52 protein-coding genes and 2 tRNA genes are annotated in these 53,974 nt (G+C 69.3%); 24 read left to right on the plus strand and 30 right to left on the minus strand.

The window, feature by feature from the left end; genetic code table 11:
• Positions 1-71: 71 nt before the first annotated feature.
• Positions 72-725, minus strand: coding sequence for a COG1361 family protein (locus LEL83_RS12060; RefSeq protein WP_198657141.1), 654 nt, complete (start codon positions 723-725; stop codon positions 72-74).
• Positions 726-893: 168 nt separating this feature from the next.
• On the opposite strand from LEL83_RS12060, the gene LEL83_RS12065 reads away from it, so the two are divergent.
• Positions 894-1,343 (plus strand): MarR family winged helix-turn-helix transcriptional regulator, encoded by a 450-nt coding sequence (locus LEL83_RS12065; RefSeq protein WP_198657142.1) that lies wholly within the window; start codon positions 894-896, stop codon positions 1,341-1,343.
• 68 nt (positions 1,344-1,411) lie between these two features.
• On the opposite strand, the gene LEL83_RS12070 is transcribed toward LEL83_RS12065, so the two are convergent.
• From LEL83_RS12070 to LEL83_RS12090, 5 genes are all read right to left on the minus strand, one after another.
• Complete coding sequence (locus LEL83_RS12070; protein ID WP_225559001.1) at positions 1,412-2,386, minus strand: NAD-dependent epimerase/dehydratase family protein; 975 nt, start codon at positions 2,384-2,386, stop codon at positions 1,412-1,414.
• Positions 2,386-2,973 (minus strand): MOSC domain-containing protein, encoded by a 588-nt coding sequence (locus LEL83_RS12075; protein ID WP_225559002.1) that lies wholly within the window; start codon positions 2,971-2,973, stop codon positions 2,386-2,388. The genes LEL83_RS12070 and LEL83_RS12075 overlap by 1 nt, the downstream gene beginning before the upstream one ends.
• A 75-nt stretch (positions 2,974-3,048) precedes the next feature.
• Complete coding sequence (locus LEL83_RS12080) at positions 3,049-3,738, minus strand: SDR family oxidoreductase (protein ID WP_225559003.1); 690 nt, start codon at positions 3,736-3,738, stop codon at positions 3,049-3,051.
• A gap of 76 nt (positions 3,739-3,814) precedes the next feature.
• Entirely contained in the window at positions 3,815-4,270 is a 456-nt protein-coding gene (locus LEL83_RS12085; RefSeq protein ID WP_225559004.1) for a DUF6941 family protein, read from the minus strand.
• A gap of 65 nt (positions 4,271-4,335) precedes the next feature.
• Positions 4,336-5,316 carry an SDR family NAD(P)-dependent oxidoreductase gene (locus tag LEL83_RS12090; protein ID WP_225559005.1) on the minus strand — a complete coding sequence of 327 codons (981 nt, stop codon included), beginning with the start codon at positions 5,314-5,316 and terminating at the stop codon, positions 4,336-4,338.
• Between the two features lie 100 nt (positions 5,317-5,416).
• Here LEL83_RS12090 and LEL83_RS12095 point away from each other — a divergent pair, with 100 nt between their 5' ends.
• A complete protein-coding gene (locus tag LEL83_RS12095) occupies positions 5,417-6,256 on the plus strand; it encodes a helix-turn-helix transcriptional regulator (protein ID WP_225559006.1) in 840 nt (279 codons plus the stop codon).
• Between the two features lie 14 nt (positions 6,257-6,270).
• Here LEL83_RS12095 and LEL83_RS12100 read toward each other — a convergent pair whose 3' ends face one another.
• Positions 6,271-7,029 (minus strand): DeoR/GlpR family DNA-binding transcription regulator, encoded by a 759-nt coding sequence (locus LEL83_RS12100; RefSeq protein ID WP_225559007.1) that lies wholly within the window; start codon positions 7,027-7,029, stop codon positions 6,271-6,273.
• A 62-nt stretch (positions 7,030-7,091) separates the two neighbouring features.
• Here LEL83_RS12100 and LEL83_RS12105 point away from each other — a divergent pair, with 62 nt between their 5' ends.
• The 3 genes from LEL83_RS12105 (at position 7,092) to LEL83_RS12115 (ending at position 9,148) form a co-directional block, all read left to right on the plus strand.
• Positions 7,092-7,334, plus strand: coding sequence for a LacI family DNA-binding transcriptional regulator (locus LEL83_RS12105; RefSeq protein ID WP_225559008.1), 243 nt, complete (start codon positions 7,092-7,094; stop codon positions 7,332-7,334).
• A gap of 79 nt (positions 7,335-7,413) precedes the next feature.
• Positions 7,414-8,658 (plus strand): MFS transporter, encoded by a 1,245-nt coding sequence (locus tag LEL83_RS12110; protein WP_225559009.1) that lies wholly within the window; start codon positions 7,414-7,416, stop codon positions 8,656-8,658.
• A gap of 268 nt (positions 8,659-8,926) precedes the next feature.
• Entirely contained in the window at positions 8,927-9,148 is a 222-nt protein-coding gene (locus LEL83_RS12115; RefSeq protein ID WP_225559010.1) for a hypothetical protein, read from the plus strand.
• 406 nt (positions 9,149-9,554) lie between these two features.
• Here LEL83_RS12115 and LEL83_RS12120 read toward each other — a convergent pair whose 3' ends face one another.
• The gene (locus tag LEL83_RS12120) at positions 9,555-9,941 is read right to left on the minus strand and encodes a hypothetical protein (RefSeq protein WP_225559011.1); all 387 of its coding nucleotides are present in this window, start codon (positions 9,939-9,941) and stop codon (positions 9,555-9,557) included.
• Between the two features lie 79 nt (positions 9,942-10,020).
• Here LEL83_RS12120 and LEL83_RS12125 point away from each other — a divergent pair, with 79 nt between their 5' ends.
• Positions 10,021-10,497, plus strand: a complete 477-nt coding sequence (locus LEL83_RS12125; RefSeq protein WP_225559012.1) for a MarR family winged helix-turn-helix transcriptional regulator — start codon at positions 10,021-10,023, stop codon at positions 10,495-10,497.
• Positions 10,498-10,624: 127 nt separating this feature from the next.
• Here the strand turns inward: LEL83_RS12125 and dnaB are convergent, their stop codons facing one another.
• From dnaB to LEL83_RS12155, 6 genes are all read right to left on the minus strand, one after another.
• Complete coding sequence (gene dnaB / locus LEL83_RS12130) at positions 10,625-11,989, minus strand: replicative DNA helicase (RefSeq protein ID WP_198657167.1); 1,365 nt, start codon at positions 11,987-11,989, stop codon at positions 10,625-10,627.
• 591 nt (positions 11,990-12,580) lie between these two features.
• On the minus strand, positions 12,581-13,033 hold the full coding sequence (gene rplI / locus LEL83_RS12135) for a 50S ribosomal protein L9 (RefSeq protein WP_198657168.1): 453 nt from the start codon (positions 13,031-13,033) through the stop codon (positions 12,581-12,583).
• A gap of 14 nt (positions 13,034-13,047) precedes the next feature.
• The gene (gene rpsR, locus LEL83_RS12140; RefSeq protein ID WP_017887834.1) at positions 13,048-13,305 is read right to left on the minus strand and encodes a 30S ribosomal protein S18; all 258 of its coding nucleotides are present in this window, start codon (positions 13,303-13,305) and stop codon (positions 13,048-13,050) included.
• A 100-nt stretch (positions 13,306-13,405) separates the two neighbouring features.
• Positions 13,406-13,984, minus strand: a complete 579-nt coding sequence (locus LEL83_RS12145; RefSeq protein WP_198657169.1) for a single-stranded DNA-binding protein — start codon at positions 13,982-13,984, stop codon at positions 13,406-13,408.
• A 3-nt stretch (positions 13,985-13,987) separates the two neighbouring features.
• Positions 13,988-14,371, minus strand: coding sequence for a 30S ribosomal protein S6 (rpsF, locus tag LEL83_RS12150; protein ID WP_198657170.1), 384 nt, complete (start codon positions 14,369-14,371; stop codon positions 13,988-13,990).
• 175 nt (positions 14,372-14,546) lie between these two features.
• Positions 14,547-15,986: a CCA tRNA nucleotidyltransferase gene (locus tag LEL83_RS12155; RefSeq protein ID WP_225559013.1), complete on the minus strand. Its 1,440-nt coding sequence runs from the start codon at positions 15,984-15,986 to the stop codon at positions 14,547-14,549.
• Between the two features lie 127 nt (positions 15,987-16,113).
• On the opposite strand from LEL83_RS12155, the gene LEL83_RS12160 reads away from it, so the two are divergent.
• The 5 genes from LEL83_RS12160 (at position 16,114) to LEL83_RS12180 (ending at position 24,213) form a co-directional block, all read left to right on the plus strand.
• Positions 16,114-20,256: a DUF6049 family protein gene (locus tag LEL83_RS12160; protein WP_225559014.1), complete on the plus strand. Its 4,143-nt coding sequence runs from the start codon at positions 16,114-16,116 to the stop codon at positions 20,254-20,256.
• A gap of 92 nt (positions 20,257-20,348) precedes the next feature.
• Positions 20,349-21,347: a thioredoxin-disulfide reductase gene (trxB, locus tag LEL83_RS12165; protein WP_198657172.1), complete on the plus strand. Its 999-nt coding sequence runs from the start codon at positions 20,349-20,351 to the stop codon at positions 21,345-21,347.
• A gap of 63 nt (positions 21,348-21,410) precedes the next feature.
• Positions 21,411-21,737, plus strand: coding sequence for a thioredoxin (trxA, locus tag LEL83_RS12170; RefSeq protein ID WP_017887828.1), 327 nt, complete (start codon positions 21,411-21,413; stop codon positions 21,735-21,737).
• A 150-nt stretch (positions 21,738-21,887) separates the two neighbouring features.
• Positions 21,888-23,189, plus strand: coding sequence for an aminotransferase-like domain-containing protein (locus tag LEL83_RS12175; RefSeq protein WP_225559015.1), 1,302 nt, complete (start codon positions 21,888-21,890; stop codon positions 23,187-23,189).
• Between the two features lie 61 nt (positions 23,190-23,250).
• Positions 23,251-24,213, plus strand: coding sequence for a D-alanine--D-alanine ligase family protein (locus tag LEL83_RS12180; RefSeq protein WP_225559016.1), 963 nt, complete (start codon positions 23,251-23,253; stop codon positions 24,211-24,213).
• Between the two features lie 530 nt (positions 24,214-24,743).
• Here LEL83_RS12180 and LEL83_RS12185 read toward each other — a convergent pair.
• The 8 genes from LEL83_RS12185 to rpmH all read right to left on the minus strand — a co-directional run bounded on the left by LEL83_RS12185 (position 24,744) and on the right by rpmH (position 29,734).
• On the minus strand, positions 24,744-25,718 hold the full coding sequence (locus tag LEL83_RS12185; RefSeq protein WP_225559017.1) for a ParB/RepB/Spo0J family partition protein: 975 nt from the start codon (positions 25,716-25,718) through the stop codon (positions 24,744-24,746).
• Positions 25,718-26,611 (minus strand): ParA family protein, encoded by an 894-nt coding sequence (locus tag LEL83_RS12190; protein WP_269802230.1) that lies wholly within the window; start codon positions 26,609-26,611, stop codon positions 25,718-25,720. Before LEL83_RS12190 ends, LEL83_RS12185 begins: the two co-directional genes overlap by 1 nt.
• Before the next feature lie 81 nt (positions 26,612-26,692).
• Positions 26,693-27,352, minus strand: a complete 660-nt coding sequence (gene rsmG / locus LEL83_RS12195; RefSeq protein WP_225559018.1) for a 16S rRNA (guanine(527)-N(7))-methyltransferase RsmG — start codon at positions 27,350-27,352, stop codon at positions 26,693-26,695.
• Positions 27,349-27,843 (minus strand): Jag family protein, encoded by a 495-nt coding sequence (locus LEL83_RS12200; protein WP_225559019.1) that lies wholly within the window; start codon positions 27,841-27,843, stop codon positions 27,349-27,351. The genes rsmG and LEL83_RS12200 overlap by 4 nt, the downstream gene beginning before the upstream one ends.
• Positions 27,844-28,812 (minus strand): membrane protein insertase YidC, encoded by a 969-nt coding sequence (gene yidC, locus LEL83_RS12205; protein ID WP_225559020.1) that lies wholly within the window; start codon positions 28,810-28,812, stop codon positions 27,844-27,846.
• Positions 28,813-28,820: 8 nt separating this feature from the next.
• Positions 28,821-29,201, minus strand: a complete 381-nt coding sequence (gene yidD / locus LEL83_RS12210) for a membrane protein insertion efficiency factor YidD (RefSeq protein WP_198657179.1) — start codon at positions 29,199-29,201, stop codon at positions 28,821-28,823.
• Positions 29,198-29,548, minus strand: a complete 351-nt coding sequence (rnpA, locus tag LEL83_RS12215; RefSeq protein WP_225559021.1) for a ribonuclease P protein component — start codon at positions 29,546-29,548, stop codon at positions 29,198-29,200. Before rnpA ends, yidD begins: the two co-directional genes overlap by 4 nt.
• 48 nt (positions 29,549-29,596) lie before the next feature.
• The gene (gene rpmH, locus LEL83_RS12220) at positions 29,597-29,734 is read right to left on the minus strand and encodes a 50S ribosomal protein L34 (protein WP_022889115.1); all 138 of its coding nucleotides are present in this window, start codon (positions 29,732-29,734) and stop codon (positions 29,597-29,599) included.
• Positions 29,735-30,246: 512 nt separating this feature from the next.
• Here rpmH and dnaA point away from each other — a divergent pair.
• The 10 genes from dnaA (at position 30,247) to LEL83_RS12270 (ending at position 41,542) form a co-directional block, all read left to right on the plus strand.
• Positions 30,247-31,701 carry a chromosomal replication initiator protein DnaA gene (dnaA, locus tag LEL83_RS12225; RefSeq protein ID WP_198657181.1) on the plus strand — a complete coding sequence of 485 codons (1,455 nt, stop codon included), beginning with the start codon at positions 30,247-30,249 and terminating at the stop codon, positions 31,699-31,701.
• Positions 31,702-32,108: 407 nt separating this feature from the next.
• A complete protein-coding gene (dnaN, locus tag LEL83_RS12230; RefSeq protein ID WP_225559022.1) occupies positions 32,109-33,254 on the plus strand; it encodes a DNA polymerase III subunit beta in 1,146 nt (381 codons plus the stop codon).
• A gap of 71 nt (positions 33,255-33,325) precedes the next feature.
• Positions 33,326-34,213, plus strand: a complete 888-nt coding sequence (gnd, locus tag LEL83_RS12235) for a phosphogluconate dehydrogenase (NAD(+)-dependent, decarboxylating) (RefSeq protein WP_198657183.1) — start codon at positions 33,326-33,328, stop codon at positions 34,211-34,213.
• 31 nt (positions 34,214-34,244) lie between these two features.
• Complete coding sequence (gene recF / locus LEL83_RS12240; RefSeq protein WP_225559023.1) at positions 34,245-35,462, plus strand: DNA replication/repair protein RecF; 1,218 nt, start codon at positions 34,245-34,247, stop codon at positions 35,460-35,462.
• Positions 35,462-35,962 (plus strand): DciA family protein, encoded by a 501-nt coding sequence (locus tag LEL83_RS12245; RefSeq protein ID WP_198657185.1) that lies wholly within the window; start codon positions 35,462-35,464, stop codon positions 35,960-35,962. Before recF ends, LEL83_RS12245 begins: the two co-directional genes overlap by 1 nt.
• A gap of 133 nt (positions 35,963-36,095) precedes the next feature.
• Positions 36,096-38,114 carry a DNA topoisomerase (ATP-hydrolyzing) subunit B gene (gene gyrB / locus LEL83_RS12250; RefSeq protein WP_198657186.1) on the plus strand — a complete coding sequence of 673 codons (2,019 nt, stop codon included), beginning with the start codon at positions 36,096-36,098 and terminating at the stop codon, positions 38,112-38,114.
• Between the two features lie 112 nt (positions 38,115-38,226).
• Positions 38,227-40,884: a DNA gyrase subunit A gene (gene gyrA, locus LEL83_RS12255; RefSeq protein WP_198657187.1), complete on the plus strand. Its 2,658-nt coding sequence runs from the start codon at positions 38,227-38,229 to the stop codon at positions 40,882-40,884.
• A complete protein-coding gene (locus tag LEL83_RS12260) occupies positions 40,877-41,284 on the plus strand; it encodes a DUF3566 domain-containing protein (RefSeq protein ID WP_071258606.1) in 408 nt (135 codons plus the stop codon). Before gyrA ends, LEL83_RS12260 begins: the two co-directional genes overlap by 8 nt.
• 76 nt (positions 41,285-41,360) lie before the next feature.
• Positions 41,361-41,437, plus strand: a tRNA-Ile gene (locus LEL83_RS12265).
• 32 nt (positions 41,438-41,469) lie between these two features.
• Positions 41,470-41,542: transfer RNA gene (locus tag LEL83_RS12270), tRNA-Ala, on the plus strand.
• 399 nt (positions 41,543-41,941) lie between these two features.
• Here LEL83_RS12270 and LEL83_RS12275 read toward each other — a convergent pair.
• Positions 41,942-42,517, minus strand: coding sequence for a hypothetical protein (locus LEL83_RS12275; protein ID WP_225559024.1), 576 nt, complete (start codon positions 42,515-42,517; stop codon positions 41,942-41,944).
• 115 nt (positions 42,518-42,632) lie between these two features.
• On the opposite strand from LEL83_RS12275, the gene LEL83_RS12280 reads away from it, so the two are divergent.
• Entirely contained in the window at positions 42,633-43,172 is a 540-nt protein-coding gene (locus LEL83_RS12280) for a peptidylprolyl isomerase (RefSeq protein WP_198657189.1), read from the plus strand.
• A gap of 7 nt (positions 43,173-43,179) precedes the next feature.
• Entirely contained in the window at positions 43,180-44,034 is an 855-nt protein-coding gene (locus tag LEL83_RS12285; protein ID WP_225559025.1) for a rhomboid family intramembrane serine protease, read from the plus strand.
• Between the two features lie 377 nt (positions 44,035-44,411).
• Here the strand turns inward: LEL83_RS12285 and LEL83_RS12290 are convergent, their stop codons facing one another.
• Positions 44,412-44,666 (minus strand): cell division protein CrgA, encoded by a 255-nt coding sequence (locus LEL83_RS12290; protein WP_198657191.1) that lies wholly within the window; start codon positions 44,664-44,666, stop codon positions 44,412-44,414.
• Between the two features lie 81 nt (positions 44,667-44,747).
• Between LEL83_RS12290 and LEL83_RS12295 the strand changes: the two genes are divergently transcribed.
• Positions 44,748-45,392, plus strand: a complete 645-nt coding sequence (locus LEL83_RS12295) for an anthranilate synthase component II (protein WP_198657192.1) — start codon at positions 44,748-44,750, stop codon at positions 45,390-45,392.
• A gap of 243 nt (positions 45,393-45,635) precedes the next feature.
• Here the strand turns inward: LEL83_RS12295 and pknB are convergent, their stop codons facing one another.
• The 6 genes from pknB to LEL83_RS12325 form a co-directional block, all read right to left on the minus strand.
• The gene (gene pknB / locus LEL83_RS12300; protein WP_225559026.1) at positions 45,636-47,447 is read right to left on the minus strand and encodes a Stk1 family PASTA domain-containing Ser/Thr kinase; all 1,812 of its coding nucleotides are present in this window, start codon (positions 47,445-47,447) and stop codon (positions 45,636-45,638) included.
• A gap of 126 nt (positions 47,448-47,573) precedes the next feature.
• Positions 47,574-49,337: a protein kinase domain-containing protein gene (locus LEL83_RS12305; RefSeq protein WP_225559027.1), complete on the minus strand. Its 1,764-nt coding sequence runs from the start codon at positions 49,335-49,337 to the stop codon at positions 47,574-47,576.
• Positions 49,334-50,788 (minus strand): peptidoglycan D,D-transpeptidase FtsI family protein, encoded by a 1,455-nt coding sequence (locus LEL83_RS12310; protein WP_225559028.1) that lies wholly within the window; start codon positions 50,786-50,788, stop codon positions 49,334-49,336. Before LEL83_RS12310 ends, LEL83_RS12305 begins: the two co-directional genes overlap by 4 nt.
• A complete protein-coding gene (locus LEL83_RS12315; RefSeq protein WP_225559029.1) occupies positions 50,785-52,215 on the minus strand; it encodes an FtsW/RodA/SpoVE family cell cycle protein in 1,431 nt (476 codons plus the stop codon). Before LEL83_RS12315 ends, LEL83_RS12310 begins: the two co-directional genes overlap by 4 nt.
• Positions 52,212-53,570 carry a Stp1/IreP family PP2C-type Ser/Thr phosphatase gene (locus tag LEL83_RS12320; RefSeq protein ID WP_198657196.1) on the minus strand — a complete coding sequence of 453 codons (1,359 nt, stop codon included), beginning with the start codon at positions 53,568-53,570 and terminating at the stop codon, positions 52,212-52,214. The genes LEL83_RS12315 and LEL83_RS12320 overlap by 4 nt, the downstream gene beginning before the upstream one ends.
• 6 nt (positions 53,571-53,576) lie before the next feature.
• Positions 53,577-53,974, minus strand: a 398-nt coding sequence (locus tag LEL83_RS12325) for an FHA domain-containing protein (protein WP_225559030.1), incomplete at its 5' end; no start/stop codon positions are given.

Raw genomic sequence — 53,974 nt, forward strand, 5'->3', positions numbered from 1 at the left:
GGTCCCGATGACCTGGACCTTCACGGCCTGATCCCGCCCGGGCCGAGCCGTGTCGCTCGGCCCGGGCGGGATCAGGCCGTGAAGGTCCAGGTCATCGGGACCGAGGCGGCGAGGCCCTGGTAGGAGTTGCCGGCGGAGGAGTCGAGCGTCACCGCGAAGTTGAAGGGCACGGTGGCGCCGGCAGCCGGGGCCTGGGGCATCGTGAAGGCCGAGGCCGGAGCGCCCTTGAAGCTGGCGAGGGTGCCGCTGAAGACCGTGGTCGAGCCCGAGGTGATGACGAGGTTCATCTTGGCGCACAGGTCGGTCGCGGTGCCGTTGGCGGTGCCGTTCGCCGACTGGGTGCAGGTGGCGCCGGGGTTGAGCGTGAAGGTGCTGGCGTTCGCGGTGCCGGTGTTCTTGATCGAGATCGCCGTGTTGACCGTGTTGCCCGGGGTCATCGTGGTGCTGCCGCCGAACTTGTTGATGGTCGAGCAGGTCGCCGAGTTGGTCGAGACCGAGCCGCCGTCGGTGCTGAGACACGTGACGGTCGCGCCGGCGTTCTGCTCCTGCATGATCAGCGTGCCGCTGCCGGCGGTGTTGCTGCTGTTCGTGATGCTCGCGGCGAACCCGGAGAGGGTGCCGGTGAGCGACAGGGAGAGGAGGACGGCGGCGAAGATACCCGCGAGGAGCGCCACGGGGGCGAAGCGGATCCGCTTCAGTGCGGAGGTGCGGAGCTTGGTGGACACGGGGTACCTCTTCGTTCGGTGGTGGTTGTCGGTCGGAGCAACCGGTTCGGGCCGGGTTGCTTCAATGACTAAGATAGTCACCGGTTCACCAAGTTTGCCACTCGTATACTTGCCCCAGTACGGGGGACGCACTTGTCCCCCTTGATACCGACACGGAAGAAGAGCCTCGTGGCACCAGCAGGACACGACGACGCGACCGACCTGATGGCGGCGTTCACGGCCGTCGTGCGCGCGAACGCCAGCCTCGTGAGCCAGCTCAGTGCCCGGGCCGGCGTGCACGAGAACGCCCTGCGGGCCCTCGTGCTCATCAGTGACACCGGGTACTCCACCCCCACCGAGGTCGCCGGGTACCTCGGGCTGACGTCGGGCGCGGTCACCAACATGGTCGACCGGATGAGCGCGGCCGGGTTGCTCGAGCGTGCCCCGAACCCCGCGGACCGCCGGGGGTCACTGCTGCGCCTGCTGGCCCCGGGTGACGAGGTCGTGGCGGACTACCGGCAGCGGTACGCCGCGATGCTGCGTGCCGTCGACGGTGCGCACGGCGGGGAACTGCACGAGCTGCTCAACGACCTGGCGACCAGCCTGTACGAGCAGGCGGCGGCAGCGTCGACCGACTGAGCGGACGGCCGGCAGCGTCGACCGACTGACCGGAAGCCGAGCGGCTGCTCGACCGGGTGGCTGGCCGACTACCGGACGGCGGCGAGGACGGCGCGCTCCTCTGCCGGGGTGAGGCCCGCACGTCGTCCGCGGTCCGTCCCCCGCACCCGCTCGTCCTCGAGCACCCGGACGACGGTGTCACGGAGCGGTCGGGTCCTGCCACCCGACCCGACGAACGCCGCCGTCGACCGCTGCGCGAATCCGGCGTCCGACACTGGGATCCACAGCGGGAGCGAACGAGGTCCCGCCCAGTAGCGGACGTCGTGCGCGAGCAGGACGTCGTCCTCCTCCGCGACGAGCTCGTCGTCGTGGTTTGTGACAGCACGGACGGCCTCGAAGAACTCCGCCATCGACACGGCCGGCCCGACGGCGTTGACGGTGCCGACCAAGCGCTCACGCCCTGCCCGGACCAGCCACGCGGCGAGGTCGGCGACGTCGATGACCTGCACCGAACGCCCGGCGGTGATCGGCACCAGGACGGGGCCACCACGGTCGAAGCGTGCCGGCCAGTACCCGAAGCGGTCGCTCGGGTCACCGGGGCCGGCGATGAGCCCGGGCCGGGCGACGAGCAGGCGGGAGCCGATGCGCGACCGGGTGGTCCGTTCGGCGAGCACCTTCGCGTCGGCGTACTCGGTGGGGTCGGACGGTTCCACGATCAGCGCGGACTCGTCGGCGCCCGGCTCGTCGTTCCGTGCGTAGACCGAGACCGTGGAGACCAGCGTCCAGTGCGCGGCACGGTCGGCGAGCGCGTCGAGTGCTGGGACGACGAGCTCGGGGGCGTGGGCGAGCTCGATCACGTCGTCCCAGGTACCGGTCACCTGGTCGAGGGCGCCGGGCAGCAGCCGGTCCGCACGGATCAGGCGCGCTCCCTCGGGCACGTCGCCCGACGACCCCCTGGCCAGGCAGGTGACGTCGGCCCCGTCGGCGAGCAGGTCGTCGACGATCGCCCGTCCGAGCCAACCGGTCCCGCCGAGCACCAGGACGCGTCGCGTGGGCCGTGTCATCAGACGGGCTGGAGCGGTCGTCGCTCGCCGTCGGGGAGCTCGACCCGGATACGGTCGCCGGGTCGGACGGTCCCGCCGCTGAGCACGACGGCCATCACCCCGCCCTTGCGCTCGACTGTGCCGTCCGCGGCGCGACCGAGCACCGCCCGCAGCAGCCCCGGTTCGAAGCCGTTGATCTGCTGACACGGGTTCCGCAGTCCGGTGACCCGCACCGACGCGTCGTCGCCGAGGTGCAGGACGGCGTCGGTGGGCAGCCCGAGCAGGTCGATGCCGCGCGTGGTGACGTTCTCGCCCATCTGACCGGAGTCGACCGTGAACCCGGCGTCGGCGACCTCGTCGAAGAGCTCGGCGTGGAGCAGGTGCACCTGGCGCAGGTTCGGCTGCGACGGATCGCGGGCCACGCGGGAGCGGTGCTGCACCGTGGTGCCGGCGTGCGCGTCACCCTCGATGCCCCACCCCGCCACCAGGGTCACCTCGTCGACCACCGGCTTGCTGAACCGGTGCTCGTCGTCCCGGCTCACCGCGACGACGCGCGGCCGCTCGGTTCCGTCGTCGTGCGCGTGGTGCTCGCGCTGCTCGTCGCTCATGGACCGATCGTCTCCCTCTCGTCAGGCTTCCGTCCGTCGGCGCGGTTCGTCCGCGGGCGTGTGGGACCGGGTGCATCACCAGGGCACGGTGGCTCCGCGGTGGTCGAGGAACCGCAGTCCGGGTTCTCCGGCGTGCCGGAGCAGCGTGTCGACGACGCCGGGTGCGCTCTCGTCGACGGTGAGCGTCGCACCGTCCCCGCCCAGCTCGGTCTGCACCCAGCCCGGGTCCATCAGGAACAGGGACACCGCGTCGCCAGCACGCCGCGCCGCGTAGCTCCGCATGAGCTGGTTCAGCGCGGACTTGCTCGCCCGGTAGACCTCGTGGCCGCCGTTGTCGTTCATCGAGATGCTGCCCTGCGTCGACGACATGACGCCGATGGTCCCGCCTGCGGGGACGAGCGGTGCGAACGCCTCGACGACGCGCATCGGGGCGAGCGCGTTGGTCACCATCACGTCGACGAAGACGGCGGTGGGCACCTGGGCGACGGGGAGGTCCGCGTCGGCGATCGCGGCGTTGACGAACACCGTGTCCAGGGTCCGTCCGTCGAGCCGGTCGCGGACGGCACGGACCTGGTCGGCGACGGTCATGTCCATCACCTCGACCTCGAGCGCACCGGCTGCCCGGTCGGCGAGGTCGTGGAGTGCGGTGGACTGGGTACCACGCACGGTGCCGATCACGTCCCAACCGCGGTCCAGGTAGACCCGGGCGATGCCGAGGCCGAGGGTGCGGGACGCACCGACGACGAGTGCGGTCTGCTTCGACATCGTGACGACCTCTTCCTGTCACGCCCAGTCAAGTGCGGAACCACGAGCTGCACAACCGGTACGGGCCGCGGCGTCGTCACGGCGTGTGCTGCACCACGCGCATCGCGAGTCGGTGCGCGATCTCCCCGTCCACCTCGATGACCCACGAGTAGCCGCCGACCCGCTCGAGCAGCAGGTCGTTGATCGTGAAGGTCACCGGGTGCGTCTGGTCGTCGCCGGCGCGCAGCAACGTGCTCCGCCCCGTGGTGAACCGGTGACCGATCGCCGCGACCGCCGTCCCCTCCGGCATGCCGGCAGCGTGCCGTGCCAGCGGGACGGGCTCACCGTCCTCGGTCTCCAGACGGAGGGTCACGTCGTGCTCGACCCCGGTGTCGTTCCACCCCACCTGCACCAGCACGCCGACGGCCACCCGTTGCTGGACCGCGGGGACCTGGCTCACCGCGAGCGTGTCCCAGCCCGCGCCGAGGACGTAGAGCTTCCCGTTCACCGACTCCGCGCTGTCCGCCAGGAACGCCGTGATGTTGATCGTCATCTCCGGAGCGTGCCACACCCGTCCGCGACGACACCGAGCGGTGCCGGAGCAGGACGGGCTCGGGGTCAGCGCTGGGCGGCGGGCCGCACGACGATCTCGTTGACGTCGACGTCCGGACGCTCCGCCACCGCGTAGTCGACGGCCCGGGCGATCGCGTCCGCCGGGATCGCCTCGGCGCGGTACTCGACCATCGCGGCGGCTGCCGTCTCGTCGGTGATCGTCGATGCCAGCTCCGACTCGGTGACGCCCGGCGAGACGGTCGTCACCCGGATGCCGCGCGGCGACTCCTGCCGCAGGCCGTCGGTGATCGCCCGGGCCGCGTACTTCGTCCCGCAGTAGACGGCTGCCGTCGGCGTGACCTCGTAGGCGCCGATCGACGCCATGGTCACCACGTGGCCGGTGCCCTGCGCGAGCATGGTGGGGAGCGTCGCGGCGATGCTGTACAGCAGGCCGCGCACGTTGACGTCGAGCATCCGATCCCACTCGTCGACGAGCCCCGAGGACAGCGGCGAGAGCGGCATGACGCCGGCGTTGGCGACGAGCACGTCGATGCGGCCGAAGCGGTCGAGGGCCGCTGCCGCGAACGCCCGGGTCGAGGCGAGGTCGGTGACGTCGAGGGACACCGCGAGCGCCGTTCCCCCCGCGGCCTCGATCTCGGTCACGAGGGCGTCGAGCCGGTCGGTCCGTCGGGCACCCAGCACGACCGGGTGTCCGGCTGCGGCGAGGCGCACCGCCGTGGCCCGACCGATGCCGCTGGAGGCACCCGTGACCAGGACGACCTTCCGTCGGTGCAGGACCATGCCGCCGTGGTGCAGGACGTCGTCGTGGAATTCCCCGTCCGCGGTGAAACCGGTGTCGTCGCGGTACTCGACGTGGTCTCCGCTGACCTCGTAGCGCCCGACGTAGGCCGCCTCGCGGTCGCCTCGGGCCTCGACGTAGCGGCCGTCCGCCCGGAGTTCGTGCCGGACGCGGCCGTCGGCCGTGACCCAGAGGCCGACGTAGGGATGGGATGCGGACGGGGTCGTGGTGGTTGCGTCGTCGTTCATGCCGTCAGCCTCGACGCCGCCGAGGATCCGTCCCGTGCCGCGTCGTTCCGGGGTGTGCCAGGACCAGGGAGGCCCCGGAGTCCGCACCTACCCTGGGCACGTGACCCCGTCCGCCCCCGACCTGACCCTCGGCGCCTACCTGCGCGCCGTCCGCTCCCGGCTGTCCCCGGAGACGCTCGGGTTGCCCGCCGGTGGGCTCCGCCGCGTGGCCGGCCTGCGACGAGAAGAGGTCGCCGTGCTCGGCGGGCTGAGCGTCGACTACTACACGCGGCTCGAGCAGGGACGGGAGGTCAGCCCCGGTACCGCGGTGCTGCAGGGGATCGCCGACGGGCTCGAGCTCGACGACGACGAGCGCGAGCACCTGTTCACCCTGGCGGGGCTCGTCGCTCCACCTCGGGGCGCCCGGCCGGCCACGTCCGCCACCCCCGCGCTCGGCCAGCTCCTCGACTCGTGGTCCGCGCACCCGGCGTTCGTGATCGACCCGGCACACGACGTCCTCGCCGCCAACGCGCTCGCCCGTGCCGTCTACGCACCCTTCGGACACTTCGACAACCTGGTCCGGATGATGTTCGCCGACCCGGCGGCGGAACGGTTCCACGCGGACTGGGCCAGGGCGGCCGACGCGACCGTCGCCAGTCTGCGCGCGGCGACCGCGGAGTTCGGGGGCGACCCGCGCCTCCAGGACGTCATCGCGACCATGCGCGGGACGAGTGCCGCGTTCGACGAGCGGTGGAGCGCCCAACGGGTGCTCCGCAAGACGGTCACGGCGAAGCGCTTCGTGCACGACGCCGTGGGGCGTCTGGAGTTCGACGCCCACACCTTCGCCGTCCAGGGGTCACCGGGTCTGCAGCTCGTCGTCTACAGCTGCCCGCCGGGCTCCGCGACGGCGCAGGCGCTCACGTTGCTGTCGGCGACTCCGACGTCCGCACGGGCGCGGTGACCGCAGGGCGTGACCTAGACGACCGTGACCTCCACGCCGGCCGCACGCAACCGGTCGAGCACCGCCGAGGGGGCGGAAGCGTCGGTCACGAGGACGTCGACGTCCTCGAGCGCGCACACGACCGCCATGGACCGGAGGGCGAACTTCGCCCCTTCCGCGATCAGGACCACGCGGGACGCCGCAGCCACGATCGCCTGCTTGATCGCGGCGTCGCCCAGGTCGAACGCCGTCACGCCGGCAGCCGGGTCCGCTGCGCAGCACGTGAGGATCGCCGTGTCGAAGCGGAGCGAGGCGATCGTCCGTTCAGCGATCGGTCCGACGATCGTCCCCTCTGCGCCGCGCACCGTCCCTCCCGAGAGGACGAGGCTCACCGTCTGACTCGAGGAGAGCGCCGCGATGCCCTGCAGCGACAGGGGCATCGCGGTCACCCTGCGTCCCGCCAGCTCCGCAGCGGCGGCGGCGCCCGTCGTCCCGCTGTCGACGGCGACTGCTTCGCCGTCGACGATGTGAGCGACGGCCGCTGCTGCGAGTCGCGCCTTCAGGTCCTGGTCGTCGACGGCTCGGACCGAGAACGGCAACCCTTCGCCGTGCAGGGCCGGTCCCACCGCGCCACCACGGACCCGTCGGAGCGCACCGACCCCGGCGAGGTGTTCCAGGTCACGACGGATGGTCATCGACGAGGTGCCCAGGTGTGCAGCGAGGTCGTCGACCTGCACGCGGCCCGATCGGCGCAGCTCGTCGAGGATCTCGCGGTGTCGAACGTCCATCTGCATGGACAGATCGTAACTCGTGTGTTCGAATGAACACCGTGAATGTTCGGAACTCGGGAACGAACGTGCGCGACGGCAGCGCTGGGCCGGACGAGCACGACGGAGCAGGTGCGGCTCCGCCCACCACCATCAAGGACGTCGCCCGCGTTGCGGGGGTGTCGCACACGACCGTGTCGCGTGTCCTCAACGACGTTGACGCCGTCCGGCCGGCGACCCGGGTGCGTGTGCTCGAGGCGATCGACGCCACCGGGTGGACGCGTGACGAGACCGCCGCAGCGCTCGCGCGCCGGAGGGCACCGTCACCCTGAGCCGCTGCGCGTCCCTCGCTCGACCAGACCTCCTCGCTGCGCCTCGCGCACGACCGCACCCCCAGATCGGACCGACCCCATGACCACGTCTCCTGTCCGGCGCGCCGTGCCGAGCGCGTCACTGGACGCCCGTCACGCCCGTGTCGCCGTCAGCATCCTGTTCTTCACGAACGGCGCGCTCATCGCCAACCTCCTGCCGCGCTACCCGCAGATCAAGGCAGAGCTCGACCTGACGAACGCGGCCTTCGGCGCCGCTGTCGCCGCCTACCCGCTCGGGGCGCTCATCGCGGGGCTCAGCGCGGGGCTCCTCATCCGTCGCTTCCGGTCCTCCCGCGTCGCCGTCGCCGCGACGCTCGTCACCGCTGTCGGGCTCCTGCTGACCGGCGTCGCACCCGGCTGGCTCGTCCTCGCACTCGCGCTGTTCCTGGCCGGCGCCATGGACTCCATCACCGACGTCGCCCAGAACTCCCACGGGCTCCGCGTGCAACGCCGCTACGGCCGGTCGATCATCAACTCGTTCCACGCCGTCTGGTCCGTGGGCGCCGTGACGGGAGGCGCGATGGGGGCCGCCGCCGCGCAGCTCGAGGTGCCCCTGCTGGTGCACCTGTCCGTCTCCGGCGCGCTGTTCGCCGCCGCAGCCCTGCTGTCGTACCGCTGGCTGCTGCCCGGCGCGGAACCAGTCTCCGGTGCTGACGGGCAGCATCCGGACGGTGGGACGACGGGGGCCGACGGCGGCGCACGGAGCACGGCCCCGAAGGCGCTGGGACTCGTCGGCCGCTACGGCATCCTGCTCGCCCTCGTCGTCATCGCCTCCGCGGGCGCCATCGTCGAGGACGCCGGCAGCTCCTGGTCCGCGATCTACCTCTCCGACAGCCTCGGAGCATCGGCCTTCGTCGCGGGCCTCGGGTTCATCGCACTGCAGGGCATGCAGTTCGTCGGGCGTCTCGTGGGCGACCGGATGACCGACCGGTTCGGCCAGCGGACGATGGCGCGCGGCGGTGGCGTCCTCGTCCTCGTCGGCATGGGCACCGCCCTCGCCTTCCCCAGCGTCATCGGGAGCATCGTCGGGTTCGGTGTCGCCGGGTTCGGGGTCGCCACCCTCATCCCCTCGGCCATGCAGAACGCCGACGAGATCCCGGGGTTCGCACCGGGGTCCGGACTCACGATCATCGGCTGGCTGCTGCGGGTCGGGTTCCTGCTCTCACCGCCCGTGGTCGGGGCCATCGCGGACGCCACAGCCCTGCGGTGGGGACTCCTCATCGTGCCCGCGTCCGGACTCCTCGTGCTGCTGTTCGCACGGGTCCTCTCCCCACGGGCGAGATGACCTCCCGTCCACGGTCCCCGGAGCCGCGCCCCGGCCCTCGCCGGACAGGAGGCGCGGTGCCGGTGAGTCGATCGACCCACCTGCACCGCGCCTCCTGTCAGGATTGCAGCGTCAGCGACGTCCGCGCGGCGGACCGTCGGCTGTGGAGTCGGCCCCTGCGTCCGACCCGAGCCGGGCAGGTCTGGGCTCGGGGTGCGTCGCCGTCACGGATCGCTGCCGGATCGTCACATCGCACTGCACGTGAGCCGGCCCTGGTTGGCTGGAGTCCATGTGGATCCCAGGACTCATCGCTGGGCCGGCGATCGTCGCGGTAGCGGTCGCCGCGTTCGTGCGTCCGGCGCCGATCGCGCAGTACTTCGTCGGGTCCCAGCGGGGCACTCACGGCCCGCAGAGCGCGATGACTCCGGGGCTCGTCCGCGTGCTCGCCGTGGGGCTCGGGATGATCGGCGTCGTCTGGACGCTGCTGTCAGTCTTCGGTCACCCCGGATGACCGGGAGGAGGCGGCGCGACCACACGGAGTCTGCCGAGTCCCGTTGTTCGCCCGTCAGGGGATGGTCCACCTGACCGAGATCGAGCCAATGCGCCGACGAGGCGCCGATGAGGCGCCGAACCCTAGCCTCAGGTGTTGGCCGGACCGAACCCTGGCTACGGGTTCGGTGGGACTCTGGCCGGTGGCGGGAACGTCGTTGAACGCTCAGCGGCGCTGGCCGCACAGCTGACGGACGAAGAAGTCATCGCACGGATCCGCGAGTTCCTCCTCGAGGTGGACCCCGCTACGGGCTACCTGCGAGATCAGCTGCACCAAGTCCGGAAAGCCGATGGCCTCCCGAGAGGGCGGACGGCCGATCCTGCTGGCGGCTCGGCCGTCCGTCCGCCATCGAGTTGAGCGGTCGCGCCTACGAGGCTGTTCCCATGCTCCGGTCGGCTTCGCTTCCGCGAAGCAGGGAGGTCACCTCATGCACCTCCGAGAACCGCCCATCATCTGCAAGGGTGGCGAAGAGGTAGACCTCCTGCACGACGAGCGCCCCGTCCACCTTCGTGGCATGAACTTCATGTCGGTCCGCGTAGGTCGTGCCCTGGACGAGCTCGTCGAGGACTCGCACCTCGGCATACGCCACGATTCCTCGCAAGTGGGTGATGTGGTCCTCGAACTGCCCACGATCGCTCCACACGCCGTCGGTCTTCTGCCGGTAGTCGTCGGCGAAGTACCGCCCGATCGTCTCGTCGACAGAACTGTCTCGGTCATTGAGGAGCGCTGTCAGCGCTGCTGCGATGTCGGCCATGGTGCATCTCCATTCCGTGCAACTTGCACAGACTTACGGTAGCAGGTTTGTGTGCGATTTGCACACGTATGCTCGAGGCATGGATGCAGCAGCAACGATCGCGAACGCCCTCGGCGTGGTCCTCGCCCGCGGGTTCCGCAGTGGGCTCTACGGAAGCGTCACGCTCGGCGTGGCTCCGGGGCTCACCGAGGCGAACTACCCGATCCTCAGCTCGCTCGCGCGATCCGGCGAACCACTCTCGGCAGCGTCTCTGGCTCCAGACCTCGGCCTCGACCGCTCCGTCGTGAGCCGACGGGCCTCAGAACTGATCCAAGCCGGCCTCGTCGCCCAGCAGCCCAGCCCGCGCGACCGACGCCAGGCCCTTCTCACGCTCACACCGCGGGGCCGCACAGCCATCGACGAAGCTCGCCGCCGCTTGGAGACCGTGATCGCCGAGCACACGAGCACTTGGTCAGAGGCTGACCGCGCGGCGCTGGCGACGCTCCTGTCACGCTTCACCGCCACACCGCTGGCGGCGACCGAAACCGAAGATTCCACCCACGAAGGTGTCGGATAGCGGGTCCTCCGGTGGGCCCCTGGTCGACGTGGCCCATCGGTACTGCCGAACAGCGTGTCCATGTCCGTTTCTCAGACATGTTGCGTGGCAGTCGGACAAGTCAGCTGGCGGACGACAACAACACCTCTTACTGCGGCATGTCCACGAACCGAGAGAACATCCCGTGGAACGCCACCGTGATGGTGTCCGTCGGCCCGTTACGGTGCTTCGCCACGATCAGGTCCGCCTCGCCCTGACGCGGGTTGTCCTTCTCGTACGCCGACTCGCGGTGCAGCAGGATCACCATGTCGGCGTCCTGCTCGATCGATCCGGACTCACGCAGGTCGGAGATCTGGGGCTTCTTGTCGGCACGCTGCTCGGGCCCACGGTTCAGCTGCGACAGCGCGATGACCGGCACCTGGAGTTCCTTGGCCATCAGCTTGAGCGCACGCGAGAACTCCGAGACCTCCTGCTGGCGGCTCTCGACCTTCTTGCCCGAGGTCATCAGCTGCAGGTAGTCGATGACCACGAGCTTCAGGTTGTGCTGCTGCTTGAGACGTCGGCACTTGGCCCGGATCTCGACGAGCGTCATGTTGGGGGAGTCGTCGATGAAGAACGGGGCGTCGTTGATGCGACCGCGGGTCTGCGCGATGGTGGTCCAGTCGCGGGAGTCGACGGTGCCCTTGCGCATGTTCTGCAGTGGGACGCTGGTCTCGGCGGACAGCAGACGCATCGCGATCTCGGCGCGACCCATCTCGAGCGAGAAGAACGCGGCGGTTTGGTCGTGCTTGATGGCAGCGGCGCGGCACAGGTCGAGCGCGAGCGTCGACTTCCCGAGTGCCGGTCGGGCGGCGACGATGATGAGCTGTCCGGGGTGGAAGCCGTTCGTCAGGCCGTCGAGCTGCGCGAACCCGGTGGGCACACCCGTCATCTGGCCGTCGCGACCCTTGGCGGCCTCGATCTCGTCGAGGGCGGCGGAGATGGCGTCGGTCAGGGGGACGTAGTCCTCGGTCTGCACGCCGCCGGCGACGTTGTAGACCTCGGCCTGGGCGCTGTTGACGAGGTCGGTGACCTCACCCTCGCTGGCGTAGCCCATCTGCACGATGCGGGTACCGGCGTCGACCAGGCGACGGAGCACGGCCTTCTCGGCCACGATCCCGGCGTAGTACCCGGCGTTCGCGGCCGTGGGCACCATGCTCGTGACGCTGTGCAGGTACTCGGCGCCGCCGGCTCGTGACAGCAGACCGGTCTTCGTCAGCTCGTCGGTGACGGCGATGACGTCGGTCGGCTCACCGTGCGAGTAGAGCGACAGGATGGCGTCGAAGATGACCTCGTGCTTGGGCACGTAGAAGTCCACGCCCCGCGCGGTCTCGATGACGTCTGCGACGGCGTCCTTCGACAGGAGCATGCCGCCGATGGTCGACTGCTCGGCGAGCATGTCGTGCGGCGGGGTCCGTTCCGTGCCGCGCTCCGCGTAGTCCTGCGGTGCGGGCTCAAGATGTGCGATCGACACACGCTCTCCTCTGTTGACGACGCGGACCAGACCCTGAGGGACGACGCTCACCGACCCGGGTCCGCACCCCGTTCTTACCCGCGGCAACCGACATCCCCGAGTCGCTGGGCCAAGCTACGGCCTCAGAGTTATCCCCAACAAATGCCCCTGTGGATAACTCTGTGGAGAGGCTGCGGAACACGCCGAACCGCGGTGTGGAGAACTGTGGACTGGGTTGGGGATAACGAGCCAGGGGAACACAGTTTCGACCGTCTGACCTGGGGTTTCGAGTTTCATACGGTGTGTGGAAAAGTGGGCTTCAAGTGCGCGTTGAAGGTTCGGATTTGACACGTTTCCACTGTGTAAAACGACTTGACAAGCGCCTCCCCTGTGGGGAGCGTTCTCGGGGTGCTCCCAGCAAGTCTCGGGTGCGGCGGAGCGGTAACCAGCCAGCCCAGGCCGAGCCGCGCCTCCAGTCGGTCGCATCATGAGCAGAAGATGTCGGGTCCGGCCCCACGAGCCGACCCGACCCCGCCCGCCGTACCCCCACACACGCAACGACGGGCGGGCCTCCCGGAGGAGACCCGCCCGTCGTGGAGCGGAACGTCAGTGCTACTTGGCAGCGACGACCTTGAGCGAGATCACGGCAGTGATGTCCTCGCGCAGACGCACGGTGGCCTCGTGGTCACCGACGGTCTTGATGGTCGCGGGGACCTCGACCTTGCGCTTGTCGAGCGAGCCGACGCCCTGCGCCTGGACGGCGTCAGCGACGTCCGCCGGACGCACGGAGCCGAACAGACGACCGTCCTTGCCGGCCTTGACCGACAGCTGGATGGTGGCGTTCTCGAGCTTCATCTTGAGGTCCTGTGCCTCTTCGATGGTGGCGAGCTCGCGCGCGGTACGCGCGGCACGGATCGACTCGACCTGCTTCTCGCCGCCCTTGGACCACGCGACAGCGAAGCCCTGGGGGATGAGGTAGTTGCGGGCGTAGCCGTTCTTGACGTCGACGACGTCACCGGCGGAACCGAGGCCGGAGACCTCGTGGGTGAGGATGAGCTTCGACATGTGTCGACCTCCGATCAGCGGCCGGAGCCGGCGTAGGGGAGGAGCGCCATCTCACGGGCGTTCTTCACGGCACGGGCGATGAGGCGCTGCTCCTGGACGGAGACGCCGGTGATGCGACGGGCGCGGATCTTTCCACGCTCCGAGATGAACTTGCGAAGGGTCGCGACGTCCTTGTAGTCGATGACGCCGACCTTGATCGACTTCGCGGGAGCGGCGTTCTTGCCGCCCTTGCCGCGAGGCTTCCGGCGATCGCCGGTGCTCTTTCCAGCCATTGTGGTTTTTCCTTAGAAGAAGAGTTGTGTGTCCGTCGGGACGCTGAGGATCAGAACGGAACTCGCAGTTGCCGCTGTCAGGCGGCGCTGCGTGCTCCGATCAGAACGGGGTCTCGTCGTCGAAGTTGCCACCGGGGGTGCTCCACACGTCGTTCGACTGTGCGTTGCCGCCACCCTGCTGGCCACCCTGCGGGGACCACGGCGCGTCAGACTGACCGCCACCGTTGTTGTTGCCGCCGCCGTTCCAGCCGCCGTTGCCACCGCCGCCGGAGTTGCCTCCGCCGACCTGGCCACGACCGCCGCCGCCACTGCCACCCGCTGCGCGGGTGATCTGTGCGGTGGCGTACCGGAGCGACGGGCCGATCTCGTCGACCTCGAGCTCGATGCTCGTGCGCTGCTGACCCTCACGGTCCTGGTAGGAACGCTGACGCAGACGACCCTGCGCGATGACGCGCGAGCCCTTCGTCAGCGACCCCGCCACGTGCTCGGCGAACTCGCGCCACACACTCGCGCGGAGGAACAGCGCGTCGCCGTCCTTCCACTCGTTCGCCTGACGGTCGAACGTGCGAGGGGTCGACGCGATGGTGAAGTTCGCCACGGCGAGCCCGTTCTGCGTGTAGCGCAGCTCGGGGTCCGCGGTGAGGTTGCCCACCACCGTGATGACGGTTTCGCCGGCCACGGGTTACTCGGCGCTCGCGGTCGCGGTTGCGGACGCGTTGGCGGCCTTGCGGGCCGCACGTGCCTCGTCGCGCTGCTTCTGGGCGGCGACCTGCGCGATGCCCTCTTCGGCGCGGAGGACCTTCGTGCGGAGCACGGCCTCGGAGAGCCCGAGCTGACGGTCCAGCTCGTTGGCGGCCTCGGGGGTCGACGTGAAGTCGACGACGGCGTAGATGCCCTCGGACTTCTTGGCGATCTCGTAGGCCAGGCGGCGACGGCCCCAGACGTCCACGTTGTCCACGGTGCCACCCGCGTTGCGGATCACGGCGAGGAACTTGTCCAGGCTGGGAGCGACGGTGCGCTCGTCGATCTCGGGGTCGAGGATCGCCATCAGTTCGTACTGGTGCATGCGGAACCCACCTCCTCTGGTCTCAGCGGCCCCGGGCAGTTCCCGGGGCAGGAGGGTTGATGCATGTGCCCCGTCCACGCAGGTGCGCGAGGGGCAACCTGGGTAGCCTACCGGACTGCCTGGAGGCGCGCCACCGGCCTGTGGAGAGCGGTCGCGCCCGTCAGGCGGTCGCGTATCAGGCGCTGGTGTCGCCTCGGGCGCTCCACCAGGCGCGCAGGCGCGCCTCGGCCTCGTCGGACCCGAGGGGTCCTTCGTCCATCCGCGCCTCGAGCAGGAACCGGTAGGCCTCGCCCACGGCACGCCCCGGCGGGATGTCGAGGATCCGCATGATGTCGTCGCCGGTCAGGTCCGGCCGGATCGAGTCGAGTTCCTCCTGCTCGGACAGCACCCGGATGCGGTCCTCCAGGTCGTCGTACGCGAACGCCAAGCGGTCGGCCTTCCGCCGGTTCCGTGTGGTCACGTCGGAGCGTGTGAGCTCGTGGAGTCGCTCGAGCTGGTCCCCGGCGTCGCGGACGTAGCGGCGGACGGCCGAGTCGGTCCAGGCGCCCTCGGTGTACCCGAAGAACCGCAGGTGCAGCTCGATCAGGCGGGACACCGCGGCGATCGTGTCGTTGTCGAACCGCAGGGCACGGAGCCGCTTCTTCGCCAGCTTCGAGCCGACCAGGTCGTGGTGGTGGAAGCTGACGGCGCCGCCCGGTTCGAGCTTGCGGGTCGCGGGCTTGCCGATGTCGTGCAGCAGTGCCGCGAGTCGGAGCACGGTGTCCGGGGGATCGCCGGCGTGCCGCTCGGCCTCGTACCCGATGGCCTGCTCGAGCACGGTGAGCGAGTGCTCGTAGACGTCCTTGTGGTGGTGGTGCTCGTCGATCTCCAGGCGCATCTCGGGCAGCTCCGGCAGGAACCGCTCGGCCAGCCCGGTGTCGACGAGCAGCCGGATGCCGGGCACCGGGTCGCTCGTGTTCAGCATCTTGACGACTTCGTCGCGCACCCGCTCGGCCGACACGATGTCGATCGCCCCGGCGAGCTCCTGCATCGCGGCCCGCACGTCGTCGTCGACGGTGAACCCGAGCTGCGACGTGAACCGCGCCGCCCGCATCATCCGCAGCGGGTCGTCCCGGAAGGACACGAGCGCGGCCTGCGGGGTGCGCAGGCGGGCGGCCAGCAGGTCCTCGACACCGCCGTGCACGTCCACGAGCTCGCGGGCCGGCAGCCGCAGGGCCATGGCGTTCACCGTGAAGTCACGGCGGAGCAGGTCGTCCTCGATGGTGTCGCCGAACGCGACCTCGGGCTTGCGGGTCTCACCGTCGTAGACGTCGCTGCGGTACGTGGTGATCTCGACCTGTTCGCCGGCGATCCGCGCGGCGATGGTGCCGAACTGTCGGCCGACGTCCCAGGTGGCGCTCGCCATCGGGTCCACGATCCGCAGGATCGCATCAGGACGGGCGTCGGTGGTGAAGTCGAGATCGGTCACGGGCCGGCCGAGGAACGCGTCACGGACGGGTCCGCCGACGAGGGCGAGTTCGTGTCCGGCGTCGGCGAAGGCCCGAGCGAGGAGGGCGACGGGCTCGGTGGCGGCGAGTGCGTCGAGTCGTTCGACGGCCTGGGCAACGGACTGCATGACGGTGCTCATCCTCCCAGATCGAGGCCCCGAGTTCTCCACGAACCCCGCGCGCACGGGACCTGTTCATGGCAGTGCCTCATACACTCGTGCTCGGCCCGAACCGACCCCGTGGCCCGCTCCTCGTATGCAGATGCTCCGCACCACGCTCGCCGCAGCCGCGTCGACCCTCGTCGCGCTCGGCCTGGTCGTCGCGCCCGTCACCACCGACCACGCCTCGGCCGCCACGGTCTCCGCGCCGAAGACGCACGCCGCCGCTCCGGCCGCCGCCGACGAGGGCAAGGCGACCATCGCCATCGCCCCGGCGAACCGCGGGGTCGTGCAGCGCGACCAGGACCTCACCCTGTCGGTGACGGTCACGAACGACACCGACGCCGACCTGCCCGCGGGCACGGCCGAGTTCGACATCTTCCGTTCGGTGAGCACACGAGCCGTCCTGGCGAGCTGGCTCAGCGACACCACCACAACCGGTTACCTCGGTGCCCTGATGGACTCGGTGGACATCCCGGCGATCCCGGCGCACCGTTCGGTGACCATCGACTCGGTCGAGATCGTCTCGGGCAACGTCGCACTCGGCGGGTACTCCACGTTCGGTGCCCGACGCATCGCCGCGGAGTACACGGCGGGGGACGCGTTCGCCGTCGACCGCTCCGCCATCACCTGGTACCCCGACTTCGTGCAGGCACCGGTGAGCGTCTCCGTGGCCATGCCCGTCACCGTGCCGAGGTCGACCGACGGCGTCCTCACGCCCGCGGTGCTGGCCGCCGCGACGTCGATCGACGGCACCCTCACGCAGCAGCTGCGTGCAGCCGAGGACCACAACGTCGCCGTCGCCGTCGACCCCCGGATCATCGCGTCAATCCGGATCCTGGGCGACAACGCGCCGTCGAGCGCGACGGCCTGGCTGCAGCGCCTCGAGTCGCTCCGCAACGAGACCTTCGCGCTGCCCTACGCCGACGCCGACGTCACCGGCCTGCGGCAGGCGGGCGCGGACGGCATCCTGTCGCCGATCTCGCTCGACCAGTCCGTCGATCCCGAGGACTTCCCCGGCGCCGAGACCCCGGCGCCGACCCCGACCGCCACCCCGGGACAGACCACGTCGCCGACCCCGAGTGCCGCGCCGGGCGACACCCCGGACGACGGCACCGACGAACCGCAGGAGACCCTGCCGACCACCGAGTCGCTGCTCGACTTCCCGTACTCGATGGAGTCCATCGCCTGGCCGACCGAGGGAACGGTGTCCTCTGCCGACCTGCCGGCACTGGCACGCGCGGGGACCGAGACCACGATCGTGTCGAGCGGCAACACCTCGGCCGGACCGGACACCACCATCGCCGCGTCCGAGAAGATCGGCGACGACCACGTGCTCGTCTCCGACCAGTCGATGTCGTCGCTCCTCCGCACCGCCGCGACCGCCGGCGACCGGCAGACGTACGCGTCGTCGATGTCCGAGCTCACCGCGACCCTCGCCACGGCCGTCCCCACCGAGTCCGCCGCCGGGCCGATCCTGCTGACGCTCGGGCGGGAGTGGCCGTCCGACTCGACCCGCCTCGGCCAGGCCCTCGACGCCCTCGAGAACACGGCGTGGGTCGCCCCCGCCGACCTCTCCGTCGCCTCGGACGCGGTCGCCGGCTCGCTCACGCTCAGCAGTGCCTCCACCGGGAAGGCCCGCATCGACGACCTCCGCCGCCTGGTGCGGGGGGAGCAGGGGCTCGCGGCCTTCGCCACCGTCCTCGACACACCCGCCGAGATCACCGCTCCGGCTCGACTCCGCCTGCTGGCACTCGCGTCGAACGCCTGGCGTGACGACCCGCAGGGGCTCGGGTCCGCCATCGAGGCGCGCACCGCCGCATGGGCGAAGAGCACGACCGAGGTCGGCATCGTCGACTCGAGCAGCCTGACCCTGCTCGGCGACCAGTCCGCCCTGCCGGTCTCCATCCGGAACAGCTCCGCCCACCCGGTCACCGTGCGCCTGTCGGTGCGACCGTCCAACTCCGCGCTCCGGGTCGTCCGGAACGACATCGTCGTCGAGATCCAGCCCGACTCCTCCACCCGCACGACCGTCCCCGTGCAGTCGGTGGCGAACGGCACGGTCCAGCTCACCATGTCGCTGTCGAGCCCGACCGGCGTCACGATTTCCGACCCCGCGACGGTCGAGCTCAACGTGCAGGCGCAGTGGGAGACGCTGATCACGGCGGCCGCGGCGATCGCCCTGATCGGCATCTTCGGCTTCGGCATCTTCCGCAGCATCCGCAAGCGCGCCCGACGTCGCAACGGCGAGGTCGACGACGACGAGGACCCGAACCGCCCCCTGGCGGTCCAGCCCACGGTCGGAGGCACCCCTGTACCGGCAGCGCGGCCTGGAGGCTCGGATCACCCCGCCGCCGCGGCCCACGCTCCGGACGTGGCCGGGTCCGGCACCGGCGCAGCCGGTGTCGCCGGCGTCGGAGCGGGTCTGAGCGACGCGAGCCCGGCCTCGGCCGCGGTCGCAGCACCGGGCGGCGACCCCCTGCAGGACGCCATCGCTCGTGCCGGAGCCGAACCGCGCCTCCCGTCCGACACCGCACGCAACACCGTCGCGGACGACCGCGACCCCGAGGAGCCGACCATCAGCAGCAGCCAGCCCCAGCCCGACGTCGACGCCGAGCAGGGCACCGAGCGCAACCTGGGCCGCGCGAGCGCGATGCTCGCCGCGGGCACGATGGTGAGCCGCATCCTCGGCTTCGCGAAGACCTTCGTGCTCGCCTACGCGATCGGGCAGAACGCGAGCCCCTCGGCGAACGCCTTCGCGGTCGCCAACCAGCTGCCGAACAACATCTACGCGCTGATCGCCGGGGGTCTGCTGTCCGCGGTGCTCATCCCGCAGATCGTCCGCGCGATGAAGAACGGGACCGACGGCGGGCAGTCCTACGTCAACAAGATCGTGACGCTCGGTGGCTCGGTGTTCATCGTCATCGCGGTCGTCGCGACGGCGATCGCGCCGCTGCTCGTGCGCTTCTACACGTCCTCCTCGTCGGACGCCGGTCCGGCAGCCACCGACCTCGCGGTCGCCTTCGCCTTCTGGTGCCTGCCGCAGATCCTCTTCTACGCGATGTACTCGCTGCTCGGCGAGGTCCTCAACGCCAAGCAGGTGTTCGGGCCGTTCACGTGGGCGCCGTTGCTGAACAACGTCATCGCGATCGCCGGACTCGTGGTGTTCATCGCCCTGTACGGCAGCAGCGGCAGCCAGCTCGACGAGTGGACACCGGCGAAGATCGCCCTGCTCGCCGGTAGCGCCTCGCTCGGGGTGTTCGCCCAGGCGGCGTTCCTGCCCTTCTTCTGGAAGCGCGCCGGACTGACGTTCCGACCGGACTTCCGGTGGCGCGGTGTCGGTCTCGAGTCGACGGGCACGGCGGCCGGCTGGCTCTTCGCGATGATCCTCGTGACGCAGCTCGCCGGGGTCGTGCAGTCGGCCGTCGCGTGGAAGGGGCAGGACGACGGACCCGGCAACGCCGTGCTCGGCAACGCGTGGCTCATCTTCATGCTCCCGCACTCGATCATCGCGGTCTCGATCGCCACGGCCTACTTCACGCGCATGAGCCACGACGCCGAGCGCGGTGACCTGGACGCGGTGCGCCGCAACCTCTCGCTGTCGCTCCGCATCATCGGGCTCTTCACGGTCTTCGCCTCCGTCGCCCTGGTCGTCGTCGCGGTGCCGTTCGGTCGCCTGTACGAGGGCACGTTCGAGAGCGCGCTGCAGGTCGGCGCCGTCCTCGTCGCGTACATGCCGGGGCTCGTGCTGTTCAGCATGCTGTTCGTGATCCAGCGGGTGTTCTGGGCCATGCACGACCACCGCACGCCGTTCCTGATGCAGTGCGTCCAGTCGGTGCTGTTCGTGGTCGGTGCCCTCGCCGTGTCGACCTTCCCGACCTCGGTGATCGGCATCGGTGTCGCGGCGTGCACGACGATCGCCGGGACCGCCCAGACGATCGTGGCGCTCGTCCTCGTGCGTCGGAAGCTCGGCAGCATCGAGGGTCCGGTCGTCACGCGGTCCCACGTGCAGTTCGTCATCGCCGCGCTGATCGCCGGCGTCGCCGGGCTCCTCGTCGTCAACTTCTTCGGGGCGTTCTCCGAGGCCGGGTTCGCGATGTCCGACCGCACGGGTGCCCTCATCACCATCGTCCTGACCGGCGCGGTGATGGCCCTGGTGTACTTCGGGGCGCTCGTCGTCGCGAAGAACGGCGAGATCGGCAACGCGGTCACCCTGCTCCGGAACAAGCTCGGCCGCTGAACGACGCCGATCACCGCACGCACGGGCCGCGTGGAATGCCGCGTCGCTACGATGGGTTGACCCGGTCAGACGCAACGGAAGGGCACTCAGGCATGCGCCAGCTCATCATCATCGGTTCCGGCCCGGCCGGGTTCACCGCCGGCATCTACGCCGCGCGCGCGGAGCTCAAGCCGCTCATCGTCGCATCCAGCGTCGAGACGGGCGGTGAACTCACCAAGACGACCGAGGTCGAGAACTTCCCCGGCTTCCCCGAGGGCATCCAGGGCCCCGACCTCATGATCAAGATGCAGGAGCAGGCCGAGAAGTTCGGCGCCGAGGTCCTGTACGACGACGCCGTCTCGGTCGACCTGACGGGCAAGATCAAGAAGGTCACCGTCGGCTCCGGCGAGACCTACGAAGCCCTCGCGGTCATCTACGCGACGGGTTCGGCCTACCGGCATCTCGGCCTCGCCGACGAAGAGCGCCTGTCCGGTCACGGCGTCTCGTGGTGCGCGACCTGCGACGGGTTCTTCTTCCGACAGAAGAACATCGCTGTCGTCGGCGGTGGCGACTCCGCGATGGAGGAGGCGACGTTCCTCACCCGCTTCGCCGACAAGGTGACGGTCATCCACCGCAAGGACAGCCTGCGTGCGTCGAAGATCATGCAGGACCGCGCGATGAACGACCCGAAGATCGAGTTCGCGTGGAACAAGGAGGTCACCGGCATCACGGGTGACTCCGCGGTCGAGGGTGTCAGCCTGCGGGACACGGTCACGGGTGAGGAGTCGGAGCTCGCGCTCGACGGCCTGTTCATCGCGATCGGCAACGACCCGCGCACGCACCTGATCCACGGTCAGATCGACATCGCACCCGAGGGCACCATCGCGGTGCAGGGCCGCTCGTCGAAGACCAACCTGCCCGGTGTCTTCGCCGCGGGCGACGTCATCGACCCGACCTACCGCCAGGCCATCACGGCGGCCGGCTCCGGCACGGTCGCGGCGCTCGACGCAGAGAAGTACCTCGCCGAGCTCGAGGACTCGCTGACCGACGAGGCAGAGGGTGTCGGCCCGACCGAGCCCGCCATCCTCGACGTCACCTCGGCGCACGCCTGACCCACGGAATACCACGACGGCCCTGCCGTTGTACCCCCTGAACGACTTCTCGAAGGAGCACACATGTCCAACGCCAAGGCTGTCACCGACGCCACCTTCTCGGACGAGGTCCTCAAGTCCGACAAGACGATCCTGGTCGACTTCTGGGCCGAGTGGTGTGGCCCGTGCCGCGCGGTCTCGCCGATCCTCGACCAGATCGCCGAAGAGCACGCCGGCAAGATCGAGATCGTCAAGCTCAACGTCGACGACAACCCCCAGTCGGCCATGAACTACCAGATCACGTCGATCCCGGCGATGAAGGTCTTCAAGGGCGGCGAGGTCGTCAAGACCGTCATCGGCGCCAAGCCGAAGCCCGCGCTCGAGGCCGACCTCGCCGAGTTCCTCGCGTAGGTCTCCCCACACGAACGGCCCCGCTCTCCACGGAGAGCGGGGCCGTCGTCGTTCCGGGCCACGCGTTCGCGATCGGCCCCGTCGCGGAGCCGTGGTTCCCGAGGTCGATGTCGTAGTGTGGCGGGAATGTCCCACTGAACGGAGCACTCGATGACGAACGGCAACAGCCTCGACCCCTGGTACGACTCCTACGCCCAGCGCACCGCCGGGCTGAGCGCCTCCGAGGTCCGAGCCCTGTTCGCCGTCGCCTCGCGCCCTGAGGTGGTCTCCCTGGCCGGCGGGATGCCCTTCGTCTCCGCGCTCCCCAGAGAGCTCGTCACGGGCTCCCTGGACCGCGTCATGCACGAGGACGCCGCCATGGCGCTGCAGTACGGCGGGGGACAGGGCCTGCGGTCGCTCCGTGAGCACATCGTGGACGTCATGAGCCTGGAGGGCATCCGCGCGAGCGCCGAGGACGTCGTCGTGACGACCGGCTCGCAGCACGCCCTCGACCTCGTCACGCGGCTCTTCATCGACCCGGGTGACGTGGTGCTGGCCGAGTCGCCGTCCTACGTCGGTGCCATCGGTGTGTTCCGCTCGTACCAGGCCGAGACGGTGCACGTCGCGACCGACGAGCACGGGCTCGTCCCCGAGGCGCTGCGCGAGGCGATCGCGAACCTGCGCGCCCAGGGCAAGCGGATGAAGTTCCTCTACACGATCCCGAACTTCCACAACCCGGCCGGCGTCACGATGAGCCGGGAGCGCCGCATCGAGGTGCTCGACATCTGCCGGTCCAACAACATCCTGGTGCTCGAGGACAACCCGTACGGGCTCCTCTGGTTCGACGAGCCGGCGCCGCAGGCGATCCGCTCCATCGACGAGGAGGGCGTGGTGTACCTCGGCTCCTTCTCGAAGACGCTCGCGCCGGGGTTCCGCGTCGGCTGGGCGCTGGCACCGCACGCCATTCGCGAGAAGCTGGTCCTGGCGAACGAGTCGGCGGTCCTCGCCCCGAACTCGTTCGGTCAGTACGTCGTCAACAACTACCTGGACGCCGCCGACTGGAAGGGCCAGGTCGACACGTTCCGCGGCATCTACGCCGAGCGCCGCGACGCGATGCTGTCCGCGCTCGGGGAGTTCCTGCCGGACCTGTCGTGGACGAAGCCGAACGGCGGGTTCTTCGTCTGGCTCACGCTGCCGGAGTCCCTCGACTCGAAGGGCATGCTGCCGCGCGCCGTCAAGGAGCTCGTCGCCTACACCCCGGGCACGGCCTTCTACGCCGACGGTCGCGGTGGCGGGAACATCCGGCTGTCGTTCTGCTACCCGACGCCGGAACAGATCCGGATCGGCGTCAAGCGACTCGCGAACGTGGTCAACGACGAGCTCGAACTCATCGAGACCTTCGGCCCGGCGACCCGCCCCACCGCCGTCACCGAGTCCTCCTCGGTCAGTGCGCCGCCGCCGAACATCTCCTGACCAGCGCTTTTCCGCTGCGCGGGCCGCGCAGCACCGTACCTGCACACCGGAGGATCCCCGCATGGCCGAGCTCACCCGTCGTCACGTCGTCGTCGTCGCGGGAGGGATCTCCCACGAGCGGGACGTCTCCCTCCGCTCGGGCCGACGGGTCGCTGACTCGCTGACCGGCTACGGCTGGCAGGTCGACCTCCGTGACGCCGACGCCATGCTCCTGCCTGCGCTCGGCAAGGACCGCCCGGACGTCGTGTGGCCGGCCCTGCACGGCGCCTCCGGTGAGGACGGCGCCCTGCGGGGCGTCCTGGAGGCTCTGGACATCCCGTTCGTCGGCTCGCGTTCCACGTCGGCTCGGCTGGCATGGGACAAGCCCACGGCTTCGGCGCTGGTCGCCCGCGCCGGCGTCCGGACGCCGAGGTCGGTGACGCTGTCCCACGACGTGTTCCGCGAGCTCGGTGCCGTCGGGGTCCTCGAAGGCATCGCCACCGAACACCCGGTGCCGCTCGCGGTGAAGCCCGCCCGGGGCGGCAGCGCCCAGGGGGTCACGCTCGTCGACGACGTGCACGACCTGCCCCGTGCGATGGTGGCGGCCTACACCTACTGCGACGACGTCGTGATCGAGCAGCTCATCCGCGGCACCGAGGTCGCGATCGGCATCATCGACACCGGCGACGGTCCCGCAGCACTGTCCGCGGTGGAGATCGTCCCTCGCAACGGCATCTACGGGTTCGAGGCCCGGTACAACGCGGGGGAGACCACCTTCTACACGCCGGCACGCCTGCCCGAGGAGCACGCCGAGGCAGCCGCCGAGGCGGCGGTGGCAGCGCACCGCGCGCTGGGTCTACGCCACCTGTCCCGCGTCGACCTGATCATCGACGCCGCCGGCACCCCGTGGTTCCTCGAGGCGAACGTCCTCCCCGGGCTCACGGAGACGTCACTCCTGCCGCAGGCGCTCTCCGCGTCGGGCTTCGACCTCGGTTGGACGTACGCCGAACTCGCTGAGCAGGCCATCCGCGACCACCGCTCCTGACCCCGCGGTGTTCCACGTGGAACACCGACACAGCGCGAGGGATGGGCGCGGCATCGCCCAGCGCTCCGAGAAGCGCGCCCGCGGTCCGCGCTCGTGTTCCACGTGGAACACGAATCATTACTCGGGCAGGTTCTACGCTCAGCGGCGCTGTGCCGCCCGAAATCGCGGGCAATGGGTACGAAAGGAGCCCGTGGCGCGTCCGCACCGCCCAGGCGGCCGCTCAGGCGCTGCGTGACACCACAGAGCCGTGCGGCTCTCGGGGTTGGAGCAAGAACCAGCCGTGCGCCTGCCGTCGCACACCAATCGACGCGATCAGAACCCCTCAACGGTGCATGCGCCCCGTTCATTTGTGGCGCAGACATCACTCAAGACGTCCCGCCAGCACCTGTTGACAGGGACAGCGCGGCACAGCATCGGGGCCCGTGCAGCACCATCATCTGGCCTGCGCACGGGGAAGCGTTCCACGTGGAACACCGCCCGCGGCGAGAGCGGCGAAGGCGGCGGGATCGCTGAGACGTCGCGCCGACGCCTCAGCTCGAGACGTCGCTGATGCCCAGCTCGCCGAGGATCCGGTTCAGGTCGTCGCCATTCGCGAAGTCGATCGTCACAGAATTCTTCCGCGCACCGACGGCAATCTTGACACGGGTGTTGAGCCGATCGCCGATCCGCTCGGCCAGGTCGTCGAAGTGCGCCTGCCGCTTGTTCGGCTGCGTCACCTGCTTCGGCGGGGTCTTCGACGACAGCTGCTGGGCGATGGCCTCCGCCGCACGGACGGACAGGTCCTCGTTCACGATCTTCTCGGCGAGGTACTCCATCGCCTCCGCATCCGGAGCGGCGAGGATGGCACGAGCGTGCCCGGCAGACAGCACACCTGCAGCGACGCGACGCTGCACGGGGGAGGGGAGCCGCAGCAGACGGATGGTGTTCGTGATCTGCGGGCGCGAGCGGCCGATCCGCTGCCCGAGCTGCTCTTGGGTGATCCCGAAGTCCGCGAGGAGCTGCTGGTACGCCGACGCCTCTTCCAGCGGGTTGAGCTGCGCGCGGTGCAGGTTCTCGAGGAGCGCGTCCCGGAGCATGGCGTCGTCCGGTGTGTCCTTGACGATCGCTGGGATCGTGCTGAGCCCGAGTTCCTTCGTCGCGCGCAGACGCCGCTCACCCATGATGAGCTCGTACTGCGGCTCCGTCCCCGTGGCGCCCGCGATCGGACGGACGACGATGGGCTGGAGCACACCGATTTCCCGGATCGAGTGCACGAGCTCCTGGAGCTCCTCTTCGCGGAACTCCTTGCGGGGCTGCTGCGCGTTCGGCACGACGTCGAGCGGGTTGAGGTTGGCGAGACGCGCACCCGGCACGGCCACCAGTTCATCGGCCGTCGGTGCCGCGGACGGCGATGCCGGCGATCCACCGGTAGGGAAGAAGACGTCGACCGGACGGTCCTGCTGCTCCGTCGCGGTCGGGATGAGTGCGCCGATACCGCGGCCGAGGCCGGTTCGCTTGGGTGCCATCAGTGCTTCGCTCCTCGTGCTGCGATCTCGGCGGCCGCTTCCAGGTAGGAGAGCGACCCGGTGGAGTTCACGTCGTACGCCACGACGCTCTGCCCGTAGCTCGGGGCCTCGCTGACGCGGACGGATCGGGGGATCATGGCCTGCAAGACCTGGCTGCCGAAGTGCTCCCGGACGTCGTTCGCCACCTGGTTCGACAGGTTCGTGCGGCTGTCGTACATCGTGAGCAGGATCGTCGAGACCCGGAGCTTCGGGTTGAGGTGCCGCTCGATGAGCTCGATGTTCCGCAGCAGCTGGCTCAGCCCTTCGAGCGCGTAGTACTCGCACTGGATCGGGATGAGGACCTCTTGCGCGGCGACGAACGCGTTGATCGTGAGCAGGCCGAGCGACGGTGGGCAGTCGATGAAGACGTAGTGGTACGGCTCGTCGAGCGACTGCAGGTACATCTCGAGGGCGGTCCGGAGACGCTGCTCACGAGCGACCAGGGAGACCAACTCGATCTCGGCCCCGGCGAGGTGGATCGTCGCCGGCACGCACCACAGGGTGTCCGACTCGGGGGAGGCCTGCACCGTGTCCGCCATGGGAGCCTCGTCGACGATGACGTCGTAGATGCTCGCGACCTCGGCCTGGTGGTCCACACCGAGCGCGGTGGACGCGTTCCCCTGCGGGTCGAGGTCGATCACCAGCACGCGCGCGCCGCCGTGGGCGAGTCCGGCGGCGAGGTTGACCGTCGTCGTCGTCTTGCCGACGCCGCCCTTCTGGTTCGAGACGGTGATGATCCGGGTCTCGGAGGGCAGCGGGAACTGCTGTGTTGCGATCGCCCGTCGACGACGGTTCAGGTCGGCGATCTCTCGGGCGAGTGGCGTCGATGCGTCGTAGTTGGTCGATGAACTCAACGAGTGCCTCTTCCCCGGTTCAGTGTTTCACGTGGAACGCGGGGCCACTGGCGGCCGGATGAACCGACCCGCGCCGCAGCGTCAGTCAACTGTAGCCCGGAAGACCCGCGTGGTCTCGGTGACCACACCGTCCCCGAGCTCGAGTACCTCGACATCAGCGAGGCGCTTCCGGAGGATCACCTTCCGCGCCTTCTCGATCTCCTCGTCGACCCGCGCACCCTTCATGAGGATGAGCTGCCCGCCGGACCGGGCGAGCGGCACCGTGAGCGGGATGAGCTTCGAGAGCGCACTCACCGCGCGTGCTGTGACCTGGTCGGCAACGATGTCGTCCGCGACGTCCTCAGCTCGGCCGCGGACCACGGTGACGTTCTCGAGCCCGAGGCGGTCGGCCTCGCTCCGGAGCCAGTCGGTCCGGCGCTCCATCGGTTCGATGAGCGAGAACTCGACATCCGGACGGGCGATCGCGAGCACGAGGCCGGGGAGGCCGGCTCCGGAGCCGACGTCGGCAACGCGGCCACGGGCCTCCAGGAGGGGTGCCAGCAGCGCGGAATTGAGGATGTGTCGCGTCCACAGCCGAGGCAGTTCGAGCGGGCCGATCAAGCCCAGTTCCTCGCCTCGTCGAGCGAGCTCGTTCGTGAACGAGCGTGCGAGGTCGATCCGGTCACCGAAGAGCGTGACCGCGGCGGGGGGCTCGACCTCGAGCGCCGGCGCCTCCTCGGTGGGGACGGGTGCGTCCGTCATCGGGTGACGACCGTGTGGCGGTCCCGACCCTCGCCCTCGGACTCAGAGTGGAAGCCCTTCTCGGCCACCAGGTCGTGCACCAGCTTGCGCTCGTACGACGACATCGGGGGGAGTGCCGCGGTCGCCGAGCCCCCCTCGATGCGCTCCACGGCCGTGTCGACCAGGCGCTGCAGCTCCTCGGCGCGGGCGTCCCGCGATCCGCCGACGTCCAGGATGAGTCGGCTGAACTCGCCGGTCTCCGCCTGCACGGCGATGCGGGTGAGCTCCTGCAGCGCCGTCACAGTGTCCGGCTTGGACAGCACGCGAAGCGCCTCTCCGTCGTCCGTGACCGACAGGTACACGCGGCCGCCGCGCTCCTCGATCTCCAGGTCGCCGTCGAGGTCGCAGATGTCGAGGAGTTCCTCGATGTAGTCCGCGGCGATGTCCGCTTCGTCGCGGGCGTCCTCGGCCTCGGTGGTGTCGACGGCCGCGGCGGTGTCCTGCTCGGTCACTTACTTCTTCCCGTTCTTCTTCGAGCGCTGCTTGCCGACCGGCTGCTGACGCTGGGTGGTCACGCGCACGGCCTCGATCTCGGCCGCACCGGCACCGGCGCCGGCCTCGGCGAGCACCGGGGTCGCGGTCCCGCGACGCTGGGCCTTCTTCGCCAGACGGGCCTCACGCGCGAGCGCTGCTTCGGAGCCGGGCGTCGGCATGCTGCGGATGACGAAGTACTGCTGCGCCATCGTCCAGACGTTCGAGGCGAGCCAGTAGAACATGACACCGAGGGGGAAGCTCAGGCCCGAGATGATGAAGACCAGCGGGAGGATGTACAGCATCATCTTCTGCTGGCGGTACATCGGAGACTCCTTGGTCTCCGGCGACATGTTCTTCGCGACGAGCTGCAGCTGCGTGATGAACTGCGAGGCGGTCATCACGACGATCATGACGCCCGCGATGACGCGGACCTCCCACCCGGAGGCGTTCGTGAACGTCTCGTGCAGCGGCGCCCCGAACAGGGCCGCGTTGCCGAACGACGCCGCGAGGTCGTTCGTGAGCAGGCCGATGCCCTTTTGGTTGATCTGGGCCTCGTGCAGCACGGAGTACAGCGAGAAGAAGATCGGCATCTGCAGCAGCAGCGGCAGGCAGGAGCTGAGCGGGTTGGTCCCGGTCTCCTTGTAGAGCGCCATGGTCTCGCGGCTCATGGCCTCACGCGAGAACTGGTCCTTCTTGCCCTTGTACTTGTCCTGGATCTTCTTGAGCTGCGGCGCGACCTCGAGCATGCGGCGCTGCGACTTGATCTGCCGCACGAAGATCGGGATGAGCGCGGCACGGACCACGAACGTCAGGAAGATGATCGAGAGGACCCAGGTCACGCCCGCGCCGGGGTCCATGCCGATGGTCTCGAAGATCCAGTGGAAGCCGACGAGGATGGCCGAGACCACCCACTTGAGCGGCCAGAGGAGCGTTCCGATGATGTCCATGGGGACGGCTACGCCTTTCGAGTGCGCTGGGGGAGCAGGACCGGCCGGGCCGTTCCGACCGCGGGGTGCGGCTGCTGCGGGATCGGCGCGAGGACGAACCCGAACCGGTTGACGACGAAGGGGCGACGGCGTTCCTGCACGTCGTCGATGCCACCTGCAGCCCAGGGGTTGCAGCGGGCGATGCGCCAGGCGCCCTTGGCGGTCCCACGTACGACGCCGTACTGCTGGATCGCTTCGAGGGCGTACCGGGAGCACGACGGGTGGTAGCGGCAGACGTTGCCGTACAGCGGGGAGATCACCGCACGGTAGGCCCGGAGCACGACGACGCACGCGTTGCGTGGGAGCAACGCGACGACCCAGGCCAGCCGGGTCCACAGAGTGCGGTTCATGCTGCCTTCTCCATCCCGCGCGCGAAGGAGCGCGTGACGTCTTCGAGCAGGGTAGGCCATCCGGCCTGCGATGCGGCTGGCAGTACGCGGACCACCACGTCGAACCCCTCGGGGGCTCCGACGAGCAGGTCGTGGGCGATCGCCTTGCACCGCCGTCTGATCAGGTTCCGGGTCACGGCGTTGCCCACCGTCTTCGCGACGATGAACCCGAACCGCGTCGGGCCGCGGTGGTCCGCCGGTTGACGGACCACGGACACGACGACGTGCGCCGTGGCGCTCTTGCGACCACGACGCACGACGTTCCGGTAGTCGTCCCCGCGGACGATGCGGTTGGCGCTGGCCAACACTGCGACGCCGGGGTCAGACCGAGGACCGGATCAGGCGGAAGAGGCTGATCAGGCCGAGAGCTCGGTGCGGCCCTTGGCGCGACGCGCCGACAGGATGGCGCGGCCGGCACGCGTCCGCATGCGGAGGCGGAAGCCGTGCTTCTTGGCGCGACGACGGTTGTTCGGCTGGAAGGTGCGCTTGCTCATGATGTTCTCCACACGGCTGCTCGCGGCGAGCCGTCACGTACGTGTAGCCGTCCGGGTGTCGAACGGCGCAGATGGGCGCGACCGAACGGCCGCAGTCAACTGGTTAACGGTACGTGACGGGGACGGGCAGGTCAAACCCCGCCTGACCGTCCGGTGGCCCCGACCACCGGTGGCGGTCGCCCGAGGCAATTCTCCACATTGGGGAGAACTTCCGTTCGGTGCGGTTGCGTCCGGTCCTTTACAGTGGGGGGATCGATCGGCTCTCCGGCCCGGTACGACAGGGAAGTACTCCTGTCGGAGGACACGGAGCCATCGTGGACAAGACTGTGGACAACCCTGTGGGAACCTCCGCGGCGACGGAGCGACGACGAAGCCCCAGGAGCCACCGACGAACCGCCGGCGACGACCCGGTCCGAGTGCGGTCGCCCAGGACGCCACACCATGTCCGACCCCGCAGGGCGCACCCTCGCCCGGCAGCGAACGCACGACACGACCCTGGAGACGAGCGCGACATGACGATGCCGGCCGACCCCGTCGAGGACCTCTGGTCATCCGTACTCGGACTCCTCGCCGAGGACCCCCGCATCACCCCGCAGCTCCACGGGTTCCTCAACCTCGTCGAGCCGAAGGGCGTGCTGGCCGGCACCCTGTACCTCGAGGTGCCGAACGACCTGACCCGGGGGATGCTCGAACAGCGCATCCGCATCCCGATCACCGAGGCCGTCGGACGCATCGGCGACGACTCGGTCGCGAACTTCGCCATCACGGTGAACCCGGACATGGCGTCCGAGCCGCGCGTCGACCCGAACGTGCCCGAGTACGCCGAGCCCGTGCAGGAAGCCGTCGAGCAGAGTGCGGCCCCGCGCCAGTACATCGAGGCGCCGTTCGTCCCGAGCCAGATCGACTCCCCGGGCACCGGCGGTCGCCCTGAGTCGCGGCTGAACCCGAAGTACAACTTCGACAACTTCGTCATCGGCTCGTCGAACCGGTTCGCCCACGCCGCGGCGGTCGCTGTGGCCGAGGCGCCCGCCAAGGCCTACAACCCGCTGTTCATCTACGGCGACTCCGGGTTGGGCAAGACCCACCTGCTCCACGCCATCGGGCACTACGCCGAGAGCCTCTACCCGGGGATCCGCGTCCGGTACGTGTCGAGCGAGGAGTTCACGAACGACTTCATCAACTCGATCGCGAACAACCGGTCGAACCAGTTCCAGCAGCGCTACCGCGACATCGACATCCTGCTCATCGACGACATCCAGTTCCTCCAGGGCAAGGACTCGACGCAGGAGGCCTTCTTCCACACGTTCAACACGTTGCACGACCACAACAAGCAGGTCGTCATCACGTCGGACGTGGCACCGAAGCACCTGACCGGCTTCGAGGACCGCATGCGCTCCCGCTTCGAGTGGGGCCTGATCACCGACGTGCAGGCGCCCGAGCTCGAGACCCGCATCGCGATCCTGCGCAAGAAGGCCCAGTCCGACCACCTGCAGGTGCCCGACGACATCCTCGAGTTCATGGCGTCGAAGGTGTCCAGCAACATCCGCGAACTCGAGGGGACGCTCATCCGCGTGACCGCGTTCGCGAGCCTCAACCGCACCGCCGTCGACATGGCCCTCGTGCAGACCGTCCTCAAGGACCTGATCACCCTCGACGAGGACAACGTGGTCGCGCCGACGGACATCATCAACCACACCGCGGAGTACTTCAAGCTCTCCGTCGACGACCTGTACGGGTCCTCCCGCTCGCAGGCCATCGCCACCGCACGGCAGATCGCGATGTACCTCTGCCGCGAGCTGACGAGCCTGTCCCTGCCGAAGATCGGGCAGCTGTTCGGCAACCGCGACCACACCACCGTGATGTACGCGAACAAGAAGATCACCGAGCTGATGAAGGAGCGGCGGTCGATCTACAACCAGGTCACCGAGCTCACCAGCCGCATCAAGCAGGACCGCCGGTACCGCTGAGATCAGCGCCGATCCGGCACCGTCCACCATCTGAGACGGTTCCATGGGCCGGAGTTCTCACAGTGTGGAAAGCCTGTGGATAACTGTGGAGGACACGCCGCCCGGTTGTTCACAGCTGGAGGGGCACCTGTGGAATCTGGGGATGGAAGTGGATAGATGACAATCCTTCATCCCAGTGGTGCTCACAGGCCGCCCACAAGTCACAACCGTGTAGTTCCCTACGGCGGAGCGGGATGCACAGGGTTATCCACAGTGTGCACAGGCGTTAACACCATTACTCCTGGTTAACGATCCATCTCCGCGGGACAACCTTGTGGACGGCGGGATGACAAGAAATCCGGCCCTCGTCCGCCTGTGCCAGAATGGGGCGGCCGGACAGTCCAAGCCGATCGACAGGGGTTCCAGCTGTGAAGTTCGAGGTCAACCGGGACGTCTTCTCCGAAGCCGTCTCCTTCGCGGTGAAGCTCCTCCCACAGCGCACGACCCTCCCGATCCTGTCGGGCGTCCTCATCCACGCCGACGGCGATCGCCTGACGTTGTCGTCGTTCGACTACGAGGTCTCGGCGCAGACGTCCATCTCGGCGCAGATCGACGACCCGGGCACGGTCCTGGTCTCGGGCCGCCTGCTGAACGACATCGCGAGCCGGCTGCCGAACGCCCCCGTCACGTTCACGACCGAGGACGCCAAGATCTCGGTGACCTGCGGATCGGCGCACTTCACGCTGCTGTCCATGCCGGTCGAGGAGTACCCGACGCTGCCGGAGATCGGACCGCAGACCGGTGTCATCCCCGGCGACGCCTTCTCGGAGGCCGTCTCGCAGGTGGCCGTCGCCGCCAGTCGCGACGACGTCACCCCGGTCATAACGGGTGTGCAGCTCGAGGTCGGCGACAACGACCTGTCCCTGATCGCCACGGACCGCTACCGCGTCGCCGTCCGCACCATCGCGTGGGACTCCGGCCGCGTCGGTTCGGACCCGCTGCACGCGCTCGTCCCGGCCCGCACCCTGCAGGAGGTCGGCCGGACCTTCGGTTCGGCGTCCACCGTCTCGGTGTCGATCAGCGGGAGCTCGGACCGCGAGCTCATCGCGTTCCACGCCGACGACAAGACCGTCACCTCGCTGCTCATCAAGGGCAACTACCCGCCGGTCCGCCGGCTCTTCCCCGAGACCGTCAACGACCACGCGGTGATCAACACCGCGGAGCTCGTCGAAGCGGTCCGACGGGTCTCCCTCGTCCTGGAGCGCGAAGCGGCGCTCCGGTTCTCCTTCACGGTCGACGGGCTCACGCTCGAGGCGATCGGATCCGAACAAGCGCAGGCGTCAGAGTCGATCAGTGCGTTGTTGACCGGCGAGGAAACGGTGGTCTCGTTGAAGCCCGCCTTCCTCCTGGACGGACTGAACGCGGTGCACTCCGAGTTCGTCCGCATCTCCTTCACCAAGACGGAGAACCCCAACAAGCCGGGCCCGGTGCTGATCACCGGCCAGACTTCGCAAGAGGCCGCAGCGACCGACGGTTACCGGTACCTGCTGCAGCCCAACCTGCTGCTGCGATAGGCGCAACAGGCAACCTGCGCTGGCGCACACCACCGGCAGCATCAGCGCGACGACGAACAGAAGAGGAAATCATGCACATCGGTCTTGTCGGCCTCGGTCGCATGGGCAACAACATGCGTGCCCGTCTCCGCAACGCAGGGATCGAGGTCACCGGTTACGACGCCAACCCCGCCGTCTCCGACGTCGCCGACCTCGGCGCCCTGGCAGCAGCCCTGCCCGAGGGCAAGCGTCTCGTCTGGGTGATGGTGCCGCACGGCAAGATCACCGACGACGTCATCACCGACCTGGCCGGCGTGCTGGGCGAGGGTGACCTGGTCATCGACGGCGGCAACTCGAAGTGGCTCGACGACACGAAGCACGCCGAGCAGCTCGGTGCCCGTGGCATCCGCTACATGGACGCCGGCGTCTCGGGCGGTGTCTGGGGCAAGGACAACGGCTACGGCCTGATGGTCGGCGGTGACGCGGCGGACGTCGAGTTCGCCATGCCCGTCTTCGACGCGCTGCGTCCCGAGGGCCCCCGCGAGGAGGGCTTCTCGCACGCCGGCCCGATCGGCGCCGGCCACTACGCCAAGATGGTCCACAACGGCATCGAGTACGCCATCATGCAGGCGTACGGCGAGGGCTACGAGCTCCTCGAGGCCAAGGACATCATCACCGACGTCCCCGCCGTCTTCGCCGGTTGGCAGCGCGGCACCGTCGTGCGCTCCTGGCTGCTCGACCTGATGGTGCTCGCGCTGAACGAGGACCCGAAGCTCGCCGCCATCGAGGGCTACGTCGAGGACTCCGGCGAGGGTCGCTGGACCGTCGAGGAGGCGATCGAGCACGCCGTGCCGATGCCGACGATCTCGGCGTCGATCTTCGCGCGCTTCGTCTCGCGGCAGGGCAGCGCCTCGCCGACGATGAAGGCCGTCGCGGCGCTCCGCAACCAGTTCGGCGGCCACGCCGTCAAGAAGTCCTAGGACCACCCGGGGAGACCCGGACTCGGCCCGCGTGCACGTCGACCACCTCCAACTGACCGACTTCCGGAACTACCGGGAGGCGGACGTCGACCTCGCACGCGGGCCGAACCTGTTCGTCGGCCGCAACGGCCAGGGCAAGACGAACCTGGTCGAGGCGATCGGGTACCTCTCGACCCTCGGCTCGCACCGCGTGCCCACCGACGCAGCCCTCGTCCGCCAGGGCTGCGACGCGGCGATCGTCCGTGCCCGGCTGGCGCACGAGGACCGCAGCATCCTGGCCGAGGTGCAGATCAACCGCACCGGGGCCAACCGCGCCCAGGTCAACCGGTCCGGGATCAAGCCCCGCGAGCTCCCGCGGTACTGCACGAGCGTGCTGTTCGCCCCGGAGGACCTGGCACTCGTGCGCGGCGAACCCGCCGGGCGGCGCCGGATGCTCGACGAGCTGCTCGGCCAGATCGCCCCGCGGATGCAGGGCGTCCTCGCCGACTACGACCGCACCCTGCGGCAGCGGAACACCCTGCTCAAGTCCGCCCGTGCGACCGGCGCCAAGGCGAACGCCCTGTCGACGCTCGACGTCTGGGACGACCGGCTCGTCGGCCTCGGCGCCGAGATCGTGGCGGCACGCGACCACCTGACCCATCGGCTCGCTCCGTTCGTCGCGGAGGCCTACGCCACCGTCGCCGGCGAGCAGCACGACGCCTCGATCACCGGCGTGCTGTCGATCCGCGGTGGTGACCCGGAGTCCGCGGCGGCCACCGACCCCGTGCTCGGGACCCCCGACGAGCCGGTCACGGTCGCGTCGGCGGCCGAGGCGTTCGCGGCCGCCCTCGAGCGTCGCCGACGCGACGAACTCGACCGCGGTCTCACCCTCGTGGGGCCGCACCGGGACGACGTGCTCTTCCAGCTCAACGGGTTACCTGCCCGCGGGTACGCGAGCCACGGGGAGTCCTGGTCGTTCGCGCTGGCGATCCAGCTCGCGAGCGCGTCGATCCTGCGTGCCGAGTCGAGCCTGGGCGACCCGATCATCATCCTCGACGACGTGTTCGCCGAGCTCGACGAGTCCCGGCGCGAACGGCTGGCGAACGCGGTGGCGGACTACGAGCAGGTCCTCATCACCGCGGCCGTGCACGGTGACGTGCCGGACCGGCTCGCGGCGCACACGGTGCGGATCGAGGCGGGGACCATTGTGACGGACGAGGCGGAGGCGAGCAGCGCCTCCCGTCCGACGCCTGACGGGGAAGCGCCCTGATGCCCCGCCCCCGGAAGCCCACCGAGCCGTCGCAGGTGTACCGCCACCTCCGGGCGGTGTTCGGCGACCCGTCGAAGCGCGGCGTCGACGCGCGCCGTCGCCGCTCGCGCGAGTTCGACGCCGACACCGTGCCGTACGGTCGCGGCCGTGAGCCGAGGGGGCTCGCCGACATCGTCGGTTCGCTCGCCCAGGAGCTCGGGTGGATCGAGCCCCTCGCCCGCTCCGAGCTCTTCGTCGACTGGCCGAGCGTGGTCGGTGAGGAGCTCGCCAAGCACTCCCGGCCGGTCACGATCGACGACGGCGCCCTGGTCATCCGGTGTGACTCGACGGCCTGGGCGACCCAGCTCCGGCTCATGCGCGCGAGCGTCACGACGACCATCGCGGAGCGGCACCCGGAAGCAGGGGTCGAGTCGATCCGGGTTTCGGGCCCGGACGCCCCCACGTGGAAACGCGGTCCCAGGACGGTCCAGGGGCGCGGTCCCCGCGACACCTACGGTTGAGCCGACGAATTCATCCTGCAGTGCCAGAAAAGCCCGTCTGCAGGCCGGATGAGCCCTCGATCGAGGGGGCTCTGCGGTAGACTGGGGAGTGCAGTGCGCGGGTGTTCCGCGCGCAGGCAGGAGCACTCTCGACATGGCATCAGCATCTGACGACGACCGACAGACCCCGCTGAACGAAGAGGCCCCACAGCCGGCGGCCCCGACGAGCGAACCGTCCTACGGCGCCGACCAGATCCAGGTGCTCGAGGGGCTCGAAGCCGTCCGCAAGCGCCCCGGCATGTACATCGGTTCGACCGGCCCGCGCGGCCTCCACCACCTGGTGCAGGAGATCGTCGACAACTCCGTCGACGAGGCCCTCGCCGGGTACTGCGACACCATCGACGTCACCATCCGCGAGGACGGCGGTGTCCGCGTGGTCGACAACGGTCGTGGCATCCCGGTCGACACGCACGCGGCCGAGGGCGTCTCGACGCTGCAGGTCGTGCTCACCGTGCTGCACGCCGGCGGCAAGTTCGGCGGCGGCGGGTACGCGGTGTCCGGCGGTCTGCACGGCGTCGGCTCGTCGGTCGTGAACGCCCTGAGCTCGGAGCTCGACGTCGAGGTGCGCCGACAGGGCCACGTCTGGCGCCAGAGCTACACCGACGGTGTGCCCGTCGCGCCCGTCTCGAAGGACGAGCCCGCCGACGAGACCGGCACCACGATCACGTTCTGGCCGAACGCCGACATCTTCGAGACCGTCGTCTTCGACTACGAGACCCTGCGCACGCGGTTCCAGCAGATGGCATTCCTCAACAAGGGCCTGCGCATCAACCTGCGTGACGAGCGCACCCCGGAAGAAGGGGAAGAAGCGCGCAACGACTCCTTCATGTACGAGCGCGGTCTCGCCGACTACGTCGAGTTCATCAACGCGCAGAAGAAGGCCGACCTGGTCCACCCGGACGTCATCGGCTTCGAGGCCGAGGACCCGGATCGCAAGATCGCGCTCGAGGTCGCGATGCAGTGGAACACCTCGTACCAGGAGAGCGTCCACACCTTCGCGAACACGATCAACACGCACGAGGGCGGCACCCACGAAGAGGGCTTCCGCGCCGCGCTCACGACCCTCGTCAACCGCTACGCGCGCGAGGCGAAGATCATCAAGGAGAAGGACGACAACCTGACGGGTGACGACATCCGTGAAGGGCTGACCGCCGTCATCTCCGTCAAGCTCGGCGAGCCGCAGTTCGAGGGCCAGACGAAGACCAAGCTCGGCAACACCGAGGCGAAGTCGTTCGTGCAGCGCGTCGTCGGCACCGAGCTGACCCACTGGTTCGAGAGCAACCCGACGCAGGCGCGCGACGTCGTGCGCAAGGCGATCCAGGCGTCGCAGGCCCGGCTCGCCGCCCGCAAGGCGCGCGAGACCACCCGCCGCAAGGGGCTGCTCGAGTCGGGCGGCATGCCCGGCAAGCTCAAGGACTGCCAGTCGAAGGACCCGACCCTGTCGGAGATCTTCATGGTCGAGGGTGACTCCGCCGGCGGTTCCGCCGTGCAGGGCCGCAACCCGATGACGCAGGCGATCCTTCCCCTGCGCGGCAAGATCCTGAACGTCGAGAAGGCCCGGCTCGACCGCGCCCTGGCGAACCAGGAGATCCAGTCGATGATCACGGCGTTCGGCGCCGGCATCGGCGAGGACTTCGACCCGGACAAGGCCCGGTACCACAAGATCGTGCTGATGGCCGACGCCGACGTCGACGGCCAGCACATCACCACGCTGCTGCTCACGCTGCTGTTCCGCTACATGCGTCCGCTCATCGAGCGCGGGTACGTCTACCTGGCTCAGCCGCCGCTGTACCGCCTGAAGTGGTCGAACGCGGCGCACGAGTACGTCTTCAGCGACCGGGAGCGCGACGCCCTGATGCAGTCGGGCATCGCGGCCGGCAAGCGGATCCCGAAGGACAACGGCATCCAGCGCTACAAGGGTCTGGGCGAGATGGACTACAAGGAGCTCTGGGACACCACGATGAACCCGGACACCCGCACGCTCCTGCAGGTCACGCTCGAGGACGCCGCCGCGGTGGACAGCGTCTTCTCGACGCTGATGGGCGAGGACGTCGACGCCCGTCGCCAGTTCATCCAGCAGAACGCCAAGGACGTCCGCTTCCTCGACATCTAGGCCTGGAGGCGCGGTGTGAGCCGCGTCGACCAGTCCTGACCACCTGTGGTCGCGCCCGGCGCGACCAACGGAACCACAGCCTCCAGGCTGTTCAGAAAGGGAACGAAGCCACATGGCTGACGACAACGAGAACGGCGCCGACGAGCAGCCCGAGATCGTCCACGGCGACAGCGGGGACATCGTCGTCTCCGGCGACCGCATCTCGCAGGTCGACCTGCAGCTCGAGATGCAGCGGTCGTACCTCGACTACGCGATGTCGGTCATCGTCGGTCGTGCGCTGCCCGAGGTCCGCGACGGTCTCAAGCCGGTGCACCGCCGTGTGATCTACGCCATGTTCGACGGCGGCTACCGCCCGGACCGCGCGTTCTCCAAGTGCTCCCGAGTCGTCGGTGACGTCATGGGCCAGTTCCACCCGCACGGTGACTCCGCGATCTACGACGCCCTGGTCCGCCTGGTGCAGCCGTGGTCGCTCCGGTACCCGCTCGCGCTCGGCCAGGGCAACTTCGGCTCGCCGGGCAACGACGGCGCCGCCGCCCCGCGGTACACCGAGACGAAGATGGCGCCGCTCGCGCTCGAGATGGTCCGCGACATCGACGAGGACACCGTCGACTTCCAGGACAACTACGACGGCCGCACCCAGGAGCCCGCCATCCTGCCGGCGCGGTTCCCGAACCTGCTCGTCAACGGCTCGGTCGGCATCGCGGTCGGCATGGCGACGAACATCCCGCCGCACAACCTGCGCGAGGTCGCCGAGGGCGCGAAGTGGGCGCTCGAGAACCCGGACGCCACGCAGGAAGAACTCCTCACCGCGCTCATGCAGCGCATCAAGGGCCCGGACTTCCCGACCGGCGCCCAGGTGCTCGGCACGAAGGGCATCCAGGACGCCTACCGCACCGGCCGTGGCTCGATCACGATGCGCGCGGTCGTCAACGTCGAGGAGATCCAGGGCCGCACCTGCCTGGTCGTCACCGAGCTCCCGTACCAGGTGAACCCGGACAACCTGGCGATCAAGATCGCCGAGCTCGTCAAGGACGGCAAGCTCGCCGGCGTCGCGGACATCCGCGACGAGACCTCCGGCCGCACGGGTCAGCGCCTGGTCATCGTGCTCAAGCGCGACGCCGTCGCCAAGGTCGTGCTGAACAACCTGTACAAGCACACGCAGCTGCAGGAGAACTTCGGCGCGAACATGCTCGCGATCGTCGACGGGGTGCCGCGCACGCTGCCCCTGGACGGCTTCATCTCGGCGTGGGTCGCGCACCAGATCGACGTCATCGTCCGGCGCACCCAGTTCCGCCTGCGCGAGGCCGAGAAGCGCGCCCACATCCTGCGCGGCTACCTGGCGGCGCTCGACGCCCTCGACGAGGTCATCGCGCTCATCCGTCGCTCGCCCGACGTGGAAGAGGCTCGGACCGGTCTGATGGACCTGCTGTCCGTCGACGAGATCCAGGCGCGTGCGATCCTCGAGCTGCAGCTCCGTCGTCTGGCCGCCCTCGAGCGACAGAAGATCCACGACGAGGCCGAGGAGCTCGAGCGGAAGATCGCCGACTTCCAGGACATCCTGGGTTCGGAGAGCCGCCAGCGCTCGATCATCCGCGACGAGCTCACCGAGATCGTCGACCGCTTCGGCGACGACCGCCGCACCGAGATCATGCTCGGCTACGACGGCGACATGTCGATGGAAGACCTGATCCCCGAAGAGGAGATGGTCGTCACCATCACCCGCGGTGGCTACGTCAAGCGCACGCGCAGCGACCAGTACCGGTCGCAGCACCGCGGCGGCCGCGGTGTGCGTGGCGCCCAGCTGCGTGCCGACGACATCGTCGAGCACTTCTTCGTCACGACGACCCACCACTGGCTCCTGTTCCTGACCGACCAGGGCCGGGTGTACCGCGCCAAGGCGTACGAGCTGCAGGAGGCCGGTCGCGATGCCAAGGGCCAGCACGTCGCCAACTTGCTCGCGATGCAGCCCGACGAGCAGATCCAGCAGGTGCTGGACATCCGTGACTACGAGGTCGCGCAGTACCTGGTGCTGGCGACCGAGCACGGTCTGGTCAAGAAGACGGCGCTGACCGAGTACGACACGAACCGGACCGGCGGCATCATCGCGATCAACCTGCGCGACGGCGACAAGCTCCGCCAGGCGCTGCTGGTCGACGAGCACGACGACCTGCTGCTCGTCTCGCGCCAGGGCATGTCGCTCCGCTTCACCGCGACGAACGACACCCTGCGTCCGATGGGTCGATCGACCTCGGGTGTGAAGGGCATGTCCTTCCGCCAGGGCGACTCGTTGCTCGCCGCACGCGTGGTGTCGAACGGCGGCTTCGTCTGGGTCATGACCGAGGGCGGCTACGCCAAGCGCACGTCGGTCGACCAGTACCGGGTGCAGGGCCGCGGCGGCCTGGGCATCAAGGTGGCCAAGTTGGCGGTGGACCGCGGCGACCTGGTCGGTGCGCTCATCGTCGGTGAGGACGACGAGGTGCTCGTCGTGCTGCAATCGGGCAAGGTGGTAAGGTCTGCCGTGGCCGAGGTGCCCGCCAAGGGCCGTGACACGATGGGGGTCGTCTTCGCGAGGTTCGCGGAGAACGACCGGATCATCGCGGTGGCCCGGAACACAGAGCGGAACCTGGTCGACCAGGACGACGCCGAGATCGAGCCCGCGGGCCCGGTGGAGACGGTCAGCCCTGCCGAAGCGGCCCCGGACTCCACTGATCCCATCGAAACCGAGCCCGTCGCAGACGAGGCCGGAGAGGACCAGTCAACCAATGAGTAGTGTCGCCGAGAAGCTCCAGAAGAAGGCGAAGCGACCCGTCGGCACCCGCCAGGTGCGGTTGCGACTGGTCTACCTCGACTTCTGGTCGATGGTGAAGCTGAGCTTCCTCATCGCCCTGGCCGGCAGCATCGTGATCGTGGTCGCCACGGCACTGGTGTGGGTCATCCTGAACCAGACGGGGGTGTTCACCCAGGTCGACGCACTGCTCAAGGACGTGACCGGTCAGAACAGTTACTCGATCATGGACCAGTTCTCGCTGGGCCAGGTGCTCGGGTTCTCCATCGTCGTGGGCATCCTCAACGTGGTCGTCGGCACCGTGCTCGGCGCGATCGTGAGCGTCCTCTACAACCTCAGTGTGCGGATCACGGGCGGCCTGCTCGTGGGCTTCACGAACAACTGACACACCCGGGCCGGGTGGGCCGATCCGTTCGATTTCGTTCTGCGAGATCCGTGCGGTAGGCTTTCATCCGGTCTGAGGGGCTATAGCTCAGGCGGTTAGAGCGCTTCGCTGATAACGAAGAGGTCCAAGGTTCAAGTCCTTGTAGCCCCACCACTTCCCACCGGGACCAGTACGCTGGTCCTCTCGGGGCCTTAGCTCAGTTGGTAGAGCGCCTGCTTTGCAAGCAGGATGTCGGGAGTTCGATTCTCCCAGGCTCCACTCCACTCGGGTCGACTTTGCTCGGCTCGTTCCTCGCCTCGCCGGTTCGTTCCGTCGTGCTTGTCTGCGCCTTCGACGCGCCGCTCCGCGATGGGTGGCTCCGCCACTCGCCCTCAGCTGTCTTCTCCTCGAGTCGTCAAGACATGCCGTGTGCGTGGTGCCGGGCCGGCATCAACCGTCGTGTGTGCACCGTCCGGACGACAGGTCGCGACCTCTCGGTCGCTGCCGGGGGGCGTTGCGTGAGCGCGTGGCGGACGGGAGGCGCGGTGGCGGGCCGAGGCGTGCCTCCCGGCAGGTGGGTGGGTGCGTTCGGAGCACGCGGCGGTCTCGCGCACGGCACGGTCCGGGAACGACGAAGGGCCCCGGCAACAGCCGGGGCCCTTCGTACGAACCGGGAGGTCAGGCGGCGGGCTTCTCCGCCGTGTCAGCGTCATCGGCGACCCACAGGTCGTCGTCGGCGCGGAGCGTCTGGTACGCGGCGTAGGCAGCACCCGCGACGGCGACGACGCCGACGATGATGAGGGCGACTCCGCCGAAGCCGAGGCCCTTCTTCTGCTGCGACGGCACGTACTTCGCCGCCGCCTTCCTCGCGACCTTGCTCTTCTTCTTCGCGTTCTTCACGATCTTCTTGACCCGGGGGTCCTTCGCCAGGTCGCCCACGCTCAGCACGGAACCAGCGGTCGAGACGAGTCCGGGGACCACCTCGGACTGGAAGCGGTGCGAAGCGCCCTGAGCGGCAGAGGTGGCGGCGTGCACACCCGTGGCGATCGCGGGACGGATCCCGTTGTCGATCGCGTTCTGCACCCGGGGTGCGATGTCCTTGCGAGCTGCGTCGGCGGCGTTCGACCGGGCCTCGGCCAGGATCGCGTTCGCGTGCTCGAGGACCTTGCGCTGCTCGCCGAGGAGCGAGGCGGTCTGGCCCTTGAGCTTCTTGATCTGCTTCCGACGCTTTCGCGGGATCTCGATCGTCGTCATCTGGTACCTCCATCGGATCGGCGTTCCCCCATCCTGCCACCACAGTGCCTGACAGGTCACGGAACCGCTGCTGTGTGATCCGTGCACGGTCAGGAGTACATGCGAGAATCGGAACATGTCTCTGCACACTGCCGTCGCAACGATCCACACCAACAAGGGCGACATCCGCGTCAACCTGTTCGGCAACCACGCGCCGAAGACCGTCAAGAACTTCGTCGACCTCGCCACCGGGCAGCAGGAATGGACCCACCCCGGCACCGGCAAGGTCTCGACCGACAAGCTGTACGACGGCGTGATCTTCCACCGCATCATCAAGGACTTCATGATCCAGGGCGGCGACCCGCTCGGCCAGGGCATCGGTGGCCCGGGCTACCGCTTCGACGACGAGATCTCGCCGGAGCTCACCTTCCAGAACCCCTACATCTTCGCGATGGCCAACGCCGGCATCCAGGGCGGCAAGGGCACCAACGGCTCGCAGTTCTTCATCACCACCGTGGCGACGCCGTGGCTGCAGGGCAAGCACACCATCTTCGGTGAGGTCGCGGACGACGAGTCCCGCGCCGTCGTCGACGCGATCGAGGGTGTCGCCACGGACGGCCGTGACAAGCCCCTCGAGGACGTCGTCATCCAGAGCATCGACGTCGAAGGCGTCTGACCCGCACGTGACCGACCAGGCGTACAACCCGAACAACTCCTGCTACCGGCATCCGGACCGGCAGAGCTTCGTGCTCTGCCAGCGCTGCGGGCGGACGATCTGCCCGGAGTGCCAGACGCCGGCGGCGGTCGGGGTGCACTGCCCGGAGTGCGTGCGTGAACAGCGCGCCCAGTTCGCAGCGAACCGCCGAGCGTCCGGAGCCCCGAACGGGTTCACGGTCGCTCGGCGGCGCTTCGCGATGCTCGACCAGAAGGCGACGGTCGTCATCGTGGCGATCACGGTGGCCATCTGGCTGCTCGACCAGGTGAGCGGCAGGTTCTTCTCGAACCTGCTCGCCTTCAACTCGCTGCTGCTGCCCACCCAGCCGTGGCGAGCGGTCACCGTGCTGTTCGTGCACTCCAGCTTCCTGCACCTGCTGTTCAACATGTGGGCGCTCTGGATCTTCGGTCGGATGCTCGAGAACATGCTCGGGGCCTGGCGGTTCGTGGCGCTCTACTTCGTGACCGGGATCTTCGGGAGCATGCTCGTCACGTTCCTCGCTCCGGGCACGTGGGTGGTCGGAGCGTCCGGCGCCGTCTTCGGCCTGTTCGCGACGTTCTTCGTCCTCCAGCGCAGTCTGGGGCAGAACGCGGTGCAGCTCCTGGTGATCATCGGCCTGAACCTGGTGATCGGCTTCCTGCCCGGGACGAACATCTCGTGGCAGGCGCACATCGGTGGGCTCATCGGCGGGTTCCTGATGGGCTTCGTGTTCGCGCAGACCCGCAACATCCGGCAGCGCCCGCTGCAGATCACGTTGATCGCGGCGACCGCCATCGTCGGCCTGGGGCTCACAGCCGTCGGGTACGCCTCGACGATCGGCTGAGCCCGCCTGGTTCCGTCCTCAAACGCCCCGTCGCTCCTGCGGCGGGGCGTTCGTCGTTGTCCCGCACCGACGGACGCCCGTCCACACGTTTCCACAGCACCGGCGCGAGTTCTCCACAACTGTGGAAACGGCGTTGAGTTACACGGGTGTGATTATCCCCACTGTGGACTGACATGTGGATAACTCCGGCCCCAAGGTGTGGATGGCGCTGTGGAAGATGTGAAGAAGTGTGGAGAACGGGCGGATCCTCCACGATCCAGCTTCGGCGCGGCAGTCACGCTGTGGAGAACGAGGAAGGGAACGAGGACGGGAACGACGACGCCCGCCGCACCTCTCGGTGCGACGGGCGTTCGATGTGTCTGGGCCGGGATCCCGGGTCAGCGCCACCGGGTGGTCATCAGGAACCCGATGAACATGATGCCGAAGCCGATCGCGATGTTCCACGAGCCGAGGGTCGGCACGGGCAGCGTCGCGTTCGAGATGTAGAAGACGATGATCCACGCCAGACCGAGCAGCATGAAGCCGAACATGACCGGCTTGAACCACACCGCGTTCGGGGCGTCCCCGGCGGTGTCCACCGAGTCGGCTCGGGTCGTCCGGGCGGGCTTGGTGCGGTCCTTGTCCTTGGCCATGGCCGGTATCCTACCGTGACCGAGTGTGTGGAGCGGCCTGCAGACCGCCGCACACATCCCCCACGAGTACGGTGGACCGCCATGACCAGGATCCTCGTCGTCGACAACTACGACAGCTTCGTCTACACGCTGAACGGGTACGTGCAGCAGCTCGGAGCCGAGACCGACGTCGTGCGGAACGACGCCTTCCCGGAGTCCGAGATCGCAGACCGCATCGCCGAGTACGACGGCGTCCTGCTCTCGCCCGGGCCGGGGACGCCTGCCGCCGCCGGGGTCTCGATCCCCACGGTGCACGCAGCCATCGACGCCGAGGTGCCGCTGCTCGGCGTCTGCCTCGGACACCAGGCCATCGCCGAGGCGCTCGGAGCGACGGTGACGCACGCCGAGGAGCTCATGCACGGCAAGACGTCGCAGGTCGACCACGACGACAGTCCTCTGTTCGCCGGTGTCCCGCACCCCTTCACCGCGACGCGCTACCACTCGCTGGCGATCGTGGACGGCACCGTGCCCGACGAACTCAGCGTCACGGCACGGACCGGCGGCGGCGTGATCATGGGTGTGCAGCACCGCGACCACCCGGTGTTCGGCGTGCAGTTCCACCCGGAGTCGGTGCTGACCGAGGGCGGGTACCGGATGGTCGGCAACTGGCTCGAGACCACGGGACTCGGCGGCGCCGCCGACCGGGCTGCCGGCCTCGGCCCGCTCATCGCCTCCCGCCGCGCCTGAGGGTCGCTCGGGCGGCAGACGCCGTCGTGTCACCGAGACGCCGCCGAACACGGCGGCGTCTCGTGCGTTCAGGGGCGTCGCGCGGAGACGCCGGCGTCGTGCTTCCCGGTCGGTGACCAGCGGATGACATGAGCGGCGGTGCCTGCAGGCACCGCGCGGCAGCCGGACGAACCGCCGGCCTGAGTCACGGACTGGAGGCGGGTGCCACCTCCGTCAGGACCGTCGCGTCACGGGACGGTCGGCTCAGCGACCGTCGTCGTCGCCCTGGTCTCCGCCGCGGTCGTCGTTGCCGCCGCCGCCCTTACCGGAGTTCGGTGACTTGGGCGGCTCGTTCGTGCCGGCGCAGTAGGTCAGGGTGACCGTACTGCCCTGGGCGACGTCGCCGGCGGGGGTGTCCTGCTGCTGCACGAGGTCGCCGGTGCAGGACTGCGTGGGCGCACCGTTCACGGTCAGGCCCAGCTGCTCGAGCGTGGCCTTGGCCGTTCCGAACGGCTGCTGCGTCACGTTGGTCAGCTGCACCTTGCCGTTCGACACCGTGAGGTCGATGACCAAGCCCTTGGAGTGCATCGAAGCGGCGGCGGGATCGGAGCTGATGACCGTGCCCTCGGGGACGTCCGCCGAGTAGTCGCTCGTGATCGCGCCGACGCGGAAGCCGGCTGCGTCGAGGGCCTGTTGCGCGGCGGACTGCGACTGTCCGCCCACGTCGGGCACGGCGACCCGCTCCGGACCGATCGACACGACGACGTCGACGTCCTGGTTGCGGCCGACGTTCACGCCGGAGCCGGGGTCGGTGCGGATGACCGTGCCCTTGTCGACGTCGTCGGAGTTCTCCTCGACCCGGACAGCGTTCAGGTCCTTCTTCTCGAGCGCGCTGGCCGCGGCGTCGAAGGTGGCGCCGGTGACGTTCGGCACGCTGACCGAGGACGTGACCGGCGGCTTGCCAGGGCCGAGGTTCGCGACGAAGAACACCACCGCGACGATGACGGCGACCGTGAGCAGGATGCCGACCCAGATCCAGGCCACCGGAGGCCGGTTCTGCGTGCGCTGCGGGCGGTGCTCGGCGGTGTCGTCGTCGAGCTCGCGGAACGCCGACGACGCGTTCGTCGTGGTGCGCGGGTCGACGCCGAACAGCACCGTCGAGGCGTCGTTCGCGGCGTTCTGCTGCAGCTTCTTGGTGGACGACGGCACGCGTCCCGCCGCGGCCTGCTGCAGGTCGGAGCGGAACTCGGCGGCGTTCTGGAACCGACGGGTGCGGTCCTTGACCAGGGCGTGCAGGGTGACGGCGTCGAGCGCGGGCGAGACGTCGGGCGAGATCGTCGACGGAGCGACGGGCTGCTCGCTCACGTGCTGGTACGCGACCGCGACCGGGGTGTCGCCGAGGAACGGCGCACGACCGGTGAGGAGCTCGAACAGGACGACACCGGTGGAGTAGATGTCGGTGCGGGCGTCGACGGTCTCGCCGCGGGCCTGCTCCGGCGAGAAGTACGACGCGGTCCCGAGGATCGACGTGGTCTGCGCGACGGTGGCCGACGTGTCGGTGATGGCCCGGGCGATGCCGAAGTCCATGACCTTGACCTGCCCGCTGTGCGTCACCATGACGTTCGCAGGCTTGATGTCGCGGTGCACGACACCGGCGCGGTGCGAGTACTCGAGCGCGGTGAGGATGCCCTCGGTGATGCGCACGGCCTCGTCCGGGGCGACGGCTCCTTCGGCGATGATGTCGGAGAGCGGACGGCCCTCGACGTACTCCATCACGATGAAGGGCACCTGCACCTCGGCGCCGGACTGCTCCCGCACCGTCTCCTCGCCGGCGTCGTAGACGCGGACCACGGTGGGGTGCGCCATGCGGGCGGCCGCCTGGGCCTCCTGCCGGAAGCGTGTGCGGAAGGCAGGATCGTTGGCGAGACTCGGCTTCAGGAGCTTCACCGCGACCTTGCGGCCGAGGCGGGTGTCGTTGCCGAGGTGCACGGTCGCCATGCCGCCCCGACCGATGACGTCACCGATCTCGTAGCGATTTGCGAGGAGGGTGATCCCCGCGGTCACACCTTCTGGCACGTACTCCTCCGTCTGTTCGTCCGGCTAGTGTACGGCAGCACCACCTGGCCGGACGCTGGTGACGGAGGGCTCGACCGAACCGTTACCGAACAGTGTCGACAGCCCCCGTCCGGGGGTCGGCACCGCTCAGTCCATCGGGCCGGCCTGGCTCGGGTTCGTGCCCTCGCTGGGGTCGATCCCCTCGCCCGGGTCCTCGGTCTCCGGGGCCGTCCAGGTCGCGGTCGCGGCGTCCGAGCCGGGCGACTTGGCGAGGTCGCTGCCGCTCGCCCCGCACGTCACGGAGTACTTGAAGGTGATCGGCTCGTCCACGGCGTCGGCCTGGATGTTGACCGCCGTCGACGAGATCGTGCCCGAGGTGGCACCGGACGAGTCCTTGCCGCCGGTCGCGATCCACGAGTAGGTCGAGACGCTGTAGCCGGTGGGGCAGGTGGCCTCGCCCCAGCTGAAGGTGACGGAGCCGGTGTCGGAGACGTCGCCAGCCTCGGGGGCGGCGGGCTTCGACACGGTCGGCGGTGTCGTCCACTGCCGGATGGTCACCGTGCTGCCCGGAGCCAGGCTGCCGGTCGGATCGAGCGACTGCACCGTGTTCGGGTTGTTCGTGCCCGTCGCGGCGTCACCGTCGACGACGTTCACCACGAGCCCGAGCTGGCCGAGTTCCGCCTGCACCTCGGACGTCGGGCGGCCGAGGTAGTCGGACGAGTCGATCTCCACACGGGTGGGCGTGGGCGTCGCGCTCGGGGTGACCTCCGTCGGGGTCGGCCGGGGGGTCGAGCGCGTCGGGGTCGGATCGGGGTCCGGAGAACCGCCGTTGAGCGCCAGGACGCCGACGACGGCCGCGATCGCGAGCAGGACGACGATGCCGACGACCCACCAGATCCAGGCGCGCTTCTTCTTCGGCTCCTCGGACTCGTCGGTGACGGGCGACCGCGGGGTGCCGGGTCCGCCGACCATCGCGCCGGCCTGGGTGCCGATGAGCGCGGTGGCGGCGTCGTTGCCCTGGCCCTGCGGCGGGTTGAACGCCACGGTGCCGTTCTGCCCGATCGCCGGCACCGCGACGGTGGCCGCCGCGACGTCGCCGCGGCGGAGCGCCTGTGCCGCACGGGCCAGGTTGGCCGCGGTCGCGGGGCGGTCGGCGGGCTTCTTCGCGATGCAGGAGAGCACGAGCGCGGCGACGGGCTCGGGGATGTCCCCGGGCAGCGCCGGCGGCTGCTCGTTGATGTGCGCCATCGCGATCGCGACCTGCGACTCGCCCGTGAAGGGACGGCGTCCGGCCAGGGCCTCGTACGCGACGATGCCGAGCGAGTAGATGTCGGTCGACGGCGATGCCGGGTGACCGCTGGCCTGCTCGGGCGACAGGTACTGCACGGTGCCCATGACCTGGCCGGTCGCGGTGAGCGGGACCTGGTCGGCGATGCGGGCGATGCCGAAGTCGGTGATCTTGACGCGGCCGTCGGGCGTGATGAGCAGGTTGCCGGGCTTGATGTCGCGGTGCACCAGGCCGACCGCGTGTGCGGCCTGCAGGGCGTTCGCGGTCTGCGCGACGATGTCGAGCACCTTGTCGACCGGGAGCGTGTGCTCGCGCTCGATCATGGTCGACAGAGCCTCGCCGGGGACGAGCTCCATCACGAGGTAGGCGCTGCCGTCCTCCTCGCCGTAGTCGAAGACGTTCGCGATGCCCTCGTGGTTGACGAGGGCGGCGTGACGGGCCTCGGCGCGGAAGCGCTCGAGGAACCCGGGGTCGCCGAGGTACTCGTCCTTGAGGATCTTGAGCGCGACGGTGCGGCCGATGACCAGGTCGGTCGCCTGCCACACCTCACCCATGCCGCCGATCGCGACCCGGGAGGAGAGCTGGTACCGCCCACCGAAGGTGAGTCCGCTGGTGGGTCTCATTTGTTCAGCACCGCCTCCATGACTTTCTTCGCGACCGGAGCCGCGACCGTGTTGCCGACCCCGGACTGCCCGAGTCCGCCGCCGTCGCCGACGACGACCGCCACGGCGACCTCCGGGTTCTTGGCGGGCGCGAACCCGGTGAACCAGAGTGTGTAGGGATCGCCCGTGCCGCCTTCGGCCGTGCCGGTCTTGCCGGCGACGTCGACACCGTCGATCTTCGCATTGGTCCCGGTCCCCGCGTTGACGACGCTCTGCATCGCTTCGGTGAGGTCGGCGGACTCCGAGGACGACAGCGGATCACTGTACTGCCTCGGTGCGAACGACTCGACGGTCTTCAGGTCGCTCGTGGTGATCGAGTCGACGAGCGACGGCTGCATGACCTTGCCGCCGTTCGCGATGCCGGACGCGACCATGGCCATCTGCAGCGGGGACACGCGGACGCTCGCCTGACCGAACGCGCTGAGCATGAGCTGCGCGGTGGAGTCGACGTCCGGGTACTGGCTGGCCGTCGCGGTCATCGGGACCTCGATCGCGTCGCCGAAGCCGTACTTGTCGGCCATGTCCTTGATCGCGTCGTAGCCGAGCTTCTGGCCGAGTTCGGCGAAGGGGATGTTGCACGAGTACTGGATGGCCGTGCGGAGCTTGACCTTGTCGCCGCCGCCGCACGTGCCGCCCTCGGCGTTGTTGATGTAGCTCTCGGTGCCCGGCAGCTGCAGCCGCGACGGGTTCGGGAACGTCGAGTCGAGGTTGTACTTGCCGTCCTCGAGCGCCGCGGACGCCACGATGAGCTTGAACACCGATCCCGGCGTGTACAGGTCACCGCCGATCGCGCGGTTCTGCAGCGGGGAGGGCGAGGCGCCGAGCAGCGCGTCGTACTGGCGCTTGACCTCGTCGGTGTCGTGCGAGGTGAGCGTGTTCGGGTCGTAGCTCGGCTTCGACACCATCGCGAGGATCTTGCCGGTCTTCGGCTGGATCGCGACGACGGAGCCGCTGTTCGAGCCGAGCGCGTCGTACGCGGCCTGCTGCACGGCCGGGTCGATGGTCAGGTTGACGTTGTCGCCCTGCACGTCCTGCCCGGTGAGGATCGAGTTGAGGTTCTGGAAGAACGAGGCGTCGGAGTTGCCCGACAGCACGGTGTTCTCGGCGCTCTCGATGCCGGTGTTGCCCTGGCCGATCGTGAAGTACCCGGTGACCGCCGAGTAGAGCTCGCCGTTCGTGTACTTGCGCTGGTACTGGTACTGGTCGTCGACCGGGGTGGACTCGGCGATGGGACTGCCGTCGACCAGGATCGCGCCGCGCTTTGTCGAGTAACTGTCCAGGATGGTTCGCGAGTTGCGCGAGTCGGCACGGAGCGAGTCCGCCGAGAAGAACTGGATCGAGGTCGTCGACACGAAGAGCGCCACGAACATGAGCACGATGACGGTCGAGACACCGCGGAGCTGTCGGTTCATCGGCGTCGCTCCTTCTTGGTCCGCCCGCTCGCGGCGGGGATCGCGCCCTGCTGGACGCGCTGTTCGGCGGGGATGGAGTCGGTCAGGCGCAGCAGCATCGCGGCGATGATCCAGTTGGCGATCAGTGACGAGCCACCTGCGGCCATGAAGGGTGTGGTCAGGCCGGTCACCGGGATGATCCGGGTGATGCCGCCGACGACGACGAACAGCTGCAGGGCGATGATGAAGCCGAAGCCCACGCCGAGCAGCTTGCCGAAGTCGTCCTGGGCCATGAAGGCCACGCGGAGCCCGCGCGAGGCGAACACGATGAACAGGGCCAGGATCGCGAAGACGCCGATCAGCCCGAGCTCCTCGCCGAGCGACGCGATGATGTAGTCGGCGTTGGCGACCGGCGTGATGTACGGCCGGCCCTGCCCGAGCCCGGTGCCGGTGATCCCGCCGTTCGCGAAGCCGAACAGCCCCTGCACGAGCTGGTAGCTGCCCTGCGTCTGGCGGTCGAAGATCTCCTGGTTGAACGGGTCGAGCCACTGCTCGAAGCGGCCGCGCACGTACTCCAGGATGCTCTGCGCGACGAGGGCGCCGCCGATGAACAGCGTCAGGCCGATCGCCACCCAGCTGAGTCGGGCGGTCGCGACGTAGATCATCACGAGGAACAGGCCGAAGTACAGCAGCGCGGTGCCGAGGTCGCGCTGGAACACGAGGACGGCCATCGCCGCGCCCCACATCACCAGGATCGGACCGAGGTCACGGGCACGCGGGAACGTCATGCCCAGGAACTTCTTGCCGACGATCGACAGCGAGTCGCGTGCGGTGACGAGGTACCCGGCGAAGAAGAGCGCCATCGTGATCTTGGCGAGCTCGCCCGGCTGGAACGAGAACGGACCGATGCGGATCCAGACCCGGGCTCCACCGACGTTGTTGCCGATGACGGGCAGCATCGGCAGGAGCAGCAGGACGATCGTCAGCGCCATGAAGATGTAGCGGTAGCGCTGCAGGAACCGGTGGTTGCGGACGGCGACCAGGGTGATGATCGCGAGGACCATCGCGAGCATCGTCCAGACGATCTGCTTGACCCCGATGGCGTCCCAGCCGGTCAGGCCGTTGTGGACGTCGATCCGGTAGATCTCGGCGATGCCGATGCCGTTCAGGACGAGCGCGATCGGCAGGATGAACGGGTCGGCGTTCTTCGCGACGACCCGGAGCACCACGTGCATCACGAGCGCGAGCCCGAGGATGCCGCCGCCGACCCAGAGCACGGACTGGTCGAACAGCCGGCCCTTGGTGCCGAGCTGCACGAGCACCATCGCGCCGGCGCAGATGCCGCACGCGATGACGAGCAGGAAGAGCTCGAGGTTGCGGGCGCGCGCCGGCTCGCGGAGCTTGATCGTGATCGCCTGGGTGAACGACTGGGCCGTGGCGCTGCTCATCGCGCGCTCCGGGTCGGGGTCGGCGACGGCGACGAGGACCGGGTCGGCTCGGGCGTGGACGTCGGGCCGGAGTCGCCGTCGCCGCCGGTGCCGGCTTGGTCCTGCCCGGTCTCGGCGGCCTTGCGCAGGCGGTCGACGATCTCGCGTGCGTCGGTCAGCGACTGCGCGTTGATCGTCGAGCGGACGTTCTCGCGGGTGTAGTCCGGCAGCGACGACACCGTGATGTCGGTGTCCTCGTACACGTCGGACAGCGCGATCGGCCCGATGGACTGCTGCACGCCCTTGTAGATCGCGACGGTGCCGCGGTCGGTGCCGACGTAGTAGTGGTCCTGCGTGATCCGCCAGCCGACGAACACGGCACCGACGAGCACGGCGACGGCGGCGACGAGCGCGACCGTCCAGGACACCCGGCGCCGGATGCGGCGTCGGCGGTCCTCCGCGATGAGCTCGGCGAAGAACTGGTCGGACTCGGGCTCGAAGTGCGAGTCCTCCGGGGCCGAGGTGACCTTGAGCGGGTGCAGCAGGATCGTGGGCAGGCGGATCGGCTTGCGGCCGGTCGACGCCTCGAAGGTCAGGGGTGCTGCTGCCGACCCGACCGTGGTGGCCGCGTCGTCGTCGTCCTCGGGCTCGGTGTCGGTGACGTCCATGACGACGACCGTGACGTTGTCGGGGGCGCCGTGGTCGAGCGTCTCCTTCACCAGGCGCTGCGTGACCTGGTTGGCGTCCATCGTCGACGCCAGGGCGTGCCGGATGCGCTCCTCGGCCAGGTACGACGACAATCCGTCGGAGCACAGCAGCCAGCGGTCGCCCGGCTGGATGTCCATGATCGCGGTGTCGACCTCGGGAGCGGCGTCGACGTCGCCGAGCACCCGCATGAGCACCGAGCGACGCGGGTGCACCGCGGCTTCCTCCGGCGTGATGCGGCCGCTGTCGACCAGGCGCTGCACGAACGTGTGGTCCGACGTGATCTGCTGCAGTTCACCGTCGCGGTGCCGGTAGATGCGCGAGTCGCCGATGTGCGCGATCGCGATCTGCTCGCCGACCCGGATCATCGCGGACACCGTGGTGCCCATGCCGGTGAGCTCCTGGTGCTCGAAGACCGTCTCGGTGATGAGCTGGTTGGCCGCGATGAGCGCCGACTGCAGCGCGAACTCGGCGTCGTGTGCCGAGGGGAACTCGCGGTCGACCTCGCGGATGCGACGGATCGCGATGGCCGAGGCGACGTCGCCGCCGGCGTGCCCGCCCATGCCGTCCGCCACCGCGAACAGGTGTGCCCCGGCGTAGCCGGAGTCCTGGTTGTTCGCGCGGATGCGCCCCACGTGGGACACAGCGGCGCTCAGCGTGCGAGCGGTCATGCCGGGTTACCGCCGCAGCTCGAACGTCGTCGTCCCGATCGTGATCGGCGTGCCCTCTGCCACGAGGACGGGAGCGCTCACCTTCTGACCGTTGACGAAGGTGCCGTTCGTGGACTCGAGGTCGGTGAGGAGCCAGCCGTCGGCGCGCAGGTCGAGGCGGGCGTGGTTGGTCGAGGTGTAGTCGTCACGGATCACGACGTTCGACTCGCTCGAACGCCCGATCGTGATGGGGCCGCCGCCCAGCGGCATCTCCATGCCCTCGCGCGCGCCCTCGGTGATGACGAGGCGGGCCGCGACCGGCGAGGCGGACTGCTGCGTGCCTCCCGGCCGTTCGATGAGGTCGGTGAAGGCACCGCTCGAGACGGGGCCGGGGGCCGCCGCCGCGGGGGCGGCCCCCGGCCCCG

The organism is Curtobacterium oceanosedimentum (assembly GCF_020297365.1).
In the GTDB taxonomy this organism is placed as follows: domain Bacteria; phylum Actinomycetota; class Actinomycetes; order Actinomycetales; family Microbacteriaceae; genus Curtobacterium.

Coding starts and splice junctions, on each gene's coding strand:
- LEL83_RS12070 (WP_225559001.1), bottom strand. CDS start 2,386: ATGACACGGCCCACGCGACGCGTCCTGGTGCTCGGCGGGACCGGTTGG.
- LEL83_RS12075 (WP_225559002.1), bottom strand. CDS start 2,973: ATGAGCGACGAGCAGCGCGAGCACCACGCGCACGACGACGGAACCGAG.
- LEL83_RS12080 (WP_225559003.1), bottom strand. CDS start 3,738: ATGTCGAAGCAGACCGCACTCGTCGTCGGTGCGTCCCGCACCCTCGGC.
- LEL83_RS12085 (WP_225559004.1), bottom strand. CDS start 4,270: ATGACGATCAACATCACGGCGTTCCTGGCGGACAGCGCGGAGTCGGTG.
- LEL83_RS12090 (WP_225559005.1), bottom strand. CDS start 5,316: ATGAACGACGACGCAACCACCACGACCCCGTCCGCATCCCATCCCTAC.
- LEL83_RS12100 (WP_225559007.1), bottom strand. CDS start 7,029: ATGCAGATGGACGTTCGACACCGCGAGATCCTCGACGAGCTGCGCCGA.
- LEL83_RS12110 (WP_225559009.1), top strand. CDS start 7,414: ATGACCACGTCTCCTGTCCGGCGCGCCGTGCCGAGCGCGTCACTGGAC.
- LEL83_RS12115 (WP_225559010.1), top strand. CDS start 8,927: ATGTGGATCCCAGGACTCATCGCTGGGCCGGCGATCGTCGCGGTAGCG.
- LEL83_RS12120 (WP_225559011.1), bottom strand. CDS start 9,941: ATGGCCGACATCGCAGCAGCGCTGACAGCGCTCCTCAATGACCGAGAC.
- LEL83_RS12125 (WP_225559012.1), top strand. CDS start 10,021: ATGGATGCAGCAGCAACGATCGCGAACGCCCTCGGCGTGGTCCTCGCC.
- rplI (WP_198657168.1), bottom strand. CDS start 13,033: ATGTCGAAGCTCATCCTCACCCACGAGGTCTCCGGCCTCGGTTCCGCC.
- rpsR (WP_017887834.1), bottom strand. CDS start 13,305: ATGGCTGGAAAGAGCACCGGCGATCGCCGGAAGCCTCGCGGCAAGGGC.
- rpsF (WP_198657170.1), bottom strand. CDS start 14,371: ATGCACCAGTACGAACTGATGGCGATCCTCGACCCCGAGATCGACGAG.
- LEL83_RS12155 (WP_225559013.1), bottom strand. CDS start 15,986: ATGCAGTCCGTTGCCCAGGCCGTCGAACGACTCGACGCACTCGCCGCC.
- LEL83_RS12160 (WP_225559014.1), top strand. CDS start 16,114: ATGCAGATGCTCCGCACCACGCTCGCCGCAGCCGCGTCGACCCTCGTC.
- trxB (WP_198657172.1), top strand. CDS start 20,349: ATGCGCCAGCTCATCATCATCGGTTCCGGCCCGGCCGGGTTCACCGCC.
- trxA (WP_017887828.1), top strand. CDS start 21,411: ATGTCCAACGCCAAGGCTGTCACCGACGCCACCTTCTCGGACGAGGTC.
- LEL83_RS12175 (WP_225559015.1), top strand. CDS start 21,888: ATGACGAACGGCAACAGCCTCGACCCCTGGTACGACTCCTACGCCCAG.
- LEL83_RS12180 (WP_225559016.1), top strand. CDS start 23,251: ATGGCCGAGCTCACCCGTCGTCACGTCGTCGTCGTCGCGGGAGGGATC.
- LEL83_RS12185 (WP_225559017.1), bottom strand. CDS start 25,718: ATGGCACCCAAGCGAACCGGCCTCGGCCGCGGTATCGGCGCACTCATC.
- rsmG (WP_225559018.1), bottom strand. CDS start 27,352: ATGACGGACGCACCCGTCCCCACCGAGGAGGCGCCGGCGCTCGAGGTC.
- yidC (WP_225559020.1), bottom strand. CDS start 28,812: ATGGACATCATCGGAACGCTCCTCTGGCCGCTCAAGTGGGTGGTCTCG.
- yidD (WP_198657179.1), bottom strand. CDS start 29,201: ATGAACCGCACTCTGTGGACCCGGCTGGCCTGGGTCGTCGCGTTGCTC.
- rpmH (WP_022889115.1), bottom strand. CDS start 29,734: ATGAGCAAGCGCACCTTCCAGCCGAACAACCGTCGTCGCGCCAAGAAG.
- dnaA (WP_198657181.1), top strand. CDS start 30,247: ATGACGATGCCGGCCGACCCCGTCGAGGACCTCTGGTCATCCGTACTC.
- gnd (WP_198657183.1), top strand. CDS start 33,326: ATGCACATCGGTCTTGTCGGCCTCGGTCGCATGGGCAACAACATGCGT.
- LEL83_RS12245 (WP_198657185.1), top strand. CDS start 35,462: ATGCCCCGCCCCCGGAAGCCCACCGAGCCGTCGCAGGTGTACCGCCAC.
- gyrB (WP_198657186.1), top strand. CDS start 36,096: ATGGCATCAGCATCTGACGACGACCGACAGACCCCGCTGAACGAAGAG.
- gyrA (WP_198657187.1), top strand. CDS start 38,227: ATGGCTGACGACAACGAGAACGGCGCCGACGAGCAGCCCGAGATCGTC.
- LEL83_RS12260 (WP_071258606.1), top strand. CDS start 40,877: ATGAGTAGTGTCGCCGAGAAGCTCCAGAAGAAGGCGAAGCGACCCGTC.
- LEL83_RS12275 (WP_225559024.1), bottom strand. CDS start 42,517: ATGACGACGATCGAGATCCCGCGAAAGCGTCGGAAGCAGATCAAGAAG.
- LEL83_RS12280 (WP_198657189.1), top strand. CDS start 42,633: ATGTCTCTGCACACTGCCGTCGCAACGATCCACACCAACAAGGGCGAC.
- LEL83_RS12290 (WP_198657191.1), bottom strand. CDS start 44,666: ATGGCCAAGGACAAGGACCGCACCAAGCCCGCCCGGACGACCCGAGCC.
- LEL83_RS12295 (WP_198657192.1), top strand. CDS start 44,748: ATGACCAGGATCCTCGTCGTCGACAACTACGACAGCTTCGTCTACACG.
- LEL83_RS12305 (WP_225559027.1), bottom strand. CDS start 49,337: ATGAGACCCACCAGCGGACTCACCTTCGGTGGGCGGTACCAGCTCTCC.
- LEL83_RS12310 (WP_225559028.1), bottom strand. CDS start 50,788: ATGAACCGACAGCTCCGCGGTGTCTCGACCGTCATCGTGCTCATGTTC.
- LEL83_RS12315 (WP_225559029.1), bottom strand. CDS start 52,215: ATGAGCAGCGCCACGGCCCAGTCGTTCACCCAGGCGATCACGATCAAG.
- LEL83_RS12320 (WP_198657196.1), bottom strand. CDS start 53,570: ATGACCGCTCGCACGCTGAGCGCCGCTGTGTCCCACGTGGGGCGCATC.